Annotated in this window: 56 protein-coding genes and 6 pseudogenes (1 of these 62 running past the window's edge); 41 read left to right on the top strand and 21 right to left on the bottom strand. The window is 62.4% G+C overall.

Annotated elements, in window-relative coordinates:
* Both CH276_RS12395 and CH276_RS12390 read right to left on the bottom strand, forming a co-directional pair.
* A protein-coding gene (locus CH276_RS12395; RefSeq protein ID WP_094629847.1) for a heavy metal translocating P-type ATPase crosses the window boundary here: on the bottom strand, positions 1-1551 show its 5' portion. 654 nt of this gene lie to the left of the window's left edge; 1551 of the gene's 2205 nt are visible here — the first part of the coding sequence; its start codon is at positions 1549-1551; its stop codon lies beyond the left edge, outside the window.
* Entirely contained in the window at positions 1544-1942 is a 399-nt protein-coding gene (locus CH276_RS12390; RefSeq protein ID WP_094629846.1) for an ArsR/SmtB family transcription factor, read from the bottom strand. The genes CH276_RS12395 and CH276_RS12390 overlap by 8 nt, the downstream gene beginning before the upstream one ends.
* Before the next feature lie 135 nt (positions 1943-2077).
* On the opposite strand from CH276_RS12390, the gene CH276_RS12385 reads away from it, so the two are divergent.
* The 6 genes from CH276_RS12385 to CH276_RS12360 all read left to right on the top strand — a co-directional run bounded on the left by CH276_RS12385 (position 2078) and on the right by CH276_RS12360 (position 6859).
* Complete coding sequence (locus tag CH276_RS12385) at positions 2078-2737, top strand: DsbA family protein (RefSeq protein WP_032370897.1); 660 nt, start codon at positions 2078-2080, stop codon at positions 2735-2737.
* A complete protein-coding gene (locus tag CH276_RS12380) occupies positions 2712-3359 on the top strand; it encodes a vitamin K epoxide reductase family protein (protein ID WP_094629845.1) in 648 nt (215 codons plus the stop codon). Before CH276_RS12385 ends, CH276_RS12380 begins: the two co-directional genes overlap by 26 nt.
* A 55-nt stretch (positions 3360-3414) precedes the next feature.
* Positions 3415-4044 (top strand): TlpA family protein disulfide reductase, encoded by a 630-nt coding sequence (locus tag CH276_RS12375; protein WP_094629844.1) that lies wholly within the window; start codon positions 3415-3417, stop codon positions 4042-4044.
* A 59-nt stretch (positions 4045-4103) separates the two neighbouring features.
* Positions 4104-4673 carry a TlpA disulfide reductase family protein gene (locus tag CH276_RS12370; RefSeq protein WP_094629843.1) on the top strand — a complete coding sequence of 190 codons (570 nt, stop codon included), beginning with the start codon at positions 4104-4106 and terminating at the stop codon, positions 4671-4673.
* Positions 4670-5518 (top strand): cytochrome c biogenesis CcdA family protein, encoded by an 849-nt coding sequence (locus CH276_RS12365; protein WP_094629842.1) that lies wholly within the window; start codon positions 4670-4672, stop codon positions 5516-5518. Before CH276_RS12370 ends, CH276_RS12365 begins: the two co-directional genes overlap by 4 nt.
* 99 nt (positions 5519-5617) lie before the next feature.
* The gene (locus CH276_RS12360; RefSeq protein WP_094629855.1) at positions 5618-6859 is read left to right on the top strand and encodes an Nramp family divalent metal transporter; all 1242 of its coding nucleotides are present in this window, start codon (positions 5618-5620) and stop codon (positions 6857-6859) included.
* A gap of 236 nt (positions 6860-7095) precedes the next feature.
* On the opposite strand, the gene CH276_RS12355 is transcribed toward CH276_RS12360, so the two are convergent.
* From CH276_RS12355 to CH276_RS12345, 3 genes are all read right to left on the bottom strand, one after another.
* On the bottom strand, positions 7096-8103 hold the full coding sequence (locus tag CH276_RS12355; protein ID WP_094629841.1) for an arsenic resistance protein: 1008 nt from the start codon (positions 8101-8103) through the stop codon (positions 7096-7098).
* Positions 8100-8534: a MerR family transcriptional regulator gene (locus CH276_RS12350; RefSeq protein ID WP_094629840.1), complete on the bottom strand. Its 435-nt coding sequence runs from the start codon at positions 8532-8534 to the stop codon at positions 8100-8102. Before CH276_RS12350 ends, CH276_RS12355 begins: the two co-directional genes overlap by 4 nt.
* Before the next feature lie 118 nt (positions 8535-8652).
* A complete protein-coding gene (locus CH276_RS12345; RefSeq protein WP_237606111.1) occupies positions 8653-9096 on the bottom strand; it encodes a bleomycin resistance protein in 444 nt (147 codons plus the stop codon).
* Positions 9097-9345: 249 nt separating this feature from the next.
* On the opposite strand from CH276_RS12345, the gene CH276_RS12340 reads away from it, so the two are divergent.
* From CH276_RS12340 to CH276_RS12320, 5 genes are all read left to right on the top strand, one after another.
* On the top strand, positions 9346-11028 hold the full coding sequence (locus CH276_RS12340; protein ID WP_094629839.1) for a Mu transposase C-terminal domain-containing protein: 1683 nt from the start codon (positions 9346-9348) through the stop codon (positions 11026-11028).
* A 4-nt stretch (positions 11029-11032) separates the two neighbouring features.
* Complete coding sequence (locus CH276_RS12335) at positions 11033-11971, top strand: TniB family NTP-binding protein (protein WP_094629838.1); 939 nt, start codon at positions 11033-11035, stop codon at positions 11969-11971.
* A 17-nt stretch (positions 11972-11988) separates the two neighbouring features.
* Positions 11989-13200 (top strand): TniQ family protein, encoded by a 1212-nt coding sequence (locus CH276_RS12330; RefSeq protein WP_094629854.1) that lies wholly within the window; start codon positions 11989-11991, stop codon positions 13198-13200.
* A gap of 534 nt (positions 13201-13734) precedes the next feature.
* Positions 13735-14901, top strand: a complete 1167-nt coding sequence (locus tag CH276_RS12325) for a site-specific integrase (protein ID WP_032364181.1) — start codon at positions 13735-13737, stop codon at positions 14899-14901.
* 368 nt (positions 14902-15269) lie between these two features.
* Positions 15270-16013: a recombinase gene (locus tag CH276_RS12320; protein ID WP_230591063.1), complete on the top strand. Its 744-nt coding sequence runs from the start codon at positions 15270-15272 to the stop codon at positions 16011-16013.
* A gap of 137 nt (positions 16014-16150) precedes the next feature.
* On the opposite strand, the gene CH276_RS12315 is transcribed toward CH276_RS12320, so the two are convergent.
* Positions 16151-17179 (bottom strand): helix-turn-helix domain-containing protein, encoded by a 1029-nt coding sequence (locus CH276_RS12315; protein ID WP_052047647.1) that lies wholly within the window; start codon positions 17177-17179, stop codon positions 16151-16153.
* A 109-nt stretch (positions 17180-17288) separates the two neighbouring features.
* Here CH276_RS12315 and CH276_RS12310 point away from each other — a divergent pair, with 109 nt between their 5' ends.
* The 6 genes from CH276_RS12310 (at position 17289) to CH276_RS12285 (ending at position 23381) form a co-directional block, all read left to right on the top strand.
* On the top strand, positions 17289-17609 hold the full coding sequence (locus CH276_RS12310; protein ID WP_024793405.1) for a 2Fe-2S iron-sulfur cluster-binding protein: 321 nt from the start codon (positions 17289-17291) through the stop codon (positions 17607-17609).
* 24 nt (positions 17610-17633) lie between these two features.
* Positions 17634-19022: a cytochrome P450 gene (locus tag CH276_RS12305; protein WP_032364182.1), complete on the top strand. Its 1389-nt coding sequence runs from the start codon at positions 17634-17636 to the stop codon at positions 19020-19022.
* Positions 19019-20227 carry an NAD(P)/FAD-dependent oxidoreductase gene (locus CH276_RS12300; protein ID WP_032370840.1) on the top strand — a complete coding sequence of 403 codons (1209 nt, stop codon included), beginning with the start codon at positions 19019-19021 and terminating at the stop codon, positions 20225-20227. The genes CH276_RS12305 and CH276_RS12300 overlap by 4 nt, the downstream gene beginning before the upstream one ends.
* Before the next feature lie 69 nt (positions 20228-20296).
* Entirely contained in the window at positions 20297-21037 is a 741-nt protein-coding gene (locus CH276_RS12295) for a transglutaminase-like domain-containing protein (RefSeq protein WP_032370982.1), read from the top strand.
* Between the two features lie 396 nt (positions 21038-21433).
* Positions 21434-22270 carry an SDR family oxidoreductase gene (locus tag CH276_RS12290; protein WP_032364247.1) on the top strand — a complete coding sequence of 279 codons (837 nt, stop codon included), beginning with the start codon at positions 21434-21436 and terminating at the stop codon, positions 22268-22270.
* A gap of 46 nt (positions 22271-22316) precedes the next feature.
* On the top strand, positions 22317-23381 hold the full coding sequence (locus tag CH276_RS12285; protein WP_032382558.1) for a BtrH N-terminal domain-containing protein: 1065 nt from the start codon (positions 22317-22319) through the stop codon (positions 23379-23381).
* A gap of 55 nt (positions 23382-23436) precedes the next feature.
* Here the strand turns inward: CH276_RS12285 and CH276_RS28970 are convergent.
* The 4 genes and pseudogenes from CH276_RS28970 to CH276_RS29290 all read right to left on the bottom strand — a co-directional run.
* Positions 23437-23556: pseudogene (locus CH276_RS28970) on the bottom strand (transposase); the annotation flags it as partial.
* A gap of 173 nt (positions 23557-23729) precedes the next feature.
* Positions 23730-24112, bottom strand: a pseudogene (locus tag CH276_RS29300) (integrase core domain-containing protein).
* A pseudogene (locus CH276_RS29295) lies at positions 24064-24276 on the bottom strand (IS3 family transposase); the annotation flags it as partial. The pseudogenes CH276_RS29300 and CH276_RS29295, both read right to left, overlap by 49 nt.
* A 340-nt stretch (positions 24277-24616) precedes the next feature.
* Positions 24617-24898: a transposase gene (locus CH276_RS29290; protein ID WP_369597430.1), complete on the bottom strand. Its 282-nt coding sequence runs from the start codon at positions 24896-24898 to the stop codon at positions 24617-24619.
* Positions 24899-25137: 239 nt separating this feature from the next.
* Here CH276_RS29290 and CH276_RS12270 point away from each other — a divergent pair, with 239 nt between their 5' ends.
* The 10 genes from CH276_RS12270 (at position 25138) to CH276_RS28470 (ending at position 33911) form a co-directional block, all read left to right on the top strand.
* The gene (locus tag CH276_RS12270) at positions 25138-25896 is read left to right on the top strand and encodes an MlaE family ABC transporter permease (RefSeq protein WP_027498258.1); all 759 of its coding nucleotides are present in this window, start codon (positions 25138-25140) and stop codon (positions 25894-25896) included.
* 10 nt (positions 25897-25906) lie between these two features.
* The gene (locus CH276_RS12265) at positions 25907-26770 is read left to right on the top strand and encodes an ABC transporter permease (protein WP_094629837.1); all 864 of its coding nucleotides are present in this window, start codon (positions 25907-25909) and stop codon (positions 26768-26770) included.
* An 8-nt stretch (positions 26771-26778) separates the two neighbouring features.
* Positions 26779-27816: an MlaD family protein gene (locus CH276_RS12260; RefSeq protein ID WP_032370846.1), complete on the top strand. Its 1038-nt coding sequence runs from the start codon at positions 26779-26781 to the stop codon at positions 27814-27816.
* Positions 27813-28820 carry an MlaD family protein gene (locus CH276_RS12255; protein ID WP_032370847.1) on the top strand — a complete coding sequence of 336 codons (1008 nt, stop codon included), beginning with the start codon at positions 27813-27815 and terminating at the stop codon, positions 28818-28820. The genes CH276_RS12260 and CH276_RS12255 overlap by 4 nt, the downstream gene beginning before the upstream one ends.
* The gene (locus tag CH276_RS12250; RefSeq protein ID WP_032370848.1) at positions 28817-29812 is read left to right on the top strand and encodes an MlaD family protein; all 996 of its coding nucleotides are present in this window, start codon (positions 28817-28819) and stop codon (positions 29810-29812) included. Before CH276_RS12255 ends, CH276_RS12250 begins: the two co-directional genes overlap by 4 nt.
* Positions 29806-30855, top strand: a complete 1050-nt coding sequence (locus CH276_RS12245) for an MlaD family protein (protein WP_094629836.1) — start codon at positions 29806-29808, stop codon at positions 30853-30855. Before CH276_RS12250 ends, CH276_RS12245 begins: the two co-directional genes overlap by 7 nt.
* Positions 30855-31892, top strand: coding sequence for an MlaD family protein (locus CH276_RS12240; protein WP_032370850.1), 1038 nt, complete (start codon positions 30855-30857; stop codon positions 31890-31892). Before CH276_RS12245 ends, CH276_RS12240 begins: the two co-directional genes overlap by 1 nt.
* Positions 31889-32848: an MlaD family protein gene (locus CH276_RS12235; RefSeq protein WP_230593002.1), complete on the top strand. Its 960-nt coding sequence runs from the start codon at positions 31889-31891 to the stop codon at positions 32846-32848. The genes CH276_RS12240 and CH276_RS12235 overlap by 4 nt, the downstream gene beginning before the upstream one ends.
* A 270-nt stretch (positions 32849-33118) precedes the next feature.
* Positions 33119-33637 carry a hypothetical protein gene (locus CH276_RS12230; protein ID WP_254924063.1) on the top strand — a complete coding sequence of 173 codons (519 nt, stop codon included), beginning with the start codon at positions 33119-33121 and terminating at the stop codon, positions 33635-33637.
* Positions 33621-33911: a hypothetical protein gene (locus CH276_RS28470; RefSeq protein WP_032370852.1), complete on the top strand. Its 291-nt coding sequence runs from the start codon at positions 33621-33623 to the stop codon at positions 33909-33911. The genes CH276_RS12230 and CH276_RS28470 overlap by 17 nt, the downstream gene beginning before the upstream one ends.
* A 73-nt stretch (positions 33912-33984) precedes the next feature.
* Here the strand turns inward: CH276_RS28470 and CH276_RS12220 are convergent.
* Together CH276_RS12220 and CH276_RS29360 are read right to left on the bottom strand one after the other, a co-directional pair.
* Positions 33985-34501: pseudogene (locus CH276_RS12220) on the bottom strand (IS30 family transposase); the annotation flags it as partial.
* On the bottom strand, positions 34498-34800 hold the full coding sequence (locus CH276_RS29360) for a hypothetical protein (protein ID WP_441344216.1): 303 nt from the start codon (positions 34798-34800) through the stop codon (positions 34498-34500). The pseudogene CH276_RS12220 and the gene CH276_RS29360, both read right to left, overlap by 4 nt.
* Here CH276_RS29360 and CH276_RS28965 point away from each other — a divergent pair.
* Positions 34706-34913 (top strand): annotated as a pseudogene (locus CH276_RS28965) (integrase core domain-containing protein); the annotation flags it as partial. The gene CH276_RS29360 and the pseudogene CH276_RS28965 overlap by 95 nt on opposite strands.
* Before the next feature lie 96 nt (positions 34914-35009).
* On the opposite strand, the gene CH276_RS12210 reads toward CH276_RS28965, so the two are convergent.
* On the bottom strand, positions 35010-35351 hold the full coding sequence (locus CH276_RS12210) for a DUF4873 domain-containing protein (protein WP_027498244.1): 342 nt from the start codon (positions 35349-35351) through the stop codon (positions 35010-35012).
* A gap of 132 nt (positions 35352-35483) precedes the next feature.
* Here CH276_RS12210 and CH276_RS12205 point away from each other — a divergent pair, with 132 nt between their 5' ends.
* The 5 genes from CH276_RS12205 to CH276_RS12185 all read left to right on the top strand — a co-directional run bounded on the left by CH276_RS12205 (position 35484) and on the right by CH276_RS12185 (position 41014).
* Positions 35484-36452 carry an AurF N-oxygenase family protein gene (locus CH276_RS12205; protein WP_027498243.1) on the top strand — a complete coding sequence of 323 codons (969 nt, stop codon included), beginning with the start codon at positions 35484-35486 and terminating at the stop codon, positions 36450-36452.
* Positions 36453-36610: 158 nt separating this feature from the next.
* Complete coding sequence (locus CH276_RS12200) at positions 36611-38125, top strand: flavin-containing monooxygenase (RefSeq protein ID WP_032370853.1); 1515 nt, start codon at positions 36611-36613, stop codon at positions 38123-38125.
* Between the two features lie 39 nt (positions 38126-38164).
* Positions 38165-39034: an SDR family NAD(P)-dependent oxidoreductase gene (locus CH276_RS12195; protein WP_094629833.1), complete on the top strand. Its 870-nt coding sequence runs from the start codon at positions 38165-38167 to the stop codon at positions 39032-39034.
* A complete protein-coding gene (locus tag CH276_RS12190) occupies positions 39031-40101 on the top strand; it encodes a ferredoxin--NADP reductase (protein WP_032370854.1) in 1071 nt (356 codons plus the stop codon). The genes CH276_RS12195 and CH276_RS12190 overlap by 4 nt, the downstream gene beginning before the upstream one ends.
* Positions 40091-41014: an alpha/beta fold hydrolase gene (locus tag CH276_RS12185; protein WP_094629832.1), complete on the top strand. Its 924-nt coding sequence runs from the start codon at positions 40091-40093 to the stop codon at positions 41012-41014. The genes CH276_RS12190 and CH276_RS12185 overlap by 11 nt, the downstream gene beginning before the upstream one ends.
* Here CH276_RS12185 and CH276_RS28960 read toward each other — a convergent pair.
* Positions 40992-41384 carry an AMP-binding protein gene (locus tag CH276_RS28960; protein ID WP_141214700.1) on the bottom strand — a complete coding sequence of 131 codons (393 nt, stop codon included), beginning with the start codon at positions 41382-41384 and terminating at the stop codon, positions 40992-40994. The two genes, CH276_RS12185 and CH276_RS28960, sit on opposite strands and share 23 nt — an antisense overlap.
* A 133-nt stretch (positions 41385-41517) precedes the next feature.
* Between CH276_RS28960 and CH276_RS12180 the strand changes: the two genes are divergently transcribed.
* Positions 41518-42270: a TetR/AcrR family transcriptional regulator gene (locus CH276_RS12180; RefSeq protein WP_094629853.1), complete on the top strand. Its 753-nt coding sequence runs from the start codon at positions 41518-41520 to the stop codon at positions 42268-42270.
* Between the two features lie 31 nt (positions 42271-42301).
* On the opposite strand, the pseudogene CH276_RS12175 reads toward CH276_RS12180, so the two are convergent.
* Positions 42302-42807: pseudogene (locus CH276_RS12175) on the bottom strand (transposase); the annotation flags it as partial.
* Positions 42808-43234: 427 nt separating this feature from the next.
* On the opposite strand from CH276_RS12175, the gene CH276_RS12170 reads away from it, so the two are divergent.
* Positions 43235-43789: a PaaI family thioesterase gene (locus CH276_RS12170; protein ID WP_032364186.1), complete on the top strand. Its 555-nt coding sequence runs from the start codon at positions 43235-43237 to the stop codon at positions 43787-43789.
* 16 nt (positions 43790-43805) lie between these two features.
* Here CH276_RS12170 and CH276_RS12165 read toward each other — a convergent pair whose 3' ends face one another.
* On the bottom strand, positions 43806-45281 hold the full coding sequence (locus CH276_RS12165; RefSeq protein WP_371128951.1) for an MFS transporter: 1476 nt from the start codon (positions 45279-45281) through the stop codon (positions 43806-43808).
* Positions 45282-45484: 203 nt separating this feature from the next.
* Here CH276_RS12165 and CH276_RS12160 point away from each other — a divergent pair, with 203 nt between their 5' ends.
* Positions 45485-46189, top strand: coding sequence for a TetR/AcrR family transcriptional regulator (locus CH276_RS12160; protein ID WP_032364248.1), 705 nt, complete (start codon positions 45485-45487; stop codon positions 46187-46189).
* Between the two features lie 244 nt (positions 46190-46433).
* Entirely contained in the window at positions 46434-46988 is a 555-nt protein-coding gene (locus CH276_RS12155) for a recombinase family protein (protein ID WP_063217018.1), read from the top strand.
* 14 nt (positions 46989-47002) lie between these two features.
* Here the strand turns inward: CH276_RS12155 and CH276_RS12150 are convergent, their stop codons facing one another.
* The 5 genes from CH276_RS12150 to CH276_RS12130 form a co-directional block, all read right to left on the bottom strand.
* On the bottom strand, positions 47003-47935 hold the full coding sequence (locus CH276_RS12150; protein ID WP_094629831.1) for a GIY-YIG nuclease family protein: 933 nt from the start codon (positions 47933-47935) through the stop codon (positions 47003-47005).
* On the bottom strand, positions 47935-52860 hold the full coding sequence (locus CH276_RS12145; RefSeq protein WP_094629830.1) for a DEAD/DEAH box helicase: 4926 nt from the start codon (positions 52858-52860) through the stop codon (positions 47935-47937). Before CH276_RS12145 ends, CH276_RS12150 begins: the two co-directional genes overlap by 1 nt.
* A gap of 217 nt (positions 52861-53077) precedes the next feature.
* Positions 53078-53659, bottom strand: a complete 582-nt coding sequence (locus CH276_RS12140) for a hypothetical protein (RefSeq protein WP_254924061.1) — start codon at positions 53657-53659, stop codon at positions 53078-53080.
* A 168-nt stretch (positions 53660-53827) separates the two neighbouring features.
* Positions 53828-54469 carry a hypothetical protein gene (locus CH276_RS12135; protein WP_094629829.1) on the bottom strand — a complete coding sequence of 214 codons (642 nt, stop codon included), beginning with the start codon at positions 54467-54469 and terminating at the stop codon, positions 53828-53830.
* A gap of 163 nt (positions 54470-54632) precedes the next feature.
* Complete coding sequence (locus tag CH276_RS12130) at positions 54633-55142, bottom strand: hypothetical protein (RefSeq protein ID WP_052057729.1); 510 nt, start codon at positions 55140-55142, stop codon at positions 54633-54635.
* Positions 55143-55706: 564 nt separating this feature from the next.
* Between CH276_RS12130 and CH276_RS12125 the strand changes: the two genes are divergently transcribed.
* From CH276_RS12125 to CH276_RS28465, 4 genes are read left to right on the top strand one after another with little or no spacing between them, the layout of a single operon-like run.
* Positions 55707-55943 carry a hypothetical protein gene (locus CH276_RS12125; RefSeq protein WP_037146810.1) on the top strand — a complete coding sequence of 79 codons (237 nt, stop codon included), beginning with the start codon at positions 55707-55709 and terminating at the stop codon, positions 55941-55943.
* Positions 55944-55991: 48 nt separating this feature from the next.
* Positions 55992-56291, top strand: a complete 300-nt coding sequence (locus tag CH276_RS12120; RefSeq protein WP_037146805.1) for a hypothetical protein — start codon at positions 55992-55994, stop codon at positions 56289-56291.
* A gap of 56 nt (positions 56292-56347) precedes the next feature.
* On the top strand, positions 56348-56677 hold the full coding sequence (locus tag CH276_RS12115) for a hypothetical protein (RefSeq protein ID WP_037146804.1): 330 nt from the start codon (positions 56348-56350) through the stop codon (positions 56675-56677).
* Complete coding sequence (locus CH276_RS28465; protein ID WP_165839653.1) at positions 56677-56847, top strand: hypothetical protein; 171 nt, start codon at positions 56677-56679, stop codon at positions 56845-56847. The genes CH276_RS12115 and CH276_RS28465 overlap by 1 nt, the downstream gene beginning before the upstream one ends.
* Positions 56848-56987: the final 140 nt, after the last annotated feature.

Raw genomic sequence — 56987 nt, 5'->3', positions numbered from 1 at the left:
TTCGGCGTGGACGGCGGTGATGCCCGCCTGGGTCGCCAGCGCCTGCGCAGTGAGCGCGTTGTCGCCGGTGAGCATCGCAGTGTCGATACCGAGCGCGGTGAGTTGGCGGACAGCCTCGGCGGCCTCGGGCCGCAGTTCGTCGCGGACGGCGATCGCAGCGATCAGAACTCCGGCGCGTTCGACGAGAACGACTGTGGCACCGCTGCTCTGCAGACGAGCGACGTCGGCGTGGAACTCCTCGGAGCTGGGGTGTGTGTCGAACCAGCTCGGTTTCCCGAGCCTGATCGCGGAGCCGTCGAGGGTGCCGGTCAGGCCGTGCCCGGCGATGGCAGTGACATCATCGGCTGCCGCGACGGTCGATACGGAGGCCAGTACGGCGCGGGCGAGTGGATGCTCGCTGCGCGCTTCGAGCGCAGCAGCAACAGCCAGCGCGGCGTCGCGGCCGATTCCCGCAGCGGTGACGACGTCGACGACCTCCGGTCGTCCTGCGGTGAGGGTGCCGGTCTTGTCCAAGGCGACGACGCGAATGCGGCCCAGCTCTTCCACTGCTGCACCGCCTTTGATCAATGCCCCGTTGCGGCTCGCAGCCCCGATCGCCGCCACCACCGACAGCGGCACCGAGATGGCCAACGCGCACGGTGATGCCGCGACCAGGACCACCAGTGCGCGTTCGAGCCACAACATGGGGTCACCGAGCACCGCACCGACGCCGGCGACGAGTACGGCGAGAACCATGATCGAGGGCACGAGCGGACGTGCGATACGGTCCGCGAGCCGTTGGCCGGCCCCTTTTCGGTCCTGGGCCTGTTCGACGATGCGGACGATGCGAGCAAGCGAACTCTCCGATGCCGGCGCGGTGACGGTGACCTCGATGGCCCCGCCGCCGTTGATGGCACCGGCATGCACCTCGTCACCGACACCGGCTTCGATGGGCACGGACTCGCCGGTGATCGCAGACACGTCCAGATTCGTCGAACCGCGAGCGATGGTGCCGTCCGTGGCAGCTCGCTCACCCGGCCGCAGCACCATGATGTCCCCGATCACGACATCGTCGGGGGACAGGGCCTGCTCGGTTCCACCGCGCAGGACAGATACCGTCGGCGGCACCAACGACAGGAGTGCGCGCAGTCCGCGGCGGGTCTTGGTGACCGCGTATTCCTCGAGTCCCTCGGCGACGGAGAACAAGATACCGAGCATCGCGGCCTCGGGGATCTGGCCCAATGCGATGGCACCGAGGAGCGCGATCGTCATCAGCGTGCCGACACCGATGCGTCCGTGTCGCAGATTTCTCACCGTCGCGGGAACGAAGGTGACGGCGGCGATCGCGGCAGCGATCAGAGCGCCGACGGTCGCAACCGCATCGGCACCCGTTCGACCGAGCAACCACGATGCGCCGAGGATGATCGTGGCGGCCGAGGCGAGTTGCAGCTCGCGGACCTGCCACAACCTCGGGAGTGCATCGGTTGGAGCTGGACCTCCCGTGTCCGCACCGTCAGCAGTGGATTCGGTGGTCGGCGCTGCCGGGGTAGGTCCGCAGCACGCGTCAGCCATGATCGACCCCGGTGACTTCAGCGGTGGCCGAGGCGGTGGGCAGTGCCTCGGTCAGTGTCGTGAGCAGTCGGGTGCCGCGGTCGGTGAGCGAATACATGACCAACTTTCCGTCTCTGTTCGATGTGACGGCGTCCGCGGCTTTGAGTTTGCGGAGATGGTGGGAGACCAGCTTCTGGCTCTGTCCCACGATCCACGCGATGTCGCAGCCACACATCTGCCCGCCGGCGTTCAACGCGAGCGCGATGGTCAGTCGGGTGGGGTCGCCGAATGCTCGGGCAGCGTCGGCTACCGGTTCGATATCGCCGACCGCGGGCAGAGTAGCGCGCACTCTCTCGGCGTAAGGGAGGTCCATACACAACAGATCGCACGAGTCCAGAGGTTCCAAGGCCATGGGCACAATCTAACAATCATGCGATCGTTAGGGAAGGACCATTAGTCAACGTTCGTACGATTGTTAGTGTCATAGCGGTCGAAACGCCCATATCGGGCCCATTGATCAGTCCGAACGAATCGAGAAGGTGGTTGTATGAGCAGAGCGTTGAAGATTTCCTTGTCCCTGGTGATCGTGTTCGCCGCCGCGTTGGCTGTATTTCTGGTGGTGGATCGATCGGGGTCTCCGGATGCTGCCGCCGCCGAGCAGGCCGCGACCGACCCTGCCTCGATTGCGGTGCGCGAGAACAGTCATCGGTTGAACTCGGTGCCCGACGGCCGGGTCACGTTCGTGGAGTTCCTCGACTTCGAGTGCGAGGCCTGCCGATCGGCCTACCCGGCGATCGAGCAATTGCGTGAAGAGTACGGCGACCGGGTGAGCTTCGTGGCCCGCTACTTTCCGATCGCCTCCCACTTCAATGCCGAACGAGCCGCACGCGCAGTCGAGGCCGCGGCCCAGCAGGGCGGATTCGAGGCCATGTATCAGCGCATGTACGAAACGCAGGCGCAGTGGGGCGAACAGCAGGTTCCGCAGGACGAGTTGTTCCGCAGCTTCGCCGTCGAGCAAGGGCTCGACATGAGCGCCTTCGATGCCGCCTACACCGACCCTGCGACGCTCGCGCGCATCGAGGCCGACGTCGCGGACGGGATCGCGCTCGGCGTGCAGGGCACCCCGACGTTCTTCCTCAACGGCACCAAGATCGAACCCACCACCTACGGAGACCTCGCCGATGCCCTCGACGCTGCACTCGGCTGACCTCCCAGCGAACGAGACCCGACAAGGTGGATCGTTCGGCCGGAGCCTGCCCTGGCTGCTGTTGGTGGGCGGCCTGATCGGCCTGACTGCCGCGTTCGTGCTCACGGTAGAAAAGTTCGCTCTGGCGCTCGATCCCGCCTACGCCCCGACCTGCAGCATCAACCCGGTGCTCAACTGCGGATCGGTGATGGACACCCCGCAGGCGTCTGCGTTCGGATTTCCCAATTCCCTTCTCGGGATCGCAGGCTTCGCCGTCGTGGCGGCAGTGGGTGCCGCCCTTCTCGCCGGTGCGGTGTTCGCACAGTGGTTCTGGGGCGCAGTGCAGGTCGGTGTCACTGCTGCCGCAGTCTTCGTGCACTGGCTGATCGCGCAGAGCCTGTACGAGATCGGCGCCCTGTGCCCCTACTGCATGGCGGTGTGGGCGGTCACCGTACCGGTCTTCTGGTACGTCACGCTGCGCAACCTCGACCGCGCCAGGTCGAAATCCGCTCTTGGGCAATGGTTTCGGCTACGGCTTGACTCGCTGATTCGCAATCACTCGATTCCGCTGACCGTGTGGTTTCTCGTCCTCATCGCCCTGATCGCGCAGCGTTTCTGGTCGTACTGGTCCACGCTCCTATGATCCGCGACGTACCGTTCGCCCCTCTGCCGCTCTCTCGAGAAAGAAGGTCACGGCGATGACGCGCGGCTGGTCGATCGTCATGCTCGTCGTTGTCGTTGCATCGATCGTCGCACTGTGGCCCCGCTCCGGTGGCGTCGAGGGCGGCCCGTCCGAGGCCATCGCCAACAATGTCGCTCCGGTCGGACCCGAACCCACATTGTCCCGCCCGCCGGATGACGCGGCACGAGCAACAGCGCTACCGATGTGTCCGCCGCCGGTACCGCGCGAAGGCGGTCCGCTGGCGGGAGTGATAGCGCGCTGCATCGGCAGCGCCGACGATGTCGATCTCGCCGACGTTCTCGGCAGTGAGGTGACGTTGATCAACCTGTGGGCATCCTGGTGCGGCCCGTGCCGGACCGAGATGCCGGTACTCGATGCCTACGCCGCAGAACCCGACGCGATCCCAGTCATCGGAATCGACGTCGAGGACCGGCCCGAGGACGCGGCCGCGCTGCTCACGCAACTGGGCGTCCGCTATCCGAACTACATCGACGGCGGCAGCGTCCTGGACGCGCTCTCGGCACCGCCGGTCCTTCCCTTGAGCTTTCTCCTCCACCCGGACGGAACGATCGAGCGCATCACCGACCCGACAGTGTTCGAGACGACAGACCAGATCCGCACTGCAGTAAAGGATTTCACCTCATGACACGTTTTTTCCCTGCGTGGGTCGGTGCGCGCCGTCAGGGCAGCACGGCCACCGCGGCAATGGGATCGATTCTTGCCGTCGTACTACTGATCTCCGGATGCTCCGACGGCGCACAGGCTGCATCCACGGGAGGTAGCTTCGACTTCGTCGCCCCCGGCGGTCGAACCGACATCGTCTACGATCCCCCCGAAACACGCGGTACCATAGGCGAACTCGCCGGCCCCGATCTGATGGAGGAAGGCAAGACGACCGCTCTGTCGGACTACGACGGCAAGGTGGTGGTGATCAATCTCTGGGGTCAGTGGTGTGGCCCCTGCCGCGGCGAAGCCGACGACCTTGAAGAGGTCTACGAGACCACCCGCGAGCGTGGCGTGCAGTTCCTCGGTCTCAACGTCAGAGATCCACAGAAGGACAAAGCGCAGGACTTCGTGGTCGACAACGACGTCTCCTACCCCTCGATCTACGACCCTTCGATGCGGACCCTGATCGCTCTCGGCGGGAACTACCCGACCAGCGTGATCCCCTCGACGCTGGTACTCGATCGTCAGCACCGCGTGGCCGCGGTCTTCATGCGCGCCCTGCTCACCGACGACCTCCTTCCCGTCGTCGAACGGATAGCCGCGGAATGACGACTCTTCTCGCCCAGGACATCGGTTCGGCCTTCCAGAACGCGGCATCGAGCGGGCCACTGCTGCTCGCGATCGCGGCATGCATGCTCGCCGGGTTGGTCTCGTTCGCCTCACCGTGCGTGGTGCCGCTGGTGCCGGGATACCTGTCCTACCTGGCAGGAATCGCCGGTGCCGACGCCCAATCGGCCGATACCCGATCGCCCGGCACCTCGACCACCGGCACGTCGACCACCGGCACGTCGTCGACGGAGCTGGCGAATCGCTGGCGTGTGGCCGGCGCAGCGTCGTTGTTCGTCGCCGGATTCACGATCGTCTTCGTCCTCGCCACAGCCTCGATCTTCGGAGTCATCGGCACCTTGCGCATCAACGAGCAAGTACTTCAACGAGTCGGCGGCGTCATCACGATCATCATGGGTGCAGCGTTCATCGGATTGATACCCGTTCTGCAACGCGACACCCGATTCGCACCTCAGCAGATCTCGTCCCTCGCTGGAGCGCCGCTGCTCGGCGGTGTGTTCGCGCTCGGCTGGACACCGTGTCTGGGCCCCACCCTCGCCGGCGTTCTGTCTGTCGCGGCAGGAACCGAAGGTGCAACCGCAGCCCGCGGGGTCACTCTCATCGTCGCGTACTGCATGGGACTCGGCCTACCGTTCGTCGTCCTCGCGTTCGGTTCGAGTTCGGCGATGCGCGGGGTGGGGTGGCTTCGAAGGAACTCGCAGAAGATCAAGGTCGCCGGCGGTGTCATCATGATCGCCGTCGGCGTGGCGCTGCTGACCGGAGTGTGGGGGTTGTTCATCGCCTGGATCCGCAACGAATTCGTCAGTGCAGTGGTCCTGCCCATCTGATCGAGATGTCGCCGAACCACCACGCCGCATTGCATTGTTCGGGTGGCCGAACTATATTTTCAGGGTCCTGACATACTGTTGGTGCTGGAGGGTGTGGTCATGTCTGTGCTGCAGCGCCGATCGTCTCGGCCGCCCTCGAGGTTTCGGTCGGGCCTGGTTCTGCTCGGCCCGGCTTTCGTCGCAGCGATCGCCTACGTCGACCCCGGCAACGTCGCCTCCAACGTCAGTGCCGGTGCGCAGTTCGGATACCTGCTGGTCTGGGTGATCGTTGCCGCGAACGTGATGGCCGGTCTCGTCCAGTTCCTCTCCGCCAAACTCGGCATCGTCACCGGAATGACACTGCCCGAAGTAGTCCGCGAGAAGTCGAGCAGGACTGTGCGACTGGCATATTGGGGGCAAGCGGAGGTGGTCGCCATGGCGACCGACCTCGCCGAAATCGTCGGCGGTGCAATTGCCCTCTACCTGCTCTTCGACCTGCCGCTCCTGATCGGCGGCCTCATCACCGGGGCCGTATCGATGATCTTGCTGGTGGTCCAGGATCGGCGGGGCCAACGGCCCTTCGAGTTCGTGATTCTCGGGCTACTCGGTGTCATCGCCGTCGGATTTCTTGCCAGCGTCGTCGTGGAACCGCCATCGTTCACCGAGGCCGCGGCCGGTCTGATTCCGCGGTTCGACGGCGCGGAAAGCGTGTTGATCGCCGCCGCGATGCTCGGTGCGACAATCATGCCGCACGCGGTGTACCTGCACTCCGGCCTTGCACGTGACCGGCACGGACACCCCGAGGCAGGGCCTGTCCGTCAGCGGTTGTTGCGGATCACCCGGATCGATGTCGGGTTGGCGATGCTGCTGGCCGGGGCAGTGAACATGTCGATGCTGCTGTTGGCGGCATCGACGTTGGGGGGCCGCGAGGGCGTCGACTCCATCGAAGGAGCCCACGCAGCGGTAGGGGACACCCTGGGGCCGGTCGTAGCGCTGCTGTTCGCGGTGGGCCTGCTGGCCTCGGGCCTTGCATCGACATCGGTCGGGGCCTACGCCGGCGCGATGATCATGGACGGCCTACTACGTAAGCGCATTCCGATTCTGGTGCGACGACTGGTGACCCTTGTTCCCGCACTGGCAATTCTGGCAGCAGGAGTCGACCCCAGTCGGGCACTGGTCGTCTCGCAGGTCGTGCTGTCGTTCGGTATCCCGTTCGCGTTGATTCCCTTGGTGCGGTTCACATCGGACCGCATCCTGATGGGCAGCGATGTCAATCACCGGATCACCGCATACGCGGCATGGCTCATCGCGGGAATCGTCGTCGCACTCAACATTGCACTGATCTATCTGACCGTGGCCTGACTGCGCGCGGGTGAACGTGTCCTGCACGCCTGTATTTCAGGACGATCACCGCTCGTGTGGTGATGGTGTTGTGCACGGTGAATCAGCATGAGTGGGTTCTGCCGCCGAAGTCGGGGTCTAGCAGGACGAACCGCCGCACACCGATTGCCCCGCCGTAGAAGCAGTCGACCGGACGTTGCTCGACACACGCCTTGTCCATGACATCGATGCTCGCTCGGCGCGTGTGATGACGTCCCTCACTGCGTCGACTGTCCTGTCGCGGCGGTGGTCTCGCCCGGCACCAGACGCGGCACGTAGCGGACGTAGAGCACCATTCCGATCAACTCCACGAGGGTCTGCGTCACGACCACCACGGCGGCCAGGCTCAACGCCGGTGGTAGCGCCAGGGCGAGTGGCAACACGACCAGCGAGTTACGGGTGGCGCCGGAGAACACCAACGCCCGCGTCGCCGGCACGTCCTGACCGAACACCTTCCCGGCACCGACACCGACGAACGCCATCACGATCAGAAACACCACGAAGATGGCTGCAGCAGCGGCGAGTTGGTCGATACGGCTGCGGATCGAGTCGATCTGGGAGGCGACGACGACCGCGAGTGTCACCATCATCACCGGCACCATCGCCGCTGCCATCGCCTCGATGATTTGCTCGCCCAGACGTCGACGTCGCGCCCACCGCTGCGTCGCCGCAGCCAGCGCCAGCGGGATCACGATGAGTAGAACGAACGCCTCGGCAAAGGGGGCGATGTCGATGATCGAGACAGTCTCGGCCCCGACGAACAACCACAGCCACAACGGCAGCAGGGCGATCTGCAGCAACATCAGCAGCGGTGCCCCGGCGAGGAGGCGTTCCGATGCCGCGCCGGCCAGTCCGCTGAAGACGATGACGTAGTCGATGCAGGGGGCGAGCAGCACCAGTACCACACCGACGAGGACAGCTTCGTTCCCTGCGATGATGCGGGTCAGTGCGAACACCACGATGGGGACGGCTGCGAAGTTCAGAACGACCACCGCGGTGGTGAACCGGGCATCACGTAGGGACCGGCCGATCGCGGCGAACGGCACTGCGAGGAACGTCGCGTAGAGCAGAACGATCAGCACCGGATTGATGGCGTGCTCGAACGTCGGTGCTGCGGAGGGGAAGGACAACCCCACCCCTGCGCCGGCGACGAGTGCGAGTAGATACAGGCCGATCTGGTGGGTGTCCCACCATTGCACCGCCGACGTTCGCGCTGTTTCGGTCATGACGCGCTCACGGGTGCGGTCAAAGTCGACGCCAACCAGCTGCATTGCGGGTCGCACGGTGTCGACGCGTCGGGGGTCTCGTCGAGACGAACCAGCGCGGCGGTCAGCGCGTCCCGCAGCACGGTCAGCTGCGCGATCGACTCCTCTGCTCGGGCGATGTGTTCACGCAGTGCCGGTCGCAGCCCGGACTTCACCGCGGCGCACGAATCGTTCTCCCACACACGCAGCATCGACTTGATTTGCGGCAGAGCGAGATTCAGGCTCTTCGCGGCGGTGATGAACGCCAATCGCTGCTGTGCTCGTTCGTCGTAGACACGGTAGCCGTTCGGGGCTCGGTCCGCCGGAAGTAGGCCCTCGCTCTCGTAGAAGCGCAGCGTTGTCGCTGGCACCCCGGTTGCCGAGGACAGTTGCGAGATCAACAGAGCAGACATGACCGCAGACTAAAGGTTCGAGTCGGCTCGAAGGCAAACCGGCCGAGTCCGGCCCGCCATCGAGTCCGCGGCAGCACAAGGGACGTCGGGCTCGTTGCTGCCTCGAAGGGGGGTGGGGTCAGGGTGCGCCGTCGCCTGGAGTGTTGGGCTCGTGTTGCCTCTTCTCGGTATGGAACGTGATCAGATTGCCGTCGATGTCGACAGTTGCGAACTCCGTCGTTCCCCAGCCTGTCGAGACGGGACGGCCTACGTCTGCGGGGTGAAGCACCCCCGCGCGGGACATCTCGGCGTAAAGGTCGTTGATCTCGTCCACGGCGATGCGGCAGCTGGCGGTGCCGGCAAGGAACGTCTCGGCTCCGCTGCACACCGGCCATGCCGCGTGGTCTGAACGGGTATCCCAGCTGTCGTCGTCGGCGGCCCACAAGTGGATCTCGACGTCGTCGCGGGTGAGCCTCGCGAAAGTCGGGTCGGTGTACCGGGTCGTGAAGCCGAACGATCGGACGTATATCTCGGCAGCGGTGTCGATGTCTCGTACCGGCAGCGCAGGTACCACTTTCGACATGCCCATAGGCAACACTAACGCCGACGAGCCGGAGGGCGAGCCGACCCCGCCTCATATTGCTGGCGCTCAGTGCATTCGACTTCTGACACAGTGAACGCGACTTCTGAAACTGACATCCGTGTCAGTTTCAGAAGACGGCTGCACTCTTTGCAGGCGTTTCGAGGGTGAGTGCACGTGTCTTCTGACATTCTGATGTCAGAAGTGCGGTGCACGGTCGCGTTCGGCTCTCGGTGATAGGGGAGGCTTGTGATGGACCCCGACAAGCTCGCCATCGTGGAGACCGGTGTGCTGACAGCGTCGGGGGAGCGGTGGTCCCAGGCCGAGGCCCGTTTCGGTGTCCTGGCTCCCTTGCTGGAGATGCATCCGGTGCGTTCGGAAGCGGTCGACGCTGCAGCGCAGCGCTTGGGACTATCCAGGCGGCGGGTCTACACGTTGCTTGGCAGGCTTAGGGACGGTACGGGCACGGTCACCGATCTTCTGGCGAAGGTCTCGTCGGGAGGGCGTGGCCGCAGCCGAGTGACGGCTGAGGTCGAGGAAGTGATCGGCGATCATCTCACCCGCTATTTTCTTCACCGCCAGAAGCTGAGTGTCGCTGCGCTGCACCGACGCATCGCGTTGGCGTGTCACCGCGCGGGTCTGCCAGTGCCGGCCAGAAATACCGTCACCGCGCGTATCGCCGCGCTCCATCCGGCATCGGTGGCCAGGTCACGCGGAGGACCCGATGCCGCCCGCCCACGTCAGTCCGCCGGCGACAGTCCACCGACGGTTTCGGGGATTCTCGATCAGGTCCAGATCGACCACACCGTCGTCGATCTGATGGTCGTCGACGAGTACGAGCGGCAACCGATCGGCCGCCCCTACCTGACGATCGCCATTGATGTCTTCAGCCGTTCCGTACTCGGGTTCGTCGTCACTCTGGAGCCGCCGTCGTCGATATCGGTCGGGTTGTGCCTGGGCCGCGTGTGCTGCGAGAAGCAGACATGGCTGGAGGCATGCGAGCTCGCGGAGCAGGTGCAGTGGCCGATGGCAGGGAAGCCGAAACAGTTGTATCTCGACAACGCCTCCGAGTTCAAAAGCGAAGCGCTGCGCCGCGGATGCGCCCAGCACGCCATCACACTCGAATACCGTCCTCCGGGCCGACCGCACTACGGCGGGATCGTCGAACGCATCATCGGAACGGCGATGACAGCGGTGCACGAGCTGCCTGGGACCACCTTCTCGAACCCAGCGGACCGAGGAAGGTACGACTCGGACAAGCACGCGGCGTTGACATTGCGTGAGTTGGAGCGCTGGCTGGTCCTGGCCATAGCCTCGTATCACGGAAGCGTTCACACAGGGATCGGGAACACTCCGGCCGCCGTGTGGGCCGGCGCGGTTGCCGCAGTTGGTCATGCCCCTCGTGTGGTGCTCGGCGAAACCGCGTTCCTGGTGGACTTTCTTCCCGTCATCCGGCGACGTCTGACGCGTACGGGCTTCGTTCTCGATCACGTGCACTACTTCTCGAACGCGCTCAAACCGTGGGTTGCGCGGCGAGAGGACTTGGGGCGGTTCGTGATACGACGTGACCCACGAGATTTGAGCAGAATCTGGGTCCTCGAACCAGACGGTGCCGGCTATGTCGAGGTGCCGTACCGGACGATGTCACATCCCGCGGTGACATTGTGGGAGCACAGAGCTGCTATCGCCCGTCTCCGCGAACAAGGTCGGTCGAACGTCGATGAGAGCGCACTGTTTTCGATGATCGAGCAGATGCGCGAGGTCACCGACCGCTCGCAGAAAGCCACCCGCAAAGCCCGGCGCAACCGTGCCCGCCGCACGCATCTCACCGGCGACGCCGCGTGTGCACCGATCCCGGCGATCCACCCGCCGGCGGAGCCTCGAGCGGACGGCGGCACCGCAACGCCGGTCTTCAGCGACATCGAGGAATGGTGAGGCAATGACCGCATCGACAGGACGCAGCGACGAAGCCACCGAGTCGTCCAGCGAGGGTTTGGGGCACCTGCGGGAGTCGGTTCGACCGCTCACCGCACTCGACGACGCGGAGCGGATCCGGTTGATCCGGTCGGAGAGGTGGATCGGGTATCCGCAGGCCCGTATGGTCATCGACCATCTGGAGTCGTTGTTGTCGTGGCCGGACCGACAGCGTATGCCGAACTTACTGTTGCTCGGTCCGACGAACAACGGCAAGTCGATGATCATCGAAAAGTTTCGGCGCACTCATCCGCCGATCAGCTTGTCCGACCGCGAGCAGATACCGGTGTTGTGCATGCAGATGCCCCCGGACCCGTCACCCGGCCGGTTCTACCTCGTACTGCTCACAGCGTTGGGAACACCGACCAGGCCCCGCAATCGGGTCCACGAACTCGAACAGCAAGCATTGATGCTGCTCCGCGCCACCGGCGTACGGATGTTGATCATCGACGAGCTCCACAATGTTCTCGCTGGCCGCGACAACGTCCGCCGCGAATTCTTGAACGTGCTGCGGTTCCTGGGCAACGAACTACGCATTCCTCTTGTCGCTGTCGGAACCCGCGACGCCTACCTCGCCATCCGGACCGATCCCCAGTTGGAGAACCGATTCCACCCCATGACTTTGCCGGTCTGGACCAACACTGCCGACACCAGATCACTGCTGGCCAGCTTCACCACGAGCTTCCCCCTCCGCAAACCCTCGCACCTGACATCACCGGAGATGACCGACTACCTCCTTACTCGCTGCGAGGGCACCATCGGTGAACTGACAACGCTGCTCACTGCCGCAGCAGTGACCGCCGTCGACAGTGGAGAGGAAGCGATCACCTCATCGGTGCTCACGCGCACTCCGTATCTCGGCCCCACGGAGCGACGCCGCCAGTTCGAGCGCCACCTCGCGTGAACGCGCGGCTCGCGGCGATGCCTGATGATGCGTACGTTCGCCCGTGGCCGCTGCATCCGCAGCCACTGCCAGGTGAGGTCCTCTCGTCATGGTTGGCCCGGATATGCGAGCTGTATCCGCACATCAAGCCTTCTGACTTGCTTGCCGGCATCGATATCGATTGTGCTGTCGAGGATCTCGACCGCTACACACCGGAGCCGATACTTGCCGAGCTGGCCGGTCGCGGCGCAGTCCCGGTAGAGAGGGTGCGGATGATGACGTTGGCGGGGTGGACACCGTGGCTGCTCGACAGCACCGACCCCGCCGACTGCGACTTCGACACCTACGTCCACCAATTCTCGATCCTGCTACCGGCCGACCTCGCGAGGGAGGATCGACGACGCCGCACACCCACGAGCGAAGCATGGTTGCCGTGGGCGAGCACTCCGCGCAGTCGGGCATGCCCGGCATGTATCGACAGCCTCGAATCCACTGCTGATATCAACATGACTCTGCTGCAGCAATATCCGGTGCTGAGCAGCTGCCTCGACCACCGTTGTCGACTCGAACCCTGCTCTGTTTTCCCTGGTCATGCAATCTTCTGGGATCAGGTCCGGTTCGGTTCGGACGAACGGGTCTCGCCCGTTCCGGTTCCCTCGGCGGTCACGGACCTCGATCGGCGCAGCACCGAGGCTCTGACGACGGGATGGGTGGAACTCGGCCCAGGCCGGGTACATGCCGCAGTGTGGTTCCGGCTTCTGCGCACCGTCGTCGACGAAGTGTCCTCGCCGCTGGTTCGCACCGGACGGTGGGCGACGAGGCTCGTTGCGATCTGGAAGGCCGCCGGTTGTTCTCGCCCGTTGCGGACCGCGTGGGTTCCGTTCGAGGACCTGCACTGGGACGAGCAGGCGAAAGTCCTCGAGGCCGCGGCGATCGCCATTGCGTTGGTCGAGAGCGGTGAGATCGATGCCGGCGGTGCGCACGCATCTCTGCTGAGCCCACGACCCTATGAGCCGGTCGATCCCGGGACAGCTCCGACGCGCTCGTCTTATCCCGCACCCGAGCGCGATCTGTGGGCTGACGCGCACGCTGCGGCCGAGGCCGCCATCGCGGCGGCGCGTGTCGATCCCGCATCCGCCAGTTCGTTGTACAACTTCCTGCGCATGGGGTGCCGCACTGCAGCGGAGCTGGATGAGACGGTGCAACTGTTCCTTGACCACGGGATCCCGCTGCAACATCCGCCGACATAACTATCGCCCGATGGAGCGGGGTCGTCCGCGATGTGAAGTGACACCGAAGTTGTCCAATCGGACCAGGTAGTTGTCCACCGCGTTGCTGGGGGAATGCCTGCTCGGGTGCCAAATAACCTGTCCAATGATCGAAAATCTTCGGTCTCTGCGCGTGTTGTCAGTGAAGTTGTCCAACGTGAAGACCAGCCGGAGCCCGTCCTCGTGTTGGCGATGAGGGGGTCTGGACCTGCGGCGATGACAAGGAAGCTAGCGCGGCCGTGGGGAGCTTTCATGCGGGCGGTCTTCAGGAGTGGACATGCCCTGGTCACGATTGGACAGAAAGGCTGTCAATTGGACAACCAGCGTGTCACTTCACACGCGACGCACACGCGGCGATAGCAGAGGAGCCCGTTTTCGCGCCGGGGTCATAGTCACCAACGTTATTTGTGCGGTGACCGACGAGAATTTTCCTTCCCGCACCGTCTTCGTCTAAATCCCTGCTCAGCGCGTTTCAACTCGAAAGAGCTGTCGGGGGTGCTCGCTACAGTCCCTGTCATGGCAGATCGGCAGCTAGGTGAGGTCCTGGACACGGATTCAGTCGTCCCGGTGAGGAGTGCGGAGGTGTTTCCGGACCTGTCGGGCGAGGTCGCCGCTCGGATCGAACGGTCGATGGCGTCGGCACGGTCCGGTGCTACCCGCCGCGCCTACGATTCGGCGTGGCGACGCTTCGAGACCTGGTGCACCGTCGCCGGGCACCACGCGTTGCCGGCGCATCCCGCTACGGTGGCGGCCTATCTCGTTGCGGCTGCCGACACGCTCACCGTCGACGGGACGCGGGCGTATGCGCCGTCGACGTTCGGCAAATGGATCGCGGCGGTCGCGGACCGCCACCGCGCTACCGGCTACGACAACCCGTGCGGGCACGAGATGGTGCGCGCCACTCTCTCGGGTATTCGGCGGGATTACGCGTCTGCGGGGGAGCGGCCCCGTAACCCGCGCGCACCGCTGCTGACCTCCGACATCACTACGATCGTCGATTACGCGCGTCGAGGTGGGGCCGGGTGGGCGTCGGAGGTCCTCGAACGCCGCGACACTGCGCTGCTCCTGATGGGCTACACCGGCGCATTCCGCCGCAGCGAACTCGTAGCGCTCGAATGCCGCGATGTCCACCGCGACCGCCTCGACGGCGCGCACGTACGTATCCGCAAATCGAAGACCGACCAGGACGGCACCGGAACCGTGAAAGCACTCCCGTTCACCGACCGCCACGAGTCATGTCCGGTCTGCGCGTGGGTGCGATGGCTGCAGATCGTCGCAGCGTTCGACACCGGCGGCAGAGTTGCTGTCATCCGAATACTTTCCCGCGCAGTGGAATTCGACTCCCATATCTGCCGCGGCACCCTTCCTGTAGTCGAGAAACGGTCCCCTCTGTTTCGGTCCGTCCGCAAGAACGGCAACCTCTCCGACACAGCCCTGTCCGGAGCCGCGGTGCACGCGGCGATCCGCCGCCGCGCTACTCGAGCTGGATACGGCCCCGACACCGTCGCCCAGCTCGGCGGGCATTCCCTCCGTTCCGGCTTCGTCACGCAGGCCTTCCGCAACGGTGCCGACGCGCATGCGATCATGCGCCAAACCGGGCACACCACACCCGCAATGGTCGAAACATACGCTCACGAGAATGCGCCACTGGTCGGCAACGCCGTCACCGAGCTCGGCCTATGACCAGGCACCCGACCGAACCAGTGAGCGGCGACGGGACGACAGGGGTAGATGCTGACCACGACGACCGCCCTTGTCCGATACGTGCATCGGACATCACGAACACGTCGATACCGAGGCGGGATCGGCACACGTGGTCACTGTTCGAGGACTGGTGCACCGCCCATGGCGAACCCCCATTGGCGGCCTCTCCTGAGTCACTTGCTCGGTTCCTGTATGCGCACCCCGCCGCGCCGACGACCCAACGCCGCCGGATCGCGGTGATCGACTCCGCTCATCATCGGCATCTATTACCTCCTCCAGGGCGCGCTGAGACCGTCCGGGCTGCGCTGGATGGGGCCCGCACGTCGCGCCTGCAGGAGGTGGCAGCCGTGATCGGCGGAATCATCGCCCGACTCCCCGAATACGGTTGGCCGTCAGCGTTGTTCGCGCGCAGAGACGCGCTGATCCTCACGCTCGCTACGACAGGTCTGCCGTACACGCAGATCGCGGCCCTGCGGGCATGCGATGTCACCGCCGATGCGGGTCTCGACGCCCTTCGCATCGAGACAGGCCGCGGCGTTCATACCCTCACCTCCCTCGCGCTGGCGGGGACGGGCATTTCTCCGCGCACGGTGTACCAGCGCTGGTGTGAGGTGCTCGGCCATCAGGCCCGGTATCCGAGCACCCGAATGCTCGCCGACGCTTTCGATGCCGTGGACGGCACCGGGCTCGGCGGATACGACCGGTATTTCGACCCGGCCGGTCAACATCCGCTGTCGACTGCGATCGACCGGTGGGGCCACACCCCGTTGGCTGCGACCCCGCTGACCGCCCGTGCGGTAGCGGGCATCGTGCGAATGCACTGGGACGGAAGGGCACCCACCCACCTGCAGCCCACTGCGCGGTCACAACATCCGGAGCAGATCGCGGCACCGGATCCAGTACCGCGGGTTCTACTCGACCCCGGCTACTACGAACGCGGAACGCTTGCGCGTAGACACGCCCACGGTCTTCTCGACGACGTGGACTCTGTCCTGGCCGATGTCGAAACCCGCGCGGACAGCCTGTTGGAAGCTCTCGTCGACTTTCTCGAATCGGAGACCGCACGCGTGCCGGCCGACACCGTCGAGTGACTAGTGGTTGGTACTCGGGTTTGCACACACTCTTCTTCTCACGGCAGGGAGGCGGTGACGTCTCAGAAATCTCCGAGATGAAGATCGATCAGGCCGCGAACGAACGAGGCATCGATCTCGACCCCGTTCTGCGGGGTCTACGTCGAATCCGGGTCGTCTGAGAGTCGGGGATTTCGGAAATCTTTCGGAGAGCGTCCGGTCCAGCGTTTGAAGGCGTGAGAGAAGTTGGCGAGGTCGCTGTATCCGAGTTCGGTAGCGATCTCGCTGACCGAAACCGATCGGTCGAGGAGCCGTAGCATCGCGCGCTCGTACAGCAGCGAGTGGCGCACCTTGCTATAGGTGGTTCCTTCTTCGGCAAGCCGCCGTTTCAACGTGCTACTCGACATCGACAATGCTTGTGCAACATCATGGTTGGTTCGCTGTCCGAGGTCCTTTTCCAACTGTTGCCTCACCTTCTCGGCGGATGACATGGACCCACTCCGCTGGGCGAGTGTTCGCTGCAGATCAGCGATAGCGAGACGATATGCGAGGGGGTCCGAGAAGCGACAAGCCTTGTTGAGGGTCTCCTCGGGTACGTGGACGAAGGAAATCGGAGCGTCGAAGAACCGGCGATTCGCCCCCGGACCTTCGTCGTGGCTCACCTCGGCCGGCTCCGGCCAGCTCAGATGGAGTGTCACCGGCGATATGTCACCGGCGAGCATGTCCAGCAGTCGTAGTAACGCCGACCCACCGTAGGTGATGACCAAGCAGTCCAGTGCGGAATCGCCTGTGTGCGCAGTGAGCCCGACGATCAGACCGTAGTCGCCGGTGTGGAACTGCGACTTCAACGCCGTGGAGATCAATGGTAGGTATGTCAGGAGATCGACGATCTCGGCGACCGAACCAGCGCTGATCAAAGGTGAACTCAGAGGCCCGAACGATGTCAACTGGGCCTGCTCGGCAAACGCAAATCCGAGTCGAGTGGCCTGGGCGATATCGAGTTCGGGATAGACCTCCCGAAACCACCGTATCGGTGCCTGAACGTCATGCTGAATGAGCGTCGCTTCACTGGTTCCTTCGCGGTGCATGATCACACGAAGCCGCGCGGCGGCGTCAGGGTCGAGTGCGCGGCGTTCGAGCAACTGAACGAACGCAAGCGGTGGCACGCCCTCGTCGCTCAGCTTCACGGTGACCCCTTTGACCCGAATTCACAAGTTTATGACTCCACCGAACATAGCCGTCACCCGCGTTTGCGACGACACTTTCGTCAATCACGCCGGAAAACGAGGAGTTGACATGGCAGCTGTAATTTTCGTCGCCCACGATGGTGAGAAGCACGAGGCGGCTCTGGTCGAAGGTCGCTCGCTGATGCAGATTGCAACCGACAATGCTGTGCCGGGGATCGATGGAGACTGTGGGGGCGAAACGGCCTGTGGCACCTGCCATGTGATCGTCGACCCGCAGTGGTCAGGAGAGGTGGGTCTGTCCGGCGCCGACGAGGAGGAGATGCTGGCGATGAACCCCGAGCGTGAACCCACGTCTCGGTTGTCGTGCCAGATGGTGGCCTCGGAAGCGTGGGATGGCCTGATCGTTCGAACACCTGAATTCCAATTGTGATGTGCGAAAGGCAGGCACGACAGCATGAAAGTTTCTGAGTCGATCGCCGACAAGGTCCAGTCGACCATCCCGATAGGGCTGCAGATCCAGGGCGCTCATTTGTACGACAAGACCCGACGGTGGGTGACTGGCACGAATGGCAAGAAGATCTTCGTCGAAAGTCCCATCCCACCGGTCGAGGATGTCGAGCTCGCCGACATCGACCTCAGTAACCCCTTTCTTTACAGACAAGGGCGGTGGCAGTCGTACTTCGAGCGCGTGCGGAACGAGGCACCGGTGCACTACCAACCCAATAGTCCGTTCGGCCCGTTCTGGTCGGTCACGCGCCATGCCGATATCGTGGCCGTCGACAAGAATCACGCTGTGTTCTCGGCCGAACCGTTCATCGTCATCGGCGTTCCGCCCCGGTTTCTCGATATCGAGATGTTCATCGCGATGGACCCACCACACCACGACAAGCAGCGCGCTGCCGTCCAGGGGGTTGTCGCACCGAAGAACCTCCGGGAGATGGAGGGACTGATCCGATCGCGCGTACGGGAGGTATTGGACGACCTCCCCTTGAACGAGCCGTTCGACTGGGTGCAGAATGTCTCGATCGAGTTGACAGCTCGGATGCTCGCAACTCTTCTGGATTTCCCCTACGAACAACGCCGCAAACTCGTCTACTGGTCCGATTTGGCAACCTCGATGGAGCAAGCCAACGGTGGGCCCTCGGACAACGACGAGGTGTTCGAAGGCATGCGTGACATGGCCCGTGGCCTCAGCGCTCTCTGGCATGACAAAGCAGCCAGGAGGTCTGCAGGGGAAGAGTCCGGTTTCGATCTGATCACCATGTTGCAGAGCAACGAGGACACCAAGGATCTGATCGATCGTCCGATGGAATTTCTGGGCAACCTCGTCCTGCTGATCGTCGGTGGCAACGACACCACGCGAAACTCGATGAGCGGTGGCGTTCTTGCGTTGAACCAATTCCCCGACCAGTTCGAGAAATTGAAGGCCAATCCCGATTTGATCCCCAACATGAACTCGGAAATCATCCGATGGCAAACACCCTTGGCGTACATGCGCCGAATCGCCAAAGCCGACACCGTTCTGAACGGACAATTCATCCGCAAGGGTGACAAATTGGTGATGTGGTATGCCTCGGGTAACCGCGACGAACGCGTTTTCGAGAATCCTGATGATTTCATCATCGATCGTGCCAATGCGCGCAATCACATCGCGTTCGGATTCGGTGTGCACCGGTGTATGGGCAATCGGCTGGCCGAAATGCAGCTGCGGATTCTGTGGGAGGAGTTGCTTCCCCGCTTCGAGAACATCGAGGTCGTCGGCGACCCCGAGTATGTTCAGTCGAATTTCGTGCGGGGCATCAGCAAGATGATGGTGCGCCTGACGCCTACTTCCAGCGTATGACATCGCAACGGGCGATCATCGTCGGCGCAAGCCATGCTGGGGCACAACTGGCAGCTAGTTTGCGCCAAGAAGGTTGGACAGGCGACATCGTCCTCATCGGTAACGAGTCTGCCGCTCCCTATCAACGCCCCCCGCTGTCGAAGGCATACCTGGCGGGCAAATGCGTACTCGACGATATCGCCATTCGCAGCACGGACTTCTACTCCAAGCAAGGTATTCAGCTCCTGAACGCGCAGGTGGAGACCATCGTTCGGTCGGAAGGCAACGTCGTTCTCGACACCGGGGAGAAGCTGGCCTACGACAAGCTCGCGCTGTGCACGGGAGCCCGCCCTCGTCGGCTCACCGTTCCCGGGGCCGATCTCCACGGGGTCTACTACCTGCGCACCGCAGCGGACGTCGAGAGGATCCGTATGGCCACCGGCCCTGGCCAGCGGGTGGTGATCGTCGGAGGCGGCTACATCGGACTCGAGACAGCGGCATCGCTGCGCGCACTGGGCGTACAGGTCACAGTCCTCGAGGCAACTGGGCGTGTGCTCGAGCGGGTCACTGCTCCCGAGGTATCGACGTTCTTCGAGCGGATACATCGCGAACAGGGAGTCGACATCAGAACGAACGCGATGGTTCAGGGCCTGTCCGGTGACCGTGAGGTTCGTGAAATCACCTTGGCCAGCGGAGAATCGATCCCCGCAGATCTGGTCATCGTCGGTGTCGGCGTCGAGCCGAACACCGACCTCGCCGCCGATGCGGGTCTTGTCATCGACAACGGCATCGTGATCGACGATCACACTCGGACCAACGACCCCGACATCATGGCGGCGGGGGACTGCGCGAGCCACGACATGGCCCGTTACGGCCGTCGACTACGGTTGGAGTCCGTCTCGAGCGCAGGAGAGCAGGCCAAAGTCGCTGCGTCGACCGCCTGCGGGAAGTCCAGAAAAATCGAAGCGTTGCCGTGGTTCTGGTCGGATCAGTATCACTTCAAGCTGCAGATCGCCGGCCTCAACACTGGATACGACGAAGTGGTTCTCAGCGGTGACCCCACCCGCGACAGTGATTTCAGTTGCTTCTATCTCCAGGCCGGTGAGCTCATTGCCGCCGACTGCATAGGTCGCCCGCGCGAGTTCATGTACAGCAAACGGGTGATCGCCCAGCGACTCCCCGTCCAACGCGAAGACCTGATGCTCGGCGGACTCGCGCGCAACTGACCGATCCTTCGGTCGTTGTGCACACAACAGCAACCGGTTTGCTCAGAGAAGGGAACATCAGCGATGACCATGACAGACCGCCCGCCCGGAGCACATACTACGCAGCCACCACACGCATACCTGGGAGCAACGGACTTCCTCGACATCGAGCACGAATCCGTGCGGGCGTTCACCGCCGCGGCAATCGGAGATGCGAGCAGCGACCGTGACAAGGCCAGACGCCTCTTCGCCGCCGTCCGCGACCGAATCTGGTACGACCCATACACCGTGTCGGACGATCCGGCCCACTATCGAGCGAGCTTCGTCCTCGAGGCCGGGCGCGCTTACTGCGTCCCGAAGGCGGTGCTGTTGACCGCAGTGTGCCGGGCGGCGGGTATCCCAGCACTGCTCGGCTTCGCCGACGTCCGAAATCACCTGCAGACCGAGACGTTGCGCACGCTGATGGGCGGCACCGACCTGTTCGTCTACCACGGCTACAGTCGCCTCTACATCGAGGGCCGGTGGTTGAAGGCCACGCCGGCATTCAATGTCGAGTTGTGCGCTCGTTTCGGCGTGCCGCCAGTGGAATTCGACGGCGATCGCGATGCTCTCATGCATGCCTTCACCGCAGACGGAGCCCAGCACATGGAGTATGTCCGCGAGCGAGGAGTCTTCGACGACCTACCCTTGAACGCGATCTTGACGGTGCTTCGGCACGCCTACGGCCCCACGATCTTCACGGGCGCTCACCCACTCGATGATGTTTTCACCGGCCGCACCCGGCCGGACGAAACTCCCGGGGATCGAAACCTTCCGCGGGAGTCTCGATGAACACAAGCGGTGAGAACATACGCGCCGAACCCCGTATCGCGGCCGACTGCCGATCGGTCGGAGCTCTCTCCGCGAACAATCGCGATCGTGAACACTCGGACCGCCTCGGACACCTTCGAATCGGGTGAGCCGATACCTGCTGGCAGAGCTGTGCCACATGACTGTCTCGTCGCCGCGGCCGTGGTAAGGCCGACACCGGAAGTTGCACCGAACAGACGAGACTCGCTCTGCCGCTGGAATTGCGGCTGCGGGCGATGAACGACCGATCCGAACGCCTCCCCGGGCACGAGACGACGCGCGATACCCATATCCCTCTCCCGTGTGCGCAGCCGCTACCGCGAGAGCGGGCCGACAGGCGTCTACCGATGTCTCTCATCTATGCAAGGAGCGCAGCAGATGACAAACAACGCACCTCACACCCCCGCCAGGACCGTGGCGATCACAGGTGGAGCTCGCGGCATCGGCTATCAGACAGCGAAGGAGTTGATTCGACGAGGCCACCGGGTCGCCATCGGCGACATCGACGAGGCACGTGCGAAGGAGGCCGCCGCCGAACTCGGGGTGAAGGTCGTCACCCGACTCGACGTCACCGAACCTGACTCGTTCACAACGTTTCTGGACCTGGTCGAACGTGAACTCGGACCCCTCGACATCCTGATCAACAACGCGGGCATCATGCCTACCGGCCACGCCCACGAAGAGGACGATGCAGTAACCCGGCGTCAAGTCGAGATCAACGTCCTGGGTGTCATCTTCGGGACCAAACTGGCTCTTCAGCGCATGCTGCCGCGCCGCACCGGACACATCATCAACACTGCGTCATTGGCCGGCGAGCTCGCGGTACCTGGTTTGGCGACCTACTGCGCTACCAAGTTCGCAGTCATCGGATTCACAGAGGCCGCACGACTGGAGTACCGCAAGTCAGGGGTTCGACTGTCCACAGTCCGCCCGACGTTCACCAACACCGAACTCGTCGCCGGAACCGCCGGCGCAAAGGGATTACGCAACGCCGAGCCGGAGGAAATCGCCCGCGCGACAGCAGATCTGATCGAGAATCCACGCCCCTTCGTCCGCGTCACCCGTCTCGCAGGCGCAATGGTCGCGGCGGTGAAATTCGTCCCCCGGCGGCTGGCGACCGGACTGGGTGCGGCCCTGAACACAGATTCGGTGTTCCTCGCGGACGTCGACATGACTGCTCGCCGAACGTATCTCGACAGAATCCAGAACAGCTGAGCATGCCGACACGCGCGCTCGACCAACCACCCGAAAGGCAGCCACAGTGACCCCCACGACTCTGATCGAGAACTATCCCCACCGGATGGGAGGGCACTGCGGGTCAGGTGCAATGCGAGACCTTCTCCAGTGGCACGGTCTGGGATGGGACGGACCACCCGACGAGGGGTTGGTGTTCGCACTGGGTGGTGATCTCGGTTTGTCCTACCTGCGATCGGACGACCTGGTCCCACCGATGTACCTGGTCGGCCGCGGTGCCGACTTCGAGATCGACTTACCGCGCAGGCTCGGCGGACAAGTCGAGGTTCTCACGACCGACGATCCCGGTGAGGGATGGTCATGGGTTCGCGACGACATCGATGCGGGAAGACCCAGTCTGGTCTGGGCCGATATCGCTGAGCTGCCCTACTTACGGGTGAAACTGCAGATGAGTCGCCACGACATCGTGGTGATCGGCTACGACGAGATCGGGGGGACTGCCTCGGTCGTCGACAACGATCGGGCCGACGTGCAGAAGATCCCGCTCGACGCGCTGGCTCGGGCGCGATCTTCCACCTCGTTCCCGCAACCGACACGTCACTGCACGTACCGAATCACGTGGCCGCAGACACTGCCGCCCGTGTCGACTGCCGCGGCCGCGGCCTTCGCCCGATCCGCCGCCAGCATGCACGCCCCATCGACACCGGGAATAGCCGACCACATACCAGCAGCCGGTGCCGACGGTTTGGCCGCGGTCGACCAGCTGGCAACCGACGTCAAGAGCTGGGTCGACCTTCCGCCCGATGACCTCGAGACGCTGCTGTTCAGTCTCGGTATCTTCATCGAAAAGGCCGGAACCGGAGGCGGGCTCTTTCGTCGGCTTCTCGCCGACGGCTGTACCGAGATTGCACGTCTGACCGGTGATCCCGCTACCGCAGACCTCGCGGTGGCCGCCGATCACTGCGCCCAGGCCTGGACCGAAACTGCCCGCGCCGGAACACAACGCGGTCTCGATGTACGAACACGCGCAGCTGCGGTGGCCGTGTCGGCTGCCAGACTGTCGGAACTCGAGCTGATCCTGGTGGAGTCCCTGGAGTCTGCTTCACGCTCGCTGTCCGCCATCACGAGATGATGCCCACCGTCGTTCGATGGCGCGCGGTACACGGGGCGCATCGCACTGTGCTGCAGCTGTCGTCGCCGACACCGTACGCCCTGGCGACCTCACTGATCGGCTTGGAAGAGTCGATGACCTCTCGGCACAGTTCGTCTTTGAACTCGGTGCTGAAAGATCGACGCGATCTGCTCATGCTTGTAGATCCCTATTCCAAGCGGGTCTAGTGTCCGAATCCCTGGGCCGATCAGATCACGACGCCAGCCACTGGGCTGCGGGGTGGATGACCCTCATCTGCAACCTCGCCGACGTTTTCAACGCTCGACGAGGCGACCTTGGCAGGTCCCCGATAAGTCGGGCCACCGTGTTCTAGATCCACGGTGTAGTTGATTCAGCGACCTCGCAGCCCTCGACCGGTTGGTGGTTGTGGGTGCATCGGGCAGCGTACGCCCCCGCAAGCGGGAGGGACCCCCAGGGCGGCGTGAGGTATCCGAGTGATGAGTGCCGGTGTCGATGGTTGTGGTGGTCTTTGAAGTCCTCGATCACCACCCTCGCTTCGAGCAAGCTCGTCCAGTGATTGCGGTTGAGGCCCTCCGTAGTCGATTGTTGACGGATTCGATGTGTCCGTTGTTCCACGGCGTCCCCGGCTGGATGTAGGAGATACCGACACGGTCGCGCAGAAATGTTGCAGCACATGGGAAATGAACTCCGGACCGTTGTCCATCCGCAGCACTTGCGGCGGCCCGTCCCACAGCACGAACGTCTTGTCGAGCTCGCCGGTCAGCCGCTGTGCGGTGATCGACCGCTCTACGATATTCAAGAGGGACTGCCGGGTGTGTTCGTCGATCATCGACGCGATCTTGATCGCCTTACCATCGACGGTCGAATCGAACTGAGAGTCCTTAGCCCACAACACTTTCGGGGCATCGGCTTCGACCTGCGGTCATGAACTGATGCCGGCGCGTTTGCGGGGATGGTAGATTCGAACCTGCAGACCCTCCTTCCAGAGCCGGTGGACCTTCTTCTTGTTCACCGACAAGCCCCTCGTCGTGCCTCAGATGCGCCCAGGCGCGGCGGAAGCCGTGCAGTGGATGCGAGCCTGCGTACGTCCGCAACGCGGCCCTCAGGGCTGCGTCGGCGATCGGTGTTCGTGCGTAGGTGGAGCGGGTAAGCCCAACAGCTTCGCACGCCCAGTCGTTTCGACAGACTCATGGTGTACACGAGCATGTCGACAGCGCTGCGCTTGGCGGCTGGGCTCAGAATCTTCCCTTCGCTACCTCCCGCAGTGCATCTTTCTCCAGCTCGGCCTTGGCGAGCAACCGTTTGAGCTTGCCGTTCTGCTCGCGCAACTCTTTGAGTTCCTTCGCGGCATCGGTGTCCATCCCGCCGTACTGACGCCGCCAGTTGTACAACGTCGCCGCCGACACCTCGAGCGCCGCCGCGATCTCCTCCTGCGTCTTGCCCGCAGCGGTCAGTTCGTCGGCACTGCGCAGCTTGCGCACGATGTCCTCGACAGAGTTGCGTTTCCGTCCAGCCATGTTTTCCATCGTCCTATCCGCCCAGCTCATGGGCAACAAGGCTCTAAATCGAGATGGCTCCGTTCACTTGGGGACACGCCAACCTGTCAGCTGATTAATCCGACGGAAGTTCCCGAAACCATGTATCAGGTACTGCACGTACCTGATACTGTGCGAACACCTTATCGCGACGAGCTGCGCAGACAGAAGAGGAGACCGGTATCTATACAGAAATTGCTGGTCGAGCGACAGCCAGTCTTGTGACCTTTGGAAATTCGATTGCCCTCGCCGGCCAGGCACTGCGGTGGGCCGTGCGCGATATTGTCACCGGACGGTTTCCGTTTCGGGAGTTTGTCACACAGACGTGGTTCGTCATCACCGTAACGACGTTGCCAGCGATCCTGGTCGCGATTCCGTTTGGCGTCATCGTCTCGGTGCAGGTCGGAAGTCTAACCCAGCAGGTCGGGGCCACATCTATCGCCGGAGCCGCCGGTGGACTCGGGATCATTCAGCAGGGGGCACCGATCGTCACCGCGCTCCTGCTCGGTGGTGCGGCAGGGTCGGCCATCGCCTCTGACCTTGGCGCACGCACCGTCCGTGAAGAAATCGATGCCATGGAGACGCTCGGACTAAATTCGACACGTCGACTCGTCGCACCTCGATTCGTCGCGGTTCTCATCGTCGCTCCGATGTTATGCATGCTCATCGTGTTTACCGGTCTCGTGGCCGGCTACATCCTTAGCGTCAACGTCCAGGGCATCACGCCGGGGAGCTACGTCGCATCGTTCGCATCGTTCGCATCATCGGCGGACATCCTTGTAGCGCTGATCAAGTCAGTGGTGTTCGGTCTCGTGGTCGTGACAATCGCGTGTCATCGGGGCCTGTCCACGAAAGGTGGCCCCAAAGGTGTGGCCACATCTGTCAACGCCACCGTGGTCCTAGGGGTAGTGGCGTGCTTCGTCATCAACGTGTTCATCACCCAACTGACCATCATGTTCGTCCCGCAGACCATCGGATGACGGAGAACACGTGACCGCAGTACCATCCACCCGTTATACTTTTGTTACTCGTCCGATCGTGCGTGCTGTGACACCCCTCGCTGAGGTCCCCGCGCAGCTCGGGCACATTACAACATTCACCATCGACACCGTCGCCGGAATTCGGCACGTCGCAACCACCTATCGACGACAGACGTTTTTATTCATACAGGAGTTTGCCTGGGGACGAGGCGCTGTACTGGTCGGCGGGGGTACCGCGATCGTGCTTGTGATTCTCGGAATGGCTGTCGGGGCGTCCATCGGCATCCAGGGCTACGCCTCGCTAGACCTGGTCGGGATGGGGTCTCTTACGGGATTCATTTCGTCATACGCCAACACTCGAGAGTTGGCACCGATGATCGCCGCGATCGGCTTCGCAGCCCAGGCCGGCTGTCGCCTCACTGCGGAAATAGGTTCGATGCGTATCGCCGAAGAGATCGATGCGCTCGAGTCGATGGCGGTGCGGCCGATTCCGTACATCGTCAGCACGCGTGTAGTCGCGGCGATCACTACCATCATCCCCCTCTACATCGTAACGCTGATACTCAGTTTCGGCGCGGCCAAGCTGGTCGTCATCCTTCTACACGGCCAGTCGGCTGGCACCTATGACTTCTATTTCGATGCGTTCCTCAAACCGCAGGATTTGGCTTTCTCAGTCATCAAGGTCCTCGTTTTCGTGGTGTCGGTCGTCATCATCCACAGCTACCAGGGTTACTACGCCAGCGGCGGGGCAGAAGGCGTCGGCCGCGCGTCTGGTCGAGCGATCCGCAGCAGTCTCATCATCATCGTCGTGGAGGACATGATCTTAACCCTGTTGATGTGGGGTTTCGATTCGGGCGTCCAGATTTCGGGCTAGGAGTTCAAGTGGCTGTATTTCAAGATCCATCAGGACGCGCGCCCTCACTGGCGAACTTGACCCTGCGCGGGATCGGGGTTCTCGTCGTAGTGACGGTTGCCGGCTATCTTCTGGCGGGCAACGCGACCGGAAAATATGAAGACAACACGACAGTGACGATCACCACCGACGCGGTTGGTGACGGGTTGAAGGGCGGATCGGAGGTGAAGTATCGGGGCTTCACGGTGGGCAAGGTGTCCTCGGTGTCGGGGCGCGACCAAAGTGTAAATGTGAAAATCGAGCTCACCGGAGTGAACGACGACATCCGGTTGCGTCAGGGCATGGCCGTGAATTACACGTCCGCCAGCGCGCTGGGGCCGACGGCACTGGAGATTGTGGACCCCGGGCGGGGAGTCCTCATCCGTGATGGCGGCAGCGTCTATGTGAGCAAGCTGCAGTCCGAACACACTTCGGTATCGACCCTGATTCGAAAACTCTCGAAGCTGGTCGATGCTCTCGATCAGCCGGCGTTCAATTCTGTGGTGAAGTTTGTCGTCGATGATTCCCAAACGTTTGCCGATGCCGGCCAGCTCATGTTCCAGATCGCGCAGCTCACTCGGGACGTTCAACAGCGGCCAGTGGGCCAGGATTTGGCGATCGCGGCAGACCTGTCCCAGGGCGTTGCCGACTTCATGACGCCGTTCGTTCCGGGCATCCTCATAAACGTCGACGTCGCTGACTTCTTCGCCACCGACGAGGCCATCAAACAGGCCACAGGCAACCTCAACAGCACCGGCGAGGTTCTGTTCGGGGGACTGGGAGGACTGTTGAGCGAAAACTACCCGGCGTTGAGTTCGGTACTGGACGTCGGCCTCGATCTGGCGAGGCCGGTCGCCAGATCGGCATCGGGACTCGCGCAGACCATTTACACCATCCCGCAGATCCTGGACAGCATCGACAACGCCACGCCGCAAGTCGGCGAGCGAGTACAACTTCAGGTCGCCCTGGTAGTGCAGACGTCACCTGCGCTGCAGAGCGCGCTTGCAGCAGGAGGACCAAGAAGATGAAGCTCAAGTCGTTAATTCCCACCATCGTCAAGATCGTCGCGTTCGCCGCAGTCATCGGCGTTCTCACCTACGTGATCATCGCCATCCTCGAACCCAGCTCGGACGGAGCGAGTTCTGAACGGTCTGCGGTCTTCTCCGATGCATCTGGGCTCAAGCCTCGCGACGGTGTGCGTTTGGCGGGAGTAAAGGTCGGTTATGTGACGGCGATCGGCCTGAAAGGGCCCACCGCGGTCGTTCATTTCCAACTGAACAACGACGTCGCGATCACGTCGAGCACTACCGCCGCCGTGCGTTATCAGAATCTTCTCGGACAGCGATATGTCGAATTGATCGGTGCGGCACAGGGAAAGACACAGGGGGCGGCGCTTACACAGGTGGCGCTCGACAAGACCGTTCCCTCATTTGATGTGTCCACCTTGTTCAACGGGTTCAAGCCGGTGTTCGACACGCTTAACGCCGACGAGATCAATGAACTGCAGTCCAACTTGTTGCGCGTTGCTCAAGGTGATGGGAGGGGTATATCGCCTGTTCTGGAGCAGGTCGCCAACATCACCGCCTACGGGGACCAGCGGTCTGAGATCATCACGAATATTGTGACGAGCCTCGGCCAGGTCTCCGACCAACTCGAAGGCCGCTCGGCGCAGCTGGTCGAACTCGTCGACCAGCTGGGATCGATCGTCGACGCCTTCAGCCGCGTGAGTGACCGGTTGCGGGAGTCGCTGGGCGAGGTCAACCGGTCCATGGAGAAAACTGTCATCGCCGGGGAGCAACTTGAGTCAACGTACGACCAGAGTTTCGCGACGATCTATCAGCGTCTGGCGCGAGAACCCGGGGAGTTGGAGGGGCTACTGAATGGCGCGGTACTGCTCAAGCCCCTTATGGACTCGCTGAACGCTTCGACGAATTCCACGCCGACTGAGGCACGATGTTCGAAAGGCCTTCTGCCCCTGCCGGATACAGCTACGATTGCGCTTATGGGGCAACGATTGGTGGTGTGTAAGTGAGGTTGTTCAGTCGAAATCGACCGCATCACCAGTCCGAACGCAGACGCGACCTCATCGTCGCCGCTGTGGTGGTGGTGACCGTGGTGGTCGGTCTGGTAATCGCCGGGACCGTGTATATCGCACCGCCCGGCCAAAAGGTGTACTCGGCGCAACTGGTCAACACCGGAGGGCTGGAGTCGGGTGATCAGGTGCGTATAGCGGGGATAAGACAGGGAACGGTGTCGTCGGTGGACCTCGCGGGAACGTTTATCACAGTCGAATTTCGACTCGACGACTCAGTGCCAGTCCGTTCGGATGCCACCGCAGCGGTTCGCCTGATCACGCCGATCGGCGGGCGAGTTCTGGATCTGGACCCAGGGTCAGGACCGACCTCGCTGTCGGGGGCGATCCCCCTTGTTCAGACATCGAGTACTTACGACATTTCGGACACGCTCGAGACGACGACGCCGGTGTTCCGCGATGTAAAGGGCGTCGATCTCCGTCAGACTGCGTCGCTGCTGCAGAATGCGTTCTCCGACGGCAACACAAACATTCCCGACGCACTGAGGAACACCAGCAGTTTGATGGAACTCTTAGAGCGACAGTACGGTCAGCTCGACAAAGCGGTCGCTCTATCCGATGAATACGTCAACGCTTTCGCCGATCAAAAACAGGTGCTGGTCGACTTTCTCCGTCAACTCAGCTTCCTTGCCAGTACGCTGGGACCTGATATCGAGAACGTCCGCGGCGGGTTCGACCTTCTCAGTCGTCTGTTCAAACTTCTCACGAGGCCGCTCGTGGCTTACAGCGATGGAATCGAACCGTCTGTCCAACAATACAAGACGCTCCTCGACAAGGTGTCGTCAGAGCTGCCAGGCTACTCCGATGCCCTGGCCCAGGTTGATCAGATCACTCAGCGCCTCGGCGTCCTCCTCCAGGCGCCGGTCGGTGCGTCGACTACCACAGAACCAGAGGTTCGTGTGTGCATTCCGAGTGGTGACGACAAATGTTGACTACATGGATCCGAAGACTGTTGCTCCTGATCGCCGTGGTGGTTGTGGTGGTCGCTAGTGTGGAAAGAGGGGGGAGGGTGTCCGACGACACGCGCTCCCTGTGTGCCGAGTTCACCGACGCATCGGGCCTCTTCGAAGGCAACACAGTAGCCATGCTCGGCAAGAAGATAGGCAGCGTCGTCGGGGTGCACCAGAATAGTGATCAGTCCGGTGTAAGGATCGAAATGCGGATCGACAAGAGCGTTCCGCTGCCCGCCGACGTCGGCGCGACTCTGGTGTCGACATCCATCGTGACCGAACGTCAAATCGAGTTCACCAAGCCGTACTCTGATGGAGCCCGATACGAGACGGATCAGTGCATTCCGTTGAGTAAGACGAGAACCCCGCTGGGAATCAGTCAGACGCTCGACTCGATCAGCAACTTGTCCGAGGACCTGGTCAAGGACAACGGCAGGAACACCGACGCGATCTTGCAGTCCCTCGAGCTCGTCTCCCGCAATCTAGAAGGAACGCAGGGTGACGTGGCCGGGATCATCAAGGACTCAGCCACGCTCATCAACGACCCGGCAAAGCGGGATATGCAGATTCGCAGCATCGTCGGGAACCTCGCCGCACTGACGGGGGTGGCAACCGAGAACGACAAAGAGGTGACCGCCCTCTTCGACAACTTCGTAGGTGCCATCGAGGTCATCATCGCGTTCGGCCAGACCTTCGGCGCGGCAGTCGAGTACGCGGGGACGTTCGTTCCGATCCTCTCGAGGTTCGCAACAGATTTCGGTCCCCCGATATTCGCGATCGGTGATGCTGCCGTTCCGCTCATCGCCGACATGGGAGAGCAGCCGGACATGGTGGTAGCGATCGCAGCCCGCACGGCAGACCTCATCGTGAAACACCCCGATGCCAAGTCAATTGTGCAGGCGTTCGCAGTGTCGCTGCCTTTGCGAAGCCTGGTCGGTGGCTGCGCCGCGCCGGTGGCAAACGGAGTCTGCGGGTCCAGCGATGTATCGAGGACGATCGCAGGGATGATGGGGGGAGGGGCCTGATGATCTCGGTAAATCGCGCATGCCTCGGACCCATGGTGGTCGCACTGATGGCAACGATAGTTTTCGTGACATCGTGTGGGATCAACGCCGACAATCCGCCGACGATAGCGACCTCCGACGCGGACGGTTACGACATCCAGATGGAGTTCACCAGCGCACTCAACTTGCCGGCCCTCGCAAAAGTTCTCTCGGGGGGAATCAGCGTCGGGTTCGTCGAAGATGTCACGTACGAGAACGGGCATGCGGTCGTGAAAGCTCGCATCGACAACACGACTCAGCTGCCGGGCGAATCGCGGGCTGAGCTACGTCAGGACACTCTCCTTGGTGAGATCTACGTTGCCATCCTTCCCCCAGCCGAGCCGTCGACGGGTGCCTTGCTGCGGTCGGGTTCGGTGATCCCGTTGGCACGGACCGAGCCGGCAGCAAATGTCGAGGACGTCATGCGCGGGATGTCGAATGTTCTCGGCGGCGGTGAGCTCGACAAGATCCACACCGCGATCTCGACATTGAACACCACGTTCCCCAAGGACTTGCAGCAATTCGACGCCCTGTATCAGACAACGCTGGAGACCGTCTCGGAGGTCTCCTCGAATACCGACAAACTCGACGTAGTGTTGAGGTCGGCTGATCAGACTCTGAAAGTGATCTTGGACGATCCGTCGGGAATCGACCGGATGCTGACCAAGGGCGGACGCAACTTTTCTGGCCTCGGCTACTCCCTGATCGAGGTCGCGTTACTCATCGCCAACTTGCGTGATTTCGCTGTGTCCGCGGGCAGGATCGTGGATCCGGAGTACTTACGGATCAAGGAGTCAGTGGCCGGGATCGCCCCGGTGATCGATTCGATCGCCAACTCCGACATCTACTCGAAGTCCGTCACGGAGCAGGCAACGAGCGTCATCCGCGACAAACTCATTCCATTCGTGCGGTCGCCCGACATCAACCTCTCGGACATCTCCATCGATGGTCGGGACCTAGCGCGGCGTGACGCCGAATCCTTCATAACCGTGTTGAGATCAATCGGAATGATGCCGTGAACCGCAGCAGCACGCTCATATCGATACTGGCTCTCGCCGTCGTGTTCGTCGTAGGGCTCGGCTACCTCGTCGTCGGCGTGGCACACATCAACCCCACCCGCTCCGAGTACTCGTTAACCGCCATCATCGACAGCTCAGGCGGTCTGCTGGACACATCGCCGGTGATGGTGCGGGGGGTACCCGTCGGAAAGGTGTCCTCGATCAACGTCGCGGATTCGGCAATTAAGGTCGAGATGACGATCGATTCCGACCACAAGATCCCCCAGGACAGCGAGATGTCTATCCAGAATCTGTCGCTCGCGGGGGAACAGTACATCAACTTCGTGCCCGCGGGCACGGCAACCGGTGGGTACTTCGATAACGGAGACGTGGTGCCCGCGGACGCGGTGCACGTGTCGCAATCGGTTCCCCAGGTGTTGCCAAAGTTGGCTGCAGTGGCAGATGGGCTCGACCCGGAATCGATCGAGTCCATCAACAAGACCGTCGCCGAGGCCGTCGCCGGACGGCAGGACGACCTCGACACGATCGGCGACATGATGCACCGTGTAGTCGATTTCGTCGGCAAAGATGGGTCCGTCCGGGTGACCGCGGACAACGCCGAGTTCCTGCTCGGCCTCTTGTCCAATGCCGGGGACGTCCTCACTACGGCATCTGTACGCACCCCTGACGCCGTGAACGGGCTGGCGCGGATTCAACGGGCGTTCATCAGGTTCACAACCACCTCGTACGACAAGTGGCCTCCCGTGTTGAAGCTTGTGGAAAAGCTCAACGGCTATATTCAGATCCTGCAGCCGGATCTGCTGACGATCACCCGGGCGGTGAAACCGGCGACCGAGAAAGTTGCCGACACATACGTCGACTTCGGGTCGATCGGCGACCTCCTCGGCCGAACTTTCCCGGCGTCGCGACCAGGTCGCGCCGAGGTCCCCGTCACCGTGTCGCCGCCACTACGGTGACGCCCCGTCCGCAAGCGACTGTCACCGTAAGTACACAGAAGGTCCCACATGACAAATGACGACCGAACGAAACCGCACCCCGAGCCCACTGAGGTCGAGGACAGCGCGGCAGCAGCGACGCCGGATGGCGATCTACTGATGGACGAAAACGCCCCAGCCGCGTCCGCCGTAGCCACGGCTGGGGCTGGAGACAGCGACGTCGAACCCCCCTCGCCAGGTGGGCACCGCTGGTCAGCATCGCCGCGATCACGTGCCGTGGTGGTTTCGGCCGTGATCGTGGTGCTCGCTGTGCTGGCCGGCGTGTTCGCCTACCTCTACCTCGAGGCCGACGAAGCGAAGTCGGTATTGGAAAACGACGCCGCGCAACGGGCCGCCGCGGCGAAGGCCGCCTCGGATTACACGACCAGATCCCTGACCTACAGCTACCAGAACACCGACGCCTTTTTCGCGGCAGTCAAAGAGGACGCGGGTGAGGCTCTAGTCAAGCGGTATGACGAGGTTCGGCCGACGCTGACCCAGATTATCCAGCAGGCCCAGGTGCAGGCGTCGGGACGCGTTCTGGCCACCAGCGTCACCGGTGACACCGGTGACACCGGTGACACCGGTGACACCGGTGACACCGGTGACACCGGTGACACCGACGAAGAATACACGGTGATGGTCTTCGCGAGCCAGAAGACGCAGAACGTGCAGAATCCACAACCGAGTGAACTGCCGACATTGTTGAAGGTGGTCGTGACGAAAACCGCCCAGGGCTGGCAAATTCAGGACTATGGCCCAGCTGAATGAGGCGGCGGCTCCGCAGAAGGAGTTCCACGAAGAGCAAGATGCAGGACGGTACTCATTTTTCGACGCGGTCGCAGATGTCGGAGATGTCGGCGGGGTCGACGCCGGTGAGGAGTTGGGTGATCTCTTCGGGTTGCGGGTGCCACTCGATCGGGTCAGTTTGCGAGTGGTCGAACACCGACATAATCGGGAATGTCGGGATTTTGCAGGCCTCCTCGCCGTGCCGACGGTCAAAGACACAGCGATGGTCACCACGGCGCTGAAGATGGCGTTGTGACGACGAGATCACGGTGGACGCCGCGTCGGCTCAGGGCTCATCCATCACAGCGGTGCCGGCAGTCAGGGCGGATTCAACCTGTCGTCGCAACACAGTGCCGTGAAGCCGAGCGTATCTGCTCTGCAAGCACTTCCGCTGGGGTTCGCCACCCATGTGTTTTGCGCGGGCGGTTGTTGAGTGCATCCGTCACGGCCTGAACGTCACTTCGACGGTATCGAGCGAGATCGGTTCCCTTCGGAAAGTATTGTCGCAGCAATGCATTGGTGTTTTCGTTCGTTCCTCGCGGCCAGGGGCTGTACGGGTCGCAGAAGTACACACGGATCCCGGTTTCTGCGGTCAACTCCGCATGACGTGCAAGCTCCGCCGCGGTCCCAGGTCACCGATCTGCGCAGGTGCTCCGGCAGCGGTGTCATCGCAGCCTGGAGTGCATCGCGGACCGACTCCGATCCGTAACCGGACAACGCCGGCCCGTTCTTCACCGGGGGCGCATCCCCGTACCCATCCTTACGTGGCAGATGCAGCAACGTGGTGAATCTGCTGGTGCGTTCGACAAGCGTACCCACTGCGGACCTGCCCAGCCCGATGATCAGACCTCACCGTTTTCGTCGCGGATCACGCCCGAGAGCACTTCCTGCACGTACTCTCGAAGAGGTTCGTGTTCAACGAGTTTGGCTACCTTGGGTCGCCTTGCCGCAAGATCGGCTTTCCATTGCGCCACTGATGTGCGGTACTCGAGCTTGCCGTCGCGGGTGGCAGCGTTGCGAGGGGATTGCGGCATCGATCCGCTGTGTCGGGATGCGTACGACAATGCGTTGGCCGAGAGCACAATTGGGTTGTTCAAGACCGAGGCAGTATCGAAGAGAAGCCCGTTCCTGAACGGCCCGCTCAAGACCATCGACGATGTCGAGTTCGCCACGATGGGATGGGTCGACTGGTTCAACCAACGCCGCCTCCCACAGCACCCTCGACTACCTCACACCAGACGAATTCGAGAAGGCCTACCGCAGTCAAGAATCGGCTGTCTGGTGGCGTTGCTTCACCCGCCTGGGCGCTATCGGACTGGATGCTGGGGAACGCCCAGGGCGCAAAGCGGGTCGGTCAACCCTGATGTTCACTCTCTGCTATCGACTCAACTTCCTCGAGCGTGGTGGGGATGTGGTACGGCGGTCTGCTCGTGCCCGAGATGCGATAGCGGTCCCAGAAATCAGGGTCGCCCACGACGCACTCGGCGCGTCCCTCTGGTGTCGCAAAGACGGCAACCGTGCGCCTTCCCGAGAGGGCGGCGTGGAGCGCATCATTCTTGTCGATCCTGCCGTACCAGGTGTATAAGCCGTTGAGGGGCTGGAAATAGCCTTTGATCTTCACCCCGACAGCAATCTCCTTGCCACGGCACACCAAGGTGCCCTCGCCGGAGTAGTCGAGATCGTGGTCGTCAGACACGCAAGGCTCACTTTCTTCACATCGAACATTGACAAAAGAACGCATTGGCGCAGACACTATCAGTATCTGGTACCCGGAGTACGGGTATGAAGTCGAGACTCAGCTCGGCCCGGAACGCAACGGAGGTGTCACATGACCGTTCAAAATGTGGAGACCAAGCCCGACGTCTCAACGGAAGGCGCTGCGCGTGTCAGCGCCCGCAAGCCCGTCGACATGCAGAGATCTGCCGGCCGACTGCTGCGGGCGGCGGCCGAAAAATTCTATGACGCGGAGATCGACATCGATTGGGACTCACCCTGGGAGGAAGGAAAGTACTACCTGCCAGAGCATCGGGTCTCGCTCTACGGCACCAAGCTGTGGGAGAGAATGAGCGATGAGCAAAAGGCGGAACTCGGGCGCCACGAAATCGTCAGCATCCTCAGCTTCGGTATCTACGCGGAGAATCTGCTCAGCTCGGCGCTGCTCCGAACATCCGCCAAAGGCGCCCTGACAGATCAAAGGTCCCTCTACGCCCTTAACGAGATCGGCGACGAGGCACGTCACTCGACGATGTTCGCCCGACTGATCAACAAGACGGGCCTGGCACCGTACAAGTTGCCGAAGGGGTTCTTGAGCATCGCGAAGATCTTGCACTTTGTGCCTCTCGGCCCGTCCGTGTCCGGCGCGACTCTGCTCATCGAGGAGATCCTCGACCGCGCTCAGCGCGAGGCGATGAATGACCCGAAAATGCAGCCGCAGCTGCGCCAGCTCATGAAGATCCACGTTCTCGAAGAGGCCCGTCACATCACGTTCGCGCGGCTGGAAATGGTGGAAGGGATGCAGCGTCGCGGACGCATCTCGCGCGCCTGGCATAGAGGCACGTTGGCGGCCATTGCGAACTTTGCATACCCGTTGCTCATCAATCCGAAGGTATATCCCGATGTCGGAATCAGCCGTCTGCGCGGCCTGTGGGCGCAGCAGACGAGCCCGAACTATCGCGTCAACTTGCAGTTCATGTCCGAGCCGATGATCCGATTCTTCCACGAGGCCGGAATGATGGAGGGGAAGTTCACGATGGCGATGTGGCGCGCAACGCGCAGCCTGCCCGACGATCTGCGCTAACACGCCCGGCCCGGTCCGCGCGTCCCACAGCCCATTCCTCGACCCCACGACCGGATTCCTCGGTTCGTGGGCTTGGGCGGATGACATTCCCACACCTGCCACGCGTCACGGCGCGCCGTGCGGGTCCGTTTTCTGCATTCGATCAGGAGATTTTCACAATGCCGTCCTCCAACGCCAAGTCCGCCGCCACGGCGACAGACCCGGGAATAACCGAGCCCATCACTACCAAAGTTCTCATCATCGGCAGCGGCTTCTCTGGCCTCGGTATGGCCGTCCAGCTCCGACGACGCGGGTACAGTGATTTCATCGTTCTAGAAAAGGCCGACTCCGTCGGTGGGACGTGGCGCGACAACACCTATCCGGGATGCGCGTGCGACGTACCGTCACTGATGTACTCCTACTCGTTCGAGAGTCGCGGTAGCTGGTCGAAGGTGTGGTCCTCGCAGCCCGAAATCGAGCAGTACCTGAAAGATATCTCCAACAAGCGTGGTGTCACTCAGAAGATCCACTTCGGGCAGAAGTTGGTCTCCGGATACTGGAGCGAGTCCGAATCTCGGTGGCACCTGCGTACCGAGTCGGGCCGGGAGTACGTCGCGCAGTACATCGTGTCCGGTGTCGGCGCTCTGCACATCCCGAATTTTCCGAATATCCCCGGAATCGACGAGTTCGCCGGCCAGGCGTTCCATTCGGCACAGTGGGACCACACGGTGGATCTCCAGGGCAAGCGGGTGGCCGTCATTGGCACCGGTGCCAGCGCGATTCAGTTCGTGCCGTTCGTGCAGAAGGACGCCGGCACACTCACGGTCTTCCAGCGAACCCCGGCTTGGGTACTTCCACGCAAGAACTTCGCGGTGCCGCCGGTACTTCGGACGCTGCTCAGCAAGATCCCCATTACTCGCCGCCTCGCTCGGTGGTCGGTCTACTGGGGCGCAGAGAGCCTGGCCTTCGGGCTCAACGGCCACTCCAACCTTATGCGACCGATCGAAAAGGTGGCGAAATGGAACATCGAGCGTTCTATCACCGACCCCGAGCTCCGCCGGAAGCTGATGCCGTCCTACCGCATCGGATGCAAGCGCATCCTGGGATCGAACGACTACTACCCTGCGCTCGCCGCCCCCAACACGACAGTGATCAGCGATCGGATCGAAAAGATCACTGCCGATTCGATCGTCACCCCTGACGGCGTGTCACACCCTGTGGATGTGATCATTTACGCCACAGGGTTCCATGTCACGGACGGGTTCGATCAACTCGCGCTCAAGGGCGCTCGGGGCGAGGACTTGCCGTCGCACTGGCACCGGACGGGCATCAATACCCACCTCGGCATCACCACCGAGGGCTTCCCGAACCTGTTCTTCCTGCTCGGACCTAACACGGGTCTTGGGCACAACTCTGTCGTGTTCATGATCGAGCAGCAGATCAAGTACATCATGAAGGCCATCGACGCCGTCGACAGTCGAGGTGCGGAGCGTGTTGATGTGCGGGCCGAGGTTCAAGAACACTTCAACAAGAGCATCCAACACAAGCTCGCCAAGGGCGTGTGGACCAACGGCGGATGTACGAGTTGGTATCTGGACTCGCAAGGTGTCAACCGTACGGTATGGCCCGGGTTCACCTGGCAGTACTGGCGAGCGACGAAAGACTTCGATCCCGCCGAGTACGAGATCGCCTGACAATCCAACCGTAGGTCATCGAGAAGTGAGTATCCGACAGTGAGTAGTTCGACAGCAGGCAATTACGCGACCCAGGTCGCAGTCGTCACGGGAGCCGCCTCAGGGATCGGTCGGTCCCTTGCCCTCCAACTGGCCGAACGCGGGGCCAGCCTTGCCTTGTCCGACGTCGACGAAGTGCATCTCGAGGAGACGGCGGACATGTGCCGTACCGCGCATCGTGCGGCCGTGGAGACCGCGGTGTTGGACGTGGCAGATCGTGCTGCGTTCCAGGTTTACGCAGAGAGCGTGCAGTCGTCTTTCGGGCGCGTCAACATGGTGTTCAACAATGCCGGCGTCGCCCTCGGCGCCGACGTTGTCGACATGTCCTGGGAGGATTTCGACTGGCTGATGGGCATCAACTTCGGTGGTGTCGTCAACGGGACCAAGGCGTTCCTGCCTTATCTGATCGCCTCTGGTGATGGTCATCTGGTAAACACCTCCAGCGTCTTCGGTCTGGTCGGGATCCCCAGTCAAAGCGCTTACAACGCCGCGAAGTTCGGTGTGCGTGGCTTCACCGAAGCGCTTCGGCAAGAGATGAAAATCAGTCGGCATCCGGTCACGGTGACATGCGTTCACCCCGGCGGCGTCAAGACTAATATCGTCAACAACGCTCGTGGTGTATCCGATATGGGGGCAGATACCGCCACCATTGCCTCGATGTTCAACAACATCGCCAGGACCACTCCGGAGAAAGCTGCGTGCGCCATCCTCAAGGGAATGGACAAGAAGAAGCCCCGAGTGCTGATCGGCGCAGACGCACGTGGCTTCGACTTTGTCGCACGCGTTGTCGGTCCGCGCTACCAGGACATCTCTGCGCCTGTCACACGCGCGGGCTACGCCTTGGCTCGTAAGCGGGGGATCATCAAATGACCCTCGAACAGGAGAATCGGCCGGGCACCACCGCGCGATCGCGAACGCTGACCGTGTCGGAGGTCGTGCAGGAGACCAAGGACTCCGTGAGCATCGCCTTCGAAGTGCCTGACGAGATCGTCGACGATTTCAAGCATCTACCCGGGCAGTTCATTACGTTGAAGATCCCGTCCGACCAGACGGGCCACGTCGCACGATGCTACTCGCTGAGCAGTTCGCCTCATGTCGATGACTTCCGCCTCGAGATCGGGGTGAAGCGCACCGCTGGGGGGTATGCGTCGAACTGGTTGTGTGACAACGTTTCCATCGGCATGGAGGTGACCGTCCTCACGCCATCGGGAAAGTTTACCGCTAAGAGCCTCGACGTCGACTTGCTCTTCTTCGCTGGCGGAAGCGGCATCACTCCGGTTCTGTCGCTGGTGAAGTCGGCTCTGGTGTCGGGCAGTGGGGAAGTTGTCCTGTTCTACGCAAACCGTGACTCCGATTCGATCATGTACGAGTGCCAGCTTGAGCAGATTAGATCTGAATTCGCCGAGCGGTTCACTTTGGTTGACTGGCTTGAGTCGGAGAACGGGATTCCCACATCAGAGGCTGTAGAAAAGATTATTCGTGAACACAAGGGATCGGCAATTTTCACCTGCGGGCCTTCCCCTTTCATGGATCTTGTGGAAAGCTCTGCCGCCGCATGCGGAGTGGATCATTCGGATGTACATCGAGAGGTATTCCAGTCGCTGACGGGTGACCCGTTCGACACCGCAACACTGCGTCGACTCAGTGACGACGAGGGTGTAGCTACGGCCACGGTTTATCTGAACGGAGAGTGCATCACCACGGAGTGGCCACGTAACACGCCTCTGCTCGATGTGCTGCTCTCGCGAGGGCACAACGCCCCGTACTCGTGCCGAGAGGGCGCATGCAGCGCGTGTGTGTGCAAGCTCATCGATGGCGATGTCGAGATGGTGCAGAACAACATCCTCGTAGACGACGACATTGAGGACGGCGAGCGACTCGCGTGCCAGGCACTTCCGCTCACCGACGCTGTGACGGTGAGTTTCGATGACCTCTGACTCCTCGAAAGCTGGCCTATTGTCGCGGCGGTCGCGGGAGGTTCTCTCCAGTGACGGCACGAGGCTGTTTGTCGAGGAGTACGGGCTCGGTGATGATGCGCCGCTGCTGGTGTTCAGCCACGGGTGGGCTTGCCAAGGTCGGTTCTGGAGACCTCAGATCGAGCACTTCGCCACCACACACCGTGTGGTGGTGTATGACCAACGAGGGCATGGCTGGAGCGACCGGGGTCGCGCGCCCTTCTCTTCGTCGGTGCTTGGCGACGATCTCGAGGCTGTCTTGCGCGCTGTCGTCACGTCTAATCGTAAGGCATTGGTGACCGGTCACAGTATGGGCGGGATGTCCATCATGGGTTGGGCTGCCGAGCACCCGGAGTCGGTGCCCGTCTTATCCCGTGGTGCCGTCTTGGCGAGTACCGGCCCCTCGCAGTTGGTGAGTAGATCGACGCTAATTGGGTCGCCACGTCGATTCCGCGCCTCACTGGAGCGGGCATTCGCAGCCGGGCTCGCCACCGCGGGACCGGAGATGCTTGACACTCGCTTCAACCGACGGTTGGTGAAATACGGGACGATGGGTCCACACGCGCCAGCAGACGTTGTGGCTGAGTGTTCCGACATAGTACTGCGGTGCCCCCCTGAGGTTCGGGGAATGTGGGGCAGGGTCCTGGCCACCATCGATGTAAGCAAAGGAATCGACTCACTTACGGTTCCGACGACCGTGATCGTGGGCTCGGCCGACAAGTTGACACCCGCGGTTCATTCCATTGATCTCGCCGACCGACTGCAGCAGCGCCGCCGGTTGCATGAGTTCGTGGCGTTGCCACAGATCGGTCACATGATCAACATGGAGGCGCCAAACTATTTCAACGAAGCAGCGGCCCGATTGGACGCAGTCACGGTAGGCGATGGCTTTTGAACCGTCGACCGGACACACATGAGCTCGTGAGACGGCCACGATCGTCGACAGGCCGCGCGTGTCCGAGTTGGGAGGGGTCCATCGAGGCGTACAGCATCGATGGCATCGCCACGGTGATCTTTTTTGCGTCGATGGTGCGCAGCACCTCGGCGGATAAAATTTCGGCAGCACCATCATCGGGCCGTCTTTCGTCAGGGTCGGTACGAAGAACGCGGCCCCAGCATGCGACAGCGGGGTGCACAACGAGAATTTGGGGTACCCGGCCATTCTCACTCCGGAGAGTTGAATCTGCGTCATCGTGAACATTGCCGAAGCCTCCGATGGCTCCCTTCGGCTTTCCGGTCGTGCCGCCGGTGTATGTGATCGACACGGTGCGATCCGGCGGACGATCGGCTGCTTGAGGGAGGGTGCCGAACCGCTGCGAGCGAACCGAGTGGTTTCAGCGAACGGCTCTCCAGCCCGACTCGCTTGAGAGGACCCTTCCGGGTATTGTTAACCCCATAATGTCATTCGTCCGCCGCGTTTCATTTACTCCATCTCAGGTGCAGCGTCGAGTGGCCGATGCCCGTAGCACCCGCTGGGATGAGCATAGAGTCGAGGTACGCGCGCAGCTGGTCGACGCGACCATACGGATCATCGAACGGTATGGTGCAGGCGTCAGCATGGACGACATCGCTGCGGAGGCCCGTGTATCTAAACCAAAGCTGTATCGCTACTTTGGCGACAAAGCGGGCTTGAACGCGGCGGTGGCGGCGAAACTCGGTGCGTTGATGTGGGATTCGGCGAAAGTCACTATTCTCGCCGACCAAGATTATCTTTCGGTTGACGATATGGTTCGCTCGTCCGTCCAGAGCTACGTCACGCTCGTCGGGCGGTATCCCACGGTCGTCAGATTCCTTATGGCGAATCACTTGTTTCAGTACTCCGGATCGGGAAATGGCGGAGTTGCTGACGAACTGAGGTCGGTGATGGAGGTCGTCGCCGATCGGTTCACTGAAAGTCTTCAGCGTGTTCACGCAGATACTTCGGTCATTCCCTTGGCCGTGGCGTCCATTCTGGGTTCTGGTCTATCTGCGACTCAGTGGTGGATCGACAACGGTCGTGAGCAAGGGGTGGATGATACGTTCTTCGTCGCACACCTATCAGAGACGACGTGGGGAATCATCGACGGCGCGGCCGCAACCGTAGGCGTGGCCTTCTCACGCAGTCTGCCATTCAGCCATCCCGGTTTCGCCTCCCGCCACAAAATGGACTGAATCACCCTAGATATCCCAGAAGTGTAACTTGTCAAGCTGCGTCGGGTTGTTGCGCGGTGCGGTGTGCCCAAGCGGTGTGTTCGTCGTATTCGGTGCAGTGGCGTACGCACCCGTGCAGGAGCCCGACAAGTCTGTTGGCGAGTGCGCGGAGCGCTTGGTGGTGGAGGTCTCCGGTAGCACGGTGTTGGTCGTAGAACGCGCGAGCGGCCGGACTCTGGCTGAGGGCGCAGAACGCCCACCGGTCGATGGCATCGTAGAGCCGCCGGTTGCGGATATGTCGAGCCAGTACGGCCCGCTTCTTGCCCGACGCAACTGTCAGGGGTGACGTACCGGCGTAATTCTTGCGAGACTTGGCGTTGGTGTAGCGGTCGACGTCGTCGCTGAATTCACCGAGCCCCGGGCGGCGAGGATGACACCGATTCCTGGCAGGGAGAGGTAGATGGCGGCGTTGTGTATCCGCGTCCGGGTGTGTTTCAAAATGGCGGGTCAGTTCGGCTTCGAGTCGCCGATCTGACGGTTCAACTCCGCGATCAGCGCCAAGAGTGCGCCGGCATCGCGCTCGACCTGCGCTGCGAACGCCTGCAACCACGAAAGGCGAACGCTACCGAGCCCGTTTCTGCGCCCGCTGCGCACTCCGCGACGACCTCCATGCAATCTTGATATTCGATAACGAGGACATCGCGCTGGACGTGGCGTGTCCCCGTTCACTGGGGACACGCCACCTGGACAAGAACTCAGTTACGGGCAGTCCGCAAACGCGGCCTCAGAATAGTCATCTCCAGGTCCGAAATCCTCGCGGCAGATCACTTCTCTCTTTATGCTATGTCGGCTTGGTCGATCCTTTAGTGCGGTTCACTTCTGACATAGTGCAGTTTATCTATCGAAACTAACAGCGGTGCAGGCCGAGCGCACGATGACGCGACAGACTCGGCACAATTTTTTTTCACGACAGAGAGGTCCGACCATGAAAAGAGTTCCGGACGAGGTCAGCGGGTCGGCCGGCCCGGCTGTCGAGAACTGGGCGCGCTCGTTCTGGAGCACGAGTTTCGACTCGCCTGATCTACCGCCCCACCACCCCGACTGTCTTGGTTGTGGGCCGCAGAACCCGCACGGCCACGCCCTGTCGGTCCAGCGTGACGAGAACGGCGTGGTGGCTCACCATGTGTTCGATCAACGTCATGTCGGGGCACCCGGGATAGCACACGGAGGCGCGGTGGCGACCGTTCTCGACGATCTGTTCGGCTTCCTGCTCTACACAGTGGGTGAGCTCGCCGTGACGCGGCGTCTCGAGCTCGACTACCTGGCGCCGGTTCTGCTCGGCACTCCATACGTATTGCGTGCTGCCGTTCGGTCTCGTGATGGGCGCAAACTGGATCTCACGGCCACGATGGACGATGCGCAGGGCCGCTCGGTAGCCACCGCTACTGCCCTGTTCGTGGTGGTCGAGGTCGAACACTTCATGCAGTCCCAAGCCCGAGCCCAACTCCGGGCCACGGACACGAATCACACCGAAGAATAGACACCCTGGCCGACCTTCACCGACGTCCATCACCCGCGGTGGCTGTCGTACGGCTGCGTCTACCTGGCGCAAAGACGGCGAGGACGAGTGCCCCAGCGGCGGTCAGCGCCGCCAACGACAGTGTCGCCTGACCACTTCCGTGTACGAATGCGGCTCTGGCGAACTCGGCCAGCGGCTGACCAGCTGGTCCTGCGCGGTCGGCGACCTGTAACGCGGCGGCCAGAGAATCGGCCACCGGACCACGGGCAGGCTCGGGTAGCTGGGGCAGAGCCGGCTGAATGTGCTGAACGTAACCGGCCGCGAGCACGCTACCGGCTACCGCAATCCCAATCGCGGCACCGATTTCGCGAGCTGCGTCGTTGACCGCGGCAGCCACCCCGTGCTTGGCCTCAGGAGTGTCCGAGACGATGGCGAAAGTCGCAGGGGCGGTACACAACCCCAAACCCGCACTCATGATGAGCAAGGGCCACAGCAGGTCAGGGTAAGTCGCCGCGACGGTCAGTCTGCTCACCATCACCAGTCCCGCCGCGATGGTGAGCAGACCTACAGTGGTCATCACCCGCAGCCCAACAATGTTCGACAGCCAGGGTGCAATCACCGAGATCACGATGAGCGGCACGACCATAGGGGTCAACGCCAACGCGGCGGTGAGCGGTCCATAACCGAGAATCAACTGCAGATACTGCACCAACAGCAAGAACACCCCGAAGGTCACCAGAAATTGGATACAGACAGACAGCGCGCCGGCACCGAAACCACGGCGGGCGAACAACCGGACATCGAGTAGGGGTGCCGAGGAACGTAGTTCTACGACGACGAACACCGCAACCGCAAACAAGCCCACCGCAGTGCTGATGGCGACGAGCGAATCCGACCAGCCACGGGCCGGAACCTCGATCACAGCGAAGACGATCGCCCCGACCGCGACAACTACGGTCACCGCGCCCACCCAATCGACCGGTGGATGCTCCTGCTGGCGGGACTCCGCGATACTGCATGCCAACCCGGCCAGAACCGCTCCGGCGACGGTCAACCCGACGAACACCGAGGTCCACGACCACTGCTCGAGCAGCACACCAGCCCCGAGGATGCCCAGGACCGCCCCGGATCCAGCAACCCCGGCCCACACACCTACAGCGCGGCCGCGATGCGCCGGTGGAAATCCCGCGGTCAGTATCGACAGCGTCGAGGGCATGACCAGCGCCGCACCCGCCCCAGCCAACGCGCGAGCAGCGATCAGCCACGCCGGGTCGGCGAGAAACAAGGGCAATGCCGACGCGAAAGCGAACAACGCCAACCCCGCCACGAGCACCCCCCGGCGACCGTACCGGTCACCGATCGCACCGGCAGGCAGAACGAAGCACGCCAAAACCAACGTATAACCGTCGACTATCCAGGTCAGTTGGGCTTGCGTCGCCCCTGTCGCGACCGCGATCTGGGGCAACGCTGAATACAATGCTGCCATTGCGGCCACCACCAACGCGACTGCCATGCACGACACAATCAACATCCACCACTGGGCACCGCTCCATCGAGCGACGCTGGCAGAGTCGGATCTACGTTCGTTCAACGGCCAGCCTCCCAGTTCGAGACTGATCGTCTCGGTTCGAGACTATTAGTATCACAACTCTGCGGGTGTGACAGAATGATCAATCGAGGACATGTCTTGTCAGTCAAATGGAGCGGAGCCCGTTCATGGTCGACCCTCTCGTTGCAACCGAGGGCTCGGCCGACCCCCGGCTGGCGCGCTCACGTAACCGGTTACTCGAAGCGGCCGGTCAGCTGCTGTCCACCGGCGGTGTGGAGGCGGTCACCGTGGAGGCGGTCACCCGCATGTCGAAGGTTGCACGTGCCACTCTGTACCGACATTTCGGAAGTACCACTGACCTGCTCGCTGCAACCTTCGAGCGACTATTACCCCCAGTCGACACCGATATCGATACCGGTCCGCTACGTGAACGTCTGATTTCGTTGCTCACCACCCAAGCCGACCTCATCGACCAAGCTCCGGTGCAGATGACCACGCTGGCCTGGCTGGCAATGGGGCCCGTCAACAGCGGCGACGCCAGCCGGCGCGATCTCGATCCTGGCGCGGTGGTCTCGCTTCGGGCCCGTGTCATAGAGCAATACCGCAGGTCCCTGGATCAGATCCTGACGGCGCCTGACGCTCGCGCTGTGCTCGGCGAGATCGACACCACCTTCGCCCTCATTCAGCTCCTCGGACCGATAGTGTTCGCTCGCCTCACAGGACTGCGCCACATCCACGCCGACGACTGCATCCAAATCGTCGACAACTTTCTCGCCGCCCATGCCGCAAGTGTCCGATCGAGCACTTCGCGCGACAACAGCCGTCCATGGCCGGCCGCGGCGCTAGACCCGCAGCTCACCGACGGCCAGTAAAACTTGATGGGAAATTTCACCATCAATGCGCTATCCAGTCAGGGATCGCAGCGCTCACTGGATAAGGCCGGACGTGTGCTCGAGAACTCGGAGTTGCACTGCAGTGCACTTCTGAAACAGTGCAGTCGTCTTCTGAAACTGACAGGTGCGGAGGCGACCAGCCCGAATGTCGTGCCAAAAACGTGAGCTAAACCGATCGTGTCAGAACCTGCCGTGTCAGTGAGTTGTGGCAGTCTCTCGCGCTGTGGGACACAAATACGGCTACGCCAGGGTTTCGACCACCGATCAGACACCCGCGCTACAGAGCGACGCTCTAACCGCGTTTGGGTGTGAACGGCTCTTCGTCGACACTGCCAGTGGGTCCACGACCACGAGGCCCGCGCTCGACGAGCTCCTGGCCACCCTATTGCCCGGAGACACCTTGTGCGTGTGGAGGCTCGACCGGCTCGGTCGCAACCTCCCGCACTTGATCGAGCTCGTGACCGAGCTGAAATCCAGGGGAGTGGGGTTCGCATCGGTCACCGAACAGATCGACACTGCCACCGCCGGAGGCGAACTCATCTTTCACATCTTCGGTGCCCTCGCCTCGTTCGAGCGGCAGCTGCTCCGCGAACGCACGAATGCTGGCCTCGCCGCCGCGCGCGAACGCGGCAAGATCGGTGGCCGGCCACCTGCACTGTCGACTGCCAAGAAGCGTGAAGCCACCCGAATGCGCAACCAGGGCAGCACTATCGGCGACATCGCTGAAGTCCTCGGAGTGAGTCGGCGAACCCTGTACCGCCATTTTGCGCAATCCTAGAGTTGCGCGGAAAGCTACGCGGTTGGCACTCCCGCTCCGACCTCGACGGAATCACTCGCCGGTGCCGCCTCGCGTTGCGCCTGAGCGCTGGCCAGATCACGGGCCTCGAGTACGTTCAGATCTTCGCCGGCCTCGTTCTTCCAGCTGATGCGGCCGTTGTTGCTTCCACCGACGAGCACTGCACCGGCAGCGGATGGACTGTCGAAGAGCTCGTCGTCGCGAAATATGAAAGCGCCATCTTCGATCGTCGCGCGGCCGCTGGCGATGAGCGACTCGCGGGTAGTCCGGACGCGCTCGGTAGCTGCGCCACGTAGATCCGGTCGTCCACGGGAACCTCGTTGCACAACAATGCCTTCGGAAGTCAGGTACCCCTGCGCGTCGCATCCGGACTCACGGAAGAACAGAGGCTGGTTTGGCGACTCTTGACCTGCTCTGGATTCACCCTTCGTTGGACGGATCGAATCGAGGATCGGTGCGCCGAGGGTGGTCAGCAGGACGGAGATCGTGTCCAAGAATTCGTGGCAATCCGCCTCGAGCGGTGCTGGTGTGAACGGGTTGCTCGCGTCGTTGCCATTGGTCAGCGTGTACCGGTCTGCGCGTTGGGCGGTTCGGATCGACAACCACTCCAGGTAGGAGACGTGCGTGGAGGTCCATTCGTTGGTCAACGACACTGCAACCATCGCGCGGGTCCAGTTCTTCTCGCCGTGCTCACCTAAGCGCTTACCGACGTTCCCGGTCTGGCCGATGTATGCGGTCCGTTCGTCTTCGCTACCTCCGAACAGGTAGTACACCCCGACCTGTGTCGATGCCGGGAGCTTCGCAAATTCGCTCAGCAGCGATCGCGGGATGTCGAAGACCCGGACGGTCCTGGTGGTCAGGCTCGCGACCCGAATACCGGCGGGATCCCCACTGGGCAGGTAGATCTGGATGGTCTGAGCGCGGACCATCAGGCAGCCTTCTCGATGCCGAGTTCGCGAATGATGCGCATCGTTTCAACGGCGACGGTGGTGACTTTCTTGATCAGTTCGACTATGTAGGTGGGGTTGTCGTGTTCGTCGCACCACAGGTTCGGATCGTTCACGACGCCCGATGGTTTATCGGTCTTGATCTGGTAGCGGTCGATGATCCATGCCAGCGCTGACCGCGAACCGAGCACATACTCCTCAGCTTCGGGTGGAATGCCGGTGAGGCTGACCTTCGAGTTGTAGACGATTGCGGTGTGGTCGGACTTGTTGCGCCACTTCATTTTCTGTACTCGCCATGTCTCGCGATCGTGTTCGTCGACACCGGCCTTTATCTCGACATCGAGTGGGTAGGGATCGACGTCCTCGTACTGCATATGAATGGTGCCGAGCTGCTCGCCGGCGGCGGCGAGCTGTGTGAAGCGCTCCAAGTTTTCAGGGGTGGGGATGTGGGGGAGCATTTTCTTCAGATCTGCCGCGTACGTCTCCCGGTAGCCGGGGACATGCAGCTGTCCATACACCGACCAGAAAACCTGATCCTTGGTCACCGAAGCGTCAAGCGCGGTTCGGTAGACCTCAAGGATCTCATCGGTGATGTTGTCCACCCGCCGGTAACCCCACTCATCGACCCCCAAAGTATCGGCCGTCGATTCGAAGTCGAACCCGCCGCCCGCAGCACCGTCGATGCGTTCGTAGGTGTAGCGAGGGAAGAACTGACCAGTGTCCAGGAGGTGCAGGTTGGGAATCAAATTGGTCGCAAATGGAGTGAAGTCGAAGTGTGATGCCGGCCCAGTCAGAACGATGCCGTAGTTCCGGTGGTGGGGCGTTGGGAACATCGAAGGGAGCCTGCCAGGTCGGTCATTCAGGGACTTGTCGAAGTAGACATGGCTTCCCTGGAATGGCCGGTAGGCGCTTTCGCGGTATGCAGAAGTCTCTTCGCGAATGACCCTGCGCGCGTCGATAGATGACAACAGCGAGCTGCTCCACGAGATGCTTTGGGGATCGCGGTTCACCACGTCCTGAAGGCGTTCGTTCCCCCGTTGAGCTTCTGCGCGATGAAGTTCCGCTTGATAGAAGGTGAGCGTCCTGCTGACCTGTTCGCGGAGCGAGTTCATGGAGAAGCTATAAACCCAGCTATCTCGGTTGGTCTTGAGTCCGCCCGAGAAAGTTCGGAAGACGACGGCTCCCGTAGCACCGCGGCTCGCGATCGCCGGCCATGAGCTGAAAGCACTGTCTCGCTGGCTGATCCAGTCGCCGTGCGCGTTCGGCTGCACACTCTGCCATTCGAGGGTCTCTATGGTGCTCGTGTCAACGAGACGGAGTTTTTCTGCGCGGTCGAGATAGTCGCCGATATCTCGGTAGTGGATCTGTACGGGTCCTGTGTGTTTTGCGTTCTTAACACCGACGAAAATGACGATGGTGGAACGGCTTCCGGAGCCGAACACCTTGCCGCCTTCTCGTCGGGAAAGTTCGCCGGCTGTGCGTTGGTTACCGCGTAGATTGTAAATCCACAGGTGGGCGAACTCGTCGGCCATGCTCAGCCGCACTCCGTCGGCCGTGTTGCCGTCGATCCATCCTCCGTTGGAAACGAATGCGACTATTCCGTGGTCGCCGACACGGTCGGTGGCCCATCGGTAGGCGCGGTAGTAGGAGTCGTAGAGGCTGTTCTTGAGCTGCGCCGTCGAGCGGCCGGCGTAGGTTGCGGCGATACGGGCGTCGAGGGTGGGGTAGCTGAGGTTGGCGTTGTTGTCGTTGGCGCTGTCCTGCCCGACCGAGTACGGCGGGTTACCTACGATGACATTGATCGGTACGCGCTGCTGGCGGACGATGCGGTCGTTGTTTTGCGGGAACATGATCGCGTCCATACTGTCGCCGTCTTCGGAGATCTGGAACGTGTCGGTGAGGACGATCCCCTCGAACGACTCATACTGCCCGCCCTCGCCATCGGGGGTGGTCAGTGCGTGGTAGGTGGTCTCGATGTTGACGGCGGCGATGTAGTACGCGAGAAGCATGATCTCGTTGGCGTGCAGCTCTTCCCGGTACTTGCGCGCCATATCGTCGGGAAGGATCATCCCGGTTTGAAGGAGTCGGGTGAGAAAGGTGCCCGTGCCCGTGAACGGGTCCAGGATATGAACCCCTTCGTCCGTGAGGCCCTTTCCGAAGTGTTCCTTCGAGACGTGGTCTGCGGCGCGGAGGATGAAGTCGACGATCTCGACGGGGGTGTAGACGATGCCGAGAGCGTCGGATTGCTTCTTGAACGCGACACGAAAGAACCGTTCGTACAACTCGGCGATGACCTGCTGTTTGCCTTCGGCGCTGGTCACTTCGGAGGCCCGTATGCGCACCGAGTCGTAGAACGAGTCGAGACCGGCGGTCTCCGATTCGAGGTTGGCGTCGTCGAGTGTGTCGAGCATCTGCTGCATGACGATCGAGACCGGGTTGTGCGTGGCGAAATCGTGGCCGGAGAACAGGGCATCGAACACCGGTTTGGTGATCAGGTGTTGGCTGAGCATGCTGATCGCGTCGTCACGGCTGATGGAGTCGTTGAGGTTGTCGCGTAGCCCGGTGAGGAACCTCTCGAACTGCTCGGCTGTCTCCGGGGAGGCACCGGTGAGGAGAGCGTTGATACGGGCGATCTGGGCGGCGGCGATGTCGGCGACGTCGGCTGCCCACTGTTCCCAGTAGACGCGGGTGCCGACCTTGTCGACGATGCGGGCGTAGATCGCTTCCTGCCACTCCGAGAGTGCGAACAACGCCATCTGTGACGCCACCCCACCGCTCCCACCTTCGCCGTTGTCGGGCTTCGGATCGGTGTCCGGGGTGGGGTGTCCGTCGCCGATCGTCTCGTCGGAGTCGGTGGTGGGGCCGATGTGGCCGCCGAGAAGTCGATCGTTGCCCTGGCCGGCTTTGGCTTGTTTGGTGGTGGCGTTGAGGGCGATGGAGTTGACCATCGCGTTGAATCGATCATCATGCGCGCGTAGGGCGTTGAGGACCTGCCATACCACCTTAAAACGGCGGTTGTCAGCGAGGGCCTGCGACGGCGACACTCCGGCGGGCACGGCGACGGGCAGGATGATGTACCCGTAGTCCTTGCCGGGCGAGAGGCGCATGACACGGCCTACGGACTGGACGACGTCGACGACGGAGTTGCGGGGGTGCAGGAACAACACGGCATCGAGAGCCGGAACGTCGACGCCCTCGGACAGGCAGCGTGCGTTGGACAGGATCCGGCATTCACCCTCGGGGACGGGCGCTTTGAGCCAGGACAGTTGCTCGTTGCGCTTGAGAGCATTGAAAGTGCCGTCGACGTGGCGTGCGGAGACGACGAGGTCACGGTTGGTGGCGTCGACCTGTTCGCCGTCGTTCTCGTTTTCCTCGAGGAGGGCGCGATAGGCGTCGACCACGTCGGGGAACACTTCGGCGACCTGCTTGGAGGCGGCGATGTCCTTGGCGAACGCGACGGCCCGCTTCATCGGGGGTGCGCCGACAGCGAACCCGTCTCCGTCGGGGGAGCGGCCGGCGCGTTTGGCGAGACCGTTCCAGCAGCCGACGATCTTGGAGGCGTCGTCGAGTTGGAGTTCGGCGAAGTTGCCGGCGAGCTGTTTCTGCATAGGGGCCGCGACGAGGTCCTCGTCGACGGTGAGCACGATGACCTTGTAGTCGGTGAGCAGCCCGCGCTCGACGGCGTCACCGAAGGACAATCGGTGCAGCTCCGGCCCGAAGATGTCGACATCGTCCATGGACGACAACTCGGCGGAGTGGTCGGCGGCCTTCTCCTTGACTGCGTCGTCGAAGATCCGCGGCGTTGCCGTCATGTACAGCCGCCGTGACGCTTTCAGGAACTCGGCGTCGTGGACGCGGACGAAGTTCGATTCGTCCGCACCGGCGACGGTGACACCGGTGGTGCGGTGTGCTTCGTCGCAGATCACCAGATCGAATGCATCCACCCCCAGCCCTTGCGCCGCAGCGACCGTCGGCAGGGACTGGTAGGTGGTGAACACCACGGTCAGTCCTTTGGAGCGTTTCCGGTGCGCCATGTGCGATGCGAGGTTGTCGGGGTCGGTGGTCACCGGGATCGCGACGTCGACGGTGCTGTAGTCCTCGGCGGAGCGGGAGACCTTCGAATCCGAGCACACCGCGAACGCGCGAATGTCGAGCTGGGTTTGAGCGGTCCACTCTCGAAGTGTCTGCGAAAGCAAGGAGATGGAAGGGACCGCGAACAAGATGCGTGCACTGCCGCCGGCCTCGGCAGCCGTGCGTTCGGCGATCTTCAGAGCGGTGAACGTCTTTCCCGTTCCGCAGGCCATGATCAGTTTCCCGCGGTCGTTGCCGGCGGAGAACCCGGCGAAGACCGCGTCGATCGCGTCGACCTGGTGCGGGCGGGGCTCGTTGCGGACCGCTTCGCTCAACTCGACCGTCAGCTCGCCCTGCGGCCATGCGATGTCCCAGTCGATCGGGGCCTCGGCGATCTCGGCCAGACCGATCCGTTGGACAGGGATGGTCTGGTGATTGATCGCGTCTTCGGCGTTCTTTCCCCACCGGTCGGTGGTGGAGATGATCACGCGGTTGGTGAACGACCGATCCCCATCGGCGGTGGGAAATGTTTGTCCCGAGGCGGTGAAAAACGAGTCGAGATCGCCTTTGCTCAACGTGGTGGTCGGTTCGTAGAACTTGCACTGGATCGCGGTGTAGTCGCCGGTGTCGCGTTCGCGGGCGACCAGGTCGATACCGGTGTCGGCCTTACCTTGACGGTCGGGCCAGTCGATCCACCGCCACACCTGCTCGTACTGCTGCGACAGCGTCGGATCGAGCTCGAAGTACCGAACCATCAGCTGCTCGAACTTGGTGCCCCGCTCCGAATTCGACGGCTCACCGCGGAACGCTTCGATAACCTCGTGCACACTCGCCATGACCTACCGAAACCACCTCAACGTCGGGGACGATCAGACCGAGTATGCCGCTTACACCGACGACAACCGCCATCCACGAGGACTCTTCGGCGTTTCGGTCACGGAAGAGGTCGTGGCACAGCAGAGTCTCCCGGGTAGAGCCGCAGACGCAGAACGCTCCGGTGTCGAATTCTTGAGTGCGACGGGGCGTGCCGCCACGAGGCCTGCTCGGTCGGAGTCAGGATTGTTCGCGCGCCGCGGCCTGGACGGCACTTGCGAGTCCGGAGAACGAACATCCGACGGGATCGTGCGAGAGCAGACTGCTCAACACAATCGACTTCTGCTCCCCGAACGTGAAGTTGAGGCGCTGGGTGGACATCACGTAGAAGTCCCACTGGTCTAGGTCGAGCGGGTCGGCGGTGGCCCGATCGGTCTGTTTGAAGACACAGAAGACGTATACGTCGGCCTGCCGCTTCCGTTGCGCGGCAATTGTGTTCGTCGTCGCGTCCCAGCCGTTCGTCGGCTGGATCCCGAAGCTGATCGTCGACAACCTCTCCTGCTTCCAACTCTGCAGGTACGCAGACGATTTCACCTCGACGCGAATTCCCCCTTCGATCAGTAGATCAGAAGCATCCCACTCCACTCGGACTCCATCGGCTACGCATCCGAGTGCGAGTCCGACAATGTATTCGGCGAGAACACCGCGTTGAGCGTTACCGATGAGATCCGAGCACGCCCAACGCCAGAACTGGCGAAGGTCCGATCCGATCGACTGCCCCTGCTGTGTGAACGGCTCGTCGCCAGTCTTCGGTGCTGTCACGAGTGAGTCGCGGTGGTTCGTGAACTCGATCGACGAGCATTCGGCCACGTCGAACGCATACCGGGTCCCGTGGTGGTCGTGCAGCATCGCACTCGATGGGTCGAGATGCCGATGAACTCGAAATCGACAGCCATGAAAATTCTCCCTCGATCGGACAGGTGAACGGAACTAGCTCTTCCGAGGTCTACTCATGTGCCGCCAGATCGAGTGGTCGAGTGCCGACACCGGCATGTCCATCCGCCTCGCAGCGTCGGTCACCAGCCGTGAGACTTCTTCGCTCCCGAGTCTGCGACCCAGCGCCTCCACCACGAATCGAGTGACGAGAGTGTCGGCTTTGACGCCGTCGTGGCCGACCAGCATGAGGAAGTAGTCCCACGTCACCGGGCCCAAGCCGCGAGTTCCGCAGTACGCGGCTCGCTGCGCTGCCGAGTCCCGATCGATGTCGGATGCGTGGCGCGCGCCCGACGCTGCGAGCCGGCCGGCAGCAGAGACGATCGCCTCAGCCTTCGGCACACCCCCGGTCTTCTGCTTGGTGCCGAGCACCGTTTGAAGCCACTGCGGGTCGGCCTCGCCCAGTACACCGAGGTCGTCCCAACTTTGCCTGCCGGACTCGGCCTTGTACCGCTTGATCGCGCCGCGTACGCCCGTGTCGGCAGAGACTCCGTAGACCGCTCTGATCGACAGGACCGCATCGATCAACGCCAATTCCACATGCCCCGGCCATCCGTCCGGGGCAGCGTGCATCTCAGTGATCTCAGCCGTGAGGTAACCGACGAGCACCTCGACATCGCCTGCGTCCGTCGTCGCCATTTACGGTGGATCCCTTCTGGGTCGATGAGAGCGGACGTTACCGGCCAGCGCCGACCTATTTACACAGATCTCGTCATCGACGCCCACAGTCCGTCGTACGGGCGAGGGTAAGGCAGTCGACACACGTTCCGGTGCCGCCTGCGACAGTCAGGCGGACGTTCGGCTATCCGCGGATGACGATCTCGATGGCGTCGACATCGACGTCGTACGTCTTCGCCAGACCGGCCTTCGCCTGCCGGATCGTCAACGCGGCGACCTCCGTCGTCGGTGCTTGCGTACTCGTGGACTGATCGTCGAATTTCTCGAAATTCGCATCCGCCAGGTCGATTCCCAGATCGTCCAACGTGGTGTACCGCACCGGATTTCGGTCACCCGTCCAGACATCAGGGACGCTGATGTGGGCGTACTCGCTGAACTGAATCTTCCACCGGTCGGGCCTATCGTCCGTCGCGGGAACCAGCCGAGAAATCCGCCCCACCAAAAAAGCGCTCCCATGATCCTCGGTGCCGTCCGCATACGCCTCGACGTTGTGTGCATTCTGCGTGCACACCACGTACTGGCACTTCCTGGCTCGCGCTGCATCCAGTTTCCACGACTGCGACCCACCCTCACCCAGAATCGAGTCGAGGCTCTTGCCGGTGAACACTGCCACTGTGTCTTCGTTGGTTGTCATGCCGAGAACGTAGCAAACTATCCAGCTTCGTGGCACGAACTATAGCTAGTTTTATTAATAGTCTGAAGCATCATGCCTGTTGGAGCACGCAGAAGTATGCCTCACCAGCGAGCCTCGCGGCGCTACCGCGACACCGAGCGTGGTCGGTCCCCGTCGCTCCCGCACAGTTACCCGAAGTGCTCCACAGGTGGAAGGTTGCCATCTGACGACATCGACGAGCGGTCGCGCATTCCGCCTGCCGGCAGTGCCGGCCACCTGCGGTGTCCCCTGAGTGGAGCTCCGCTGCGCTCCGCACCGTAGAAGAGCATCGTTCTTTCGGGCATCTGGCTGCCATCGAGTCTGCGTCACCCGTGCCCGCCTTACCCACCCCTGACTCCGCGATGCTCCGGCCCTGCGGGCGCGCCGAGAACTTTTCACGAACGCCTCCGGCTGAAAACTTCCCGGCCCAGGGGCAGGACGCCGTTCCCGTGCGCCGCCTACTCTCCCCACGCCAGATGACGGCGAAAGAACGCAGGGGAGGACGCAACACCGACCCGGCACGAGTTCCGAAGGGCAGCAACAGTTATGACCGAGACCACGAACACCGACGCCGTCACCTGCATCGCGGACGGCCCCGACTGCACCGGTGACGTCGAATACCGGGACGCACTGTCCGGGACCGGGGTATCGCATCCGAGGTGCGACAAGCACTGGCAAGGCCGTCTCGACCTCGAGGACGACCTCCGCCGCCGTTACCCGGCCCACGCACCCGCCGACTTCGACCCCACCTACGCAGGCGAGCACTGGGACGAGGACTACTGACCCTGCCCGCTCACCCATCCGAACCGCACCGACCGAGGAGCAGAAGCCATGACCGCCAACGACATCGACGACTACTGGACCACCTACGACAAGGCCCTCGACGCGGCCGCCGAATGTCGGAGCGTCGAATCGCTGATCGACACCCTCAACCGCTACTACCCGCCCTCGTCCGGAGTGGCGTTCTTCCCGAACGGGGCCGACCGAGACCTACTCGGCACACTCACCGACGCCGGACACTTCGCTACCGTCTGGATTCACGCGGACTACCACTTCGCGCTCCGTGACGGCCGCGGAGATGGATTCACCTACATCGAAGGCGACATCGTCCGCGGAACCTCACGCCGGTAGAACACCCGCCCCGGTGCCAGACGGCACCGGGGCACCACCTGGAAGGAACGCCCCTGATGCCCGCTCAAGCATGGGTCACCCTGATCGTCGGCGTCCTCGCCGTCGTCGGCGTCGCCCTGACCGTCCGCCAACGCACCGTGGCCGACAAACGCGCCCAAGCCTGGCAACGGATCACCTGGTGCCTCGAGCGCACCACCAGCGACAACGACACCGAAGCCGAACTCGGATGGGACATCTACGCCACCGTCACCGACTCCGCACTGATCACCCGAACCGAGCAGGACGTCCTGGTCGCGGTCTCCGATCGAGCTGCAGCCCGACGTGCACTGGCGGACCAGGACCAAACCGAGGACACTGACAACCAGAACGATCAGGAGGACCCATGATGACCACCACCGAAAAGCGCACCGACCGCCCCGCCGAGCGTCCCCGAGTCGCCGCCGCAGCAGCCCGCGCCTCGATCGCGCTCCGCGAACGCACCGGCCGAGAGGTGCCGCAGTGGCTCCGTGACACCGCCGAAGGGCGCCCGACCACCCCACCCGCCGAGCTGACCTGACACAGGCACCAGCCGCAGACCGATAAGGCCCGCACCCGACAGGCGGATTCTAGGGGTCCTCGCAACACCTGATGGTCAGATGCCTGTCAGTAGATCACGTAAACGCTCGGCTGGAGTTTTCCAGCCGAGCGTTTTGCGTG

Origin of the sequence: Rhodococcus sp. 06-470-2, assembly GCF_002258235.1 — a bacterium.
Lineage (GTDB): Bacteria > Actinomycetota > Actinomycetes > Mycobacteriales > Mycobacteriaceae > Rhodococcoides.
This window is presented reverse-complemented; position numbering and strand designations above follow the sequence as displayed.

Coding starts and splice junctions, on each gene's coding strand:
- CH276_RS12290 (WP_032364247.1), top strand. CDS start 21,434: ATGACAAACAACGCACCTCACACCCCCGCCAGGACCGTGGCGATCACA.
- CH276_RS12165 (WP_371128951.1), bottom strand. CDS start 45,281: ATGGCAGTCGCGTTGGTGGTGGCCGCAATGGCAGCATTGTATTCAGCG.
- CH276_RS12200 (WP_032370853.1), top strand. CDS start 36,611: ATGCCGTCCTCCAACGCCAAGTCCGCCGCCACGGCGACAGACCCGGGA.
- CH276_RS12255 (WP_032370847.1), top strand. CDS start 27,813: ATGAAGCTCAAGTCGTTAATTCCCACCATCGTCAAGATCGTCGCGTTC.
- CH276_RS12125 (WP_037146810.1), top strand. CDS start 55,707: ATGACCGAGACCACGAACACCGACGCCGTCACCTGCATCGCGGACGGC.
- CH276_RS12335 (WP_094629838.1), top strand. CDS start 11,033: ATGACCGCATCGACAGGACGCAGCGACGAAGCCACCGAGTCGTCCAGC.
- CH276_RS12355 (WP_094629841.1), bottom strand. CDS start 8,103: ATGACCGAAACAGCGCGAACGTCGGCGGTGCAATGGTGGGACACCCAC.
- CH276_RS12185 (WP_094629832.1), top strand. CDS start 40,091: ATGACCTCTGACTCCTCGAAAGCTGGCCTATTGTCGCGGCGGTCGCGG.
- CH276_RS12160 (WP_032364248.1), top strand. CDS start 45,485: ATGGTCGACCCTCTCGTTGCAACCGAGGGCTCGGCCGACCCCCGGCTG.
- CH276_RS12120 (WP_037146805.1), top strand. CDS start 55,992: ATGACCGCCAACGACATCGACGACTACTGGACCACCTACGACAAGGCC.
- CH276_RS12245 (WP_094629836.1), top strand. CDS start 29,806: ATGTTGACTACATGGATCCGAAGACTGTTGCTCCTGATCGCCGTGGTG.
- CH276_RS12340 (WP_094629839.1), top strand. CDS start 9,346: ATGGACCCCGACAAGCTCGCCATCGTGGAGACCGGTGTGCTGACAGCG.
- CH276_RS12380 (WP_094629845.1), top strand. CDS start 2,712: ATGCCCTCGACGCTGCACTCGGCTGACCTCCCAGCGAACGAGACCCGA.
- CH276_RS12375 (WP_094629844.1), top strand. CDS start 3,415: ATGACGCGCGGCTGGTCGATCGTCATGCTCGTCGTTGTCGTTGCATCG.
- CH276_RS12360 (WP_094629855.1), top strand. CDS start 5,618: ATGTCTGTGCTGCAGCGCCGATCGTCTCGGCCGCCCTCGAGGTTTCGG.
- CH276_RS12170 (WP_032364186.1), top strand. CDS start 43,235: ATGAAAAGAGTTCCGGACGAGGTCAGCGGGTCGGCCGGCCCGGCTGTC.
- CH276_RS12190 (WP_032370854.1), top strand. CDS start 39,031: ATGACCCTCGAACAGGAGAATCGGCCGGGCACCACCGCGCGATCGCGA.
- CH276_RS12180 (WP_094629853.1), top strand. CDS start 41,518: ATGTCATTCGTCCGCCGCGTTTCATTTACTCCATCTCAGGTGCAGCGT.
- CH276_RS28465 (WP_165839653.1), top strand. CDS start 56,677: ATGACCACCACCGAAAAGCGCACCGACCGCCCCGCCGAGCGTCCCCGA.
- CH276_RS12115 (WP_037146804.1), top strand. CDS start 56,348: ATGCCCGCTCAAGCATGGGTCACCCTGATCGTCGGCGTCCTCGCCGTC.
- CH276_RS12345 (WP_237606111.1), bottom strand. CDS start 9,096: ATGTCGAAAGTGGTACCTGCGCTGCCGGTACGAGACATCGACACCGCT.
- CH276_RS12145 (WP_094629830.1), bottom strand. CDS start 52,860: ATGGCGAGTGTGCACGAGGTTATCGAAGCGTTCCGCGGTGAGCCGTCG.
- CH276_RS12390 (WP_094629846.1), bottom strand. CDS start 1,942: ATGGCCTTGGAACCTCTGGACTCGTGCGATCTGTTGTGTATGGACCTC.
- CH276_RS12330 (WP_094629854.1), top strand. CDS start 11,989: ATGCCTGATGATGCGTACGTTCGCCCGTGGCCGCTGCATCCGCAGCCA.
- CH276_RS12205 (WP_027498243.1), top strand. CDS start 35,484: ATGACCGTTCAAAATGTGGAGACCAAGCCCGACGTCTCAACGGAAGGC.
- CH276_RS28470 (WP_032370852.1), top strand. CDS start 33,621: ATGGCCCAGCTGAATGAGGCGGCGGCTCCGCAGAAGGAGTTCCACGAA.
- CH276_RS12240 (WP_032370850.1), top strand. CDS start 30,855: ATGATCTCGGTAAATCGCGCATGCCTCGGACCCATGGTGGTCGCACTG.
- CH276_RS12365 (WP_094629842.1), top strand. CDS start 4,670: ATGACGACTCTTCTCGCCCAGGACATCGGTTCGGCCTTCCAGAACGCG.
- CH276_RS12135 (WP_094629829.1), bottom strand. CDS start 54,469: ATGGCGACGACGGACGCAGGCGATGTCGAGGTGCTCGTCGGTTACCTC.
- CH276_RS12300 (WP_032370840.1), top strand. CDS start 19,019: ATGACATCGCAACGGGCGATCATCGTCGGCGCAAGCCATGCTGGGGCA.
- CH276_RS12305 (WP_032364182.1), top strand. CDS start 17,634: ATGAAAGTTTCTGAGTCGATCGCCGACAAGGTCCAGTCGACCATCCCG.
- CH276_RS12295 (WP_032370982.1), top strand. CDS start 20,297: ATGACAGACCGCCCGCCCGGAGCACATACTACGCAGCCACCACACGCA.
- CH276_RS29290 (WP_369597430.1), bottom strand. CDS start 24,898: ATGGCTGGACGGAAACGCAACTCTGTCGAGGACATCGTGCGCAAGCTG.
- CH276_RS12130 (WP_052057729.1), bottom strand. CDS start 55,142: ATGACAACCAACGAAGACACAGTGGCAGTGTTCACCGGCAAGAGCCTC.
- CH276_RS12385 (WP_032370897.1), top strand. CDS start 2,078: ATGAGCAGAGCGTTGAAGATTTCCTTGTCCCTGGTGATCGTGTTCGCC.
- CH276_RS12370 (WP_094629843.1), top strand. CDS start 4,104: ATGGGATCGATTCTTGCCGTCGTACTACTGATCTCCGGATGCTCCGAC.
- CH276_RS12150 (WP_094629831.1), bottom strand. CDS start 47,935: ATGGTCCGCGCTCAGACCATCCAGATCTACCTGCCCAGTGGGGATCCC.
- CH276_RS12350 (WP_094629840.1), bottom strand. CDS start 8,534: ATGTCTGCTCTGTTGATCTCGCAACTGTCCTCGGCAACCGGGGTGCCA.
- CH276_RS12325 (WP_032364181.1), top strand. CDS start 13,735: ATGGCAGATCGGCAGCTAGGTGAGGTCCTGGACACGGATTCAGTCGTC.
- CH276_RS12310 (WP_024793405.1), top strand. CDS start 17,289: ATGGCAGCTGTAATTTTCGTCGCCCACGATGGTGAGAAGCACGAGGCG.